Source organism: Billgrantia endophytica (genome assembly GCF_002879615.1).
Classification (GTDB): Bacteria; Pseudomonadota; Gammaproteobacteria; order Pseudomonadales; family Halomonadaceae; genus Halomonas; species Halomonas endophytica.
Genome location: NZ_PNRF01000027.1, coordinates 169795 through 226543 on the forward strand (window position 1 = coordinate 169795; position 56749 = coordinate 226543).

Annotated in this window: 52 protein-coding genes and 1 pseudogene (2 of these 53 running past the window's edge); 26 read left to right on the forward strand and 27 right to left on the reverse strand. The window is 63.1% G+C overall.

The genetic code is table 11. From position 1 onward, the window contains the following. Together uvrD and C1H69_RS12855 are read left to right on the forward strand one after the other, a co-directional pair. Positions 1-996, forward strand: partial view of a DNA helicase II gene (gene uvrD / locus C1H69_RS12850; protein ID WP_102653801.1) — the 3' end only. It extends 1212 nt beyond the left edge of the window; the window shows 996 of its 2208 coding nt (coding positions 1213-2208); the start codon falls outside the window, past its left edge; its stop codon occupies positions 994-996. Between the two features lie 131 nt (positions 997-1127). Next, the gene (locus C1H69_RS12855) at positions 1128-2228 is read left to right on the forward strand and encodes a TRAP transporter substrate-binding protein (RefSeq protein WP_102653802.1); all 1101 of its coding nucleotides are present in this window, start codon (positions 1128-1130) and stop codon (positions 2226-2228) included. A gap of 71 nt (positions 2229-2299) precedes the next feature. On the opposite strand, the gene C1H69_RS12860 is transcribed toward C1H69_RS12855, so the two are convergent. Continuing rightward, positions 2300-2707, reverse strand: a complete 408-nt coding sequence (locus C1H69_RS12860; RefSeq protein WP_102653803.1) for an acyl-CoA thioesterase — start codon at positions 2705-2707, stop codon at positions 2300-2302. Between the two features lie 421 nt (positions 2708-3128). Between C1H69_RS12860 and C1H69_RS12865 the strand changes: the two genes are divergently transcribed. Next, entirely contained in the window at positions 3129-3614 is a 486-nt protein-coding gene (locus C1H69_RS12865) for a copper chaperone PCu(A)C (RefSeq protein WP_102653804.1), read from the forward strand. Between the two features lie 24 nt (positions 3615-3638). Here C1H69_RS12865 and codB read toward each other — a convergent pair whose 3' ends face one another. Then, positions 3639-4892: a cytosine permease gene (codB, locus tag C1H69_RS12870; RefSeq protein WP_102653805.1), complete on the reverse strand. Its 1254-nt coding sequence runs from the start codon at positions 4890-4892 to the stop codon at positions 3639-3641. A gap of 68 nt (positions 4893-4960) precedes the next feature. Further along, on the reverse strand, positions 4961-6472 hold the full coding sequence (locus C1H69_RS12875) for an NCS1 family nucleobase:cation symporter-1 (RefSeq protein ID WP_102653806.1): 1512 nt from the start codon (positions 6470-6472) through the stop codon (positions 4961-4963). 736 nt (positions 6473-7208) lie between these two features. On the opposite strand from C1H69_RS12875, the gene C1H69_RS12880 reads away from it, so the two are divergent. From C1H69_RS12880 to C1H69_RS12900, 5 genes are all read left to right on the forward strand, one after another. Then, positions 7209-8075, forward strand: coding sequence for a nitrilase-related carbon-nitrogen hydrolase (locus tag C1H69_RS12880; protein ID WP_102653807.1), 867 nt, complete (start codon positions 7209-7211; stop codon positions 8073-8075). A gap of 27 nt (positions 8076-8102) precedes the next feature. Further along, complete coding sequence (hydA, locus tag C1H69_RS12885) at positions 8103-9545, forward strand: dihydropyrimidinase (RefSeq protein ID WP_102653808.1); 1443 nt, start codon at positions 8103-8105, stop codon at positions 9543-9545. Between the two features lie 85 nt (positions 9546-9630). Continuing rightward, the gene (locus C1H69_RS12890) at positions 9631-11010 is read left to right on the forward strand and encodes an NAD(P)-dependent oxidoreductase (RefSeq protein ID WP_102653809.1); all 1380 of its coding nucleotides are present in this window, start codon (positions 9631-9633) and stop codon (positions 11008-11010) included. After that, positions 11007-12344, forward strand: a complete 1338-nt coding sequence (gene preA, locus C1H69_RS12895) for an NAD-dependent dihydropyrimidine dehydrogenase subunit PreA (protein ID WP_102653810.1) — start codon at positions 11007-11009, stop codon at positions 12342-12344. The genes C1H69_RS12890 and preA overlap by 4 nt, the downstream gene beginning before the upstream one ends. 140 nt (positions 12345-12484) lie before the next feature. Further along, positions 12485-13345, forward strand: coding sequence for an ABC transporter substrate-binding protein (locus C1H69_RS12900; protein WP_108724236.1), 861 nt, complete (start codon positions 12485-12487; stop codon positions 13343-13345). A gap of 22 nt (positions 13346-13367) precedes the next feature. On the opposite strand, the gene C1H69_RS12905 is transcribed toward C1H69_RS12900, so the two are convergent. From C1H69_RS12905 to C1H69_RS12925, 5 genes are all read right to left on the reverse strand, one after another. Beyond that, the gene (locus tag C1H69_RS12905) at positions 13368-13988 is read right to left on the reverse strand and encodes a TetR/AcrR family transcriptional regulator (protein ID WP_102653811.1); all 621 of its coding nucleotides are present in this window, start codon (positions 13986-13988) and stop codon (positions 13368-13370) included. A 129-nt stretch (positions 13989-14117) separates the two neighbouring features. After that, positions 14118-15614 (reverse strand): CoA-acylating methylmalonate-semialdehyde dehydrogenase, encoded by a 1497-nt coding sequence (locus C1H69_RS12910; RefSeq protein ID WP_102653812.1) that lies wholly within the window; start codon positions 15612-15614, stop codon positions 14118-14120. 21 nt (positions 15615-15635) lie between these two features. Continuing rightward, complete coding sequence (gene aptA / locus C1H69_RS12915) at positions 15636-16916, reverse strand: omega-aminotransferase AptA (RefSeq protein WP_240609937.1); 1281 nt, start codon at positions 16914-16916, stop codon at positions 15636-15638. Between the two features lie 251 nt (positions 16917-17167). Next, a complete protein-coding gene (gene ubiA / locus C1H69_RS12920; protein WP_102653814.1) occupies positions 17168-18061 on the reverse strand; it encodes a 4-hydroxybenzoate octaprenyltransferase in 894 nt (297 codons plus the stop codon). A gap of 29 nt (positions 18062-18090) precedes the next feature. Then, the gene (locus C1H69_RS12925) at positions 18091-18657 is read right to left on the reverse strand and encodes a chorismate--pyruvate lyase family protein (RefSeq protein ID WP_240609932.1); all 567 of its coding nucleotides are present in this window, start codon (positions 18655-18657) and stop codon (positions 18091-18093) included. A 116-nt stretch (positions 18658-18773) separates the two neighbouring features. On the opposite strand from C1H69_RS12925, the gene C1H69_RS12930 reads away from it, so the two are divergent. The 4 genes from C1H69_RS12930 to C1H69_RS12945 all read left to right on the forward strand — a co-directional run bounded on the left by C1H69_RS12930 (position 18774) and on the right by C1H69_RS12945 (position 21862). Further along, positions 18774-19934, forward strand: coding sequence for an FAD-dependent oxidoreductase (locus C1H69_RS12930; protein ID WP_102653815.1), 1161 nt, complete (start codon positions 18774-18776; stop codon positions 19932-19934). Positions 19935-20141: 207 nt separating this feature from the next. Further along, positions 20142-20420 carry an HU family DNA-binding protein gene (locus C1H69_RS12935; protein ID WP_102653816.1) on the forward strand — a complete coding sequence of 93 codons (279 nt, stop codon included), beginning with the start codon at positions 20142-20144 and terminating at the stop codon, positions 20418-20420. Between the two features lie 89 nt (positions 20421-20509). Then, positions 20510-20866 (forward strand): hypothetical protein, encoded by a 357-nt coding sequence (locus C1H69_RS12940; RefSeq protein ID WP_102653817.1) that lies wholly within the window; start codon positions 20510-20512, stop codon positions 20864-20866. Between the two features lie 42 nt (positions 20867-20908). Beyond that, positions 20909-21862 carry a LysR family transcriptional regulator gene (locus C1H69_RS12945; RefSeq protein ID WP_102653818.1) on the forward strand — a complete coding sequence of 318 codons (954 nt, stop codon included), beginning with the start codon at positions 20909-20911 and terminating at the stop codon, positions 21860-21862. Here the strand turns inward: C1H69_RS12945 and C1H69_RS12950 are convergent. From C1H69_RS12950 to C1H69_RS12970, 5 genes are all read right to left on the reverse strand, one after another. Further along, a complete protein-coding gene (locus C1H69_RS12950) occupies positions 21841-23394 on the reverse strand; it encodes an aldehyde dehydrogenase family protein (protein WP_102653819.1) in 1554 nt (517 codons plus the stop codon). The two genes, C1H69_RS12945 and C1H69_RS12950, sit on opposite strands and share 22 nt — an antisense overlap. After that, positions 23391-24281, reverse strand: coding sequence for an NAD(P)-dependent oxidoreductase (locus tag C1H69_RS12955; RefSeq protein ID WP_102653820.1), 891 nt, complete (start codon positions 24279-24281; stop codon positions 23391-23393). The genes C1H69_RS12950 and C1H69_RS12955 overlap by 4 nt, the downstream gene beginning before the upstream one ends. A 78-nt stretch (positions 24282-24359) precedes the next feature. Further along, positions 24360-25514 (reverse strand): M20 aminoacylase family protein, encoded by a 1155-nt coding sequence (locus tag C1H69_RS12960; protein WP_102653821.1) that lies wholly within the window; start codon positions 25512-25514, stop codon positions 24360-24362. Between the two features lie 12 nt (positions 25515-25526). Next, positions 25527-26027, reverse strand: coding sequence for a hypothetical protein (locus C1H69_RS12965; protein WP_102653822.1), 501 nt, complete (start codon positions 26025-26027; stop codon positions 25527-25529). Continuing rightward, the gene (locus C1H69_RS12970) at positions 26014-26835 is read right to left on the reverse strand and encodes a DUF3100 domain-containing protein (RefSeq protein WP_102653823.1); all 822 of its coding nucleotides are present in this window, start codon (positions 26833-26835) and stop codon (positions 26014-26016) included. Before C1H69_RS12970 ends, C1H69_RS12965 begins: the two co-directional genes overlap by 14 nt. A gap of 201 nt (positions 26836-27036) precedes the next feature. On the opposite strand from C1H69_RS12970, the gene yccS reads away from it, so the two are divergent. Then, complete coding sequence (gene yccS / locus C1H69_RS12975) at positions 27037-29253, forward strand: YccS family putative transporter (RefSeq protein WP_102653824.1); 2217 nt, start codon at positions 27037-27039, stop codon at positions 29251-29253. Between the two features lie 308 nt (positions 29254-29561). Here the strand turns inward: yccS and recG are convergent, their stop codons facing one another. Further along, positions 29562-31655 (reverse strand): ATP-dependent DNA helicase RecG, encoded by a 2094-nt coding sequence (gene recG, locus C1H69_RS12980; RefSeq protein ID WP_422666900.1) that lies wholly within the window; start codon positions 31653-31655, stop codon positions 29562-29564. Continuing rightward, entirely contained in the window at positions 31652-32572 is a 921-nt protein-coding gene (locus tag C1H69_RS12985) for a LysR substrate-binding domain-containing protein (RefSeq protein ID WP_102653825.1), read from the reverse strand. The genes recG and C1H69_RS12985 overlap by 4 nt, the downstream gene beginning before the upstream one ends. A gap of 81 nt (positions 32573-32653) precedes the next feature. Between C1H69_RS12985 and C1H69_RS12990 the strand changes: the two genes are divergently transcribed. After that, positions 32654-33526: an NAD-dependent epimerase/dehydratase family protein gene (locus tag C1H69_RS12990; protein WP_102653826.1), complete on the forward strand. Its 873-nt coding sequence runs from the start codon at positions 32654-32656 to the stop codon at positions 33524-33526. Between the two features lie 16 nt (positions 33527-33542). Here the strand turns inward: C1H69_RS12990 and C1H69_RS12995 are convergent, their stop codons facing one another. From C1H69_RS12995 to gmk, 6 genes are all read right to left on the reverse strand, one after another. Further along, positions 33543-34028, reverse strand: a complete 486-nt coding sequence (locus tag C1H69_RS12995) for an acyloxyacyl hydrolase (protein ID WP_102653827.1) — start codon at positions 34026-34028, stop codon at positions 33543-33545. 64 nt (positions 34029-34092) lie between these two features. Further along, complete coding sequence (gene thpR, locus C1H69_RS13000; protein ID WP_102653828.1) at positions 34093-34611, reverse strand: RNA 2',3'-cyclic phosphodiesterase; 519 nt, start codon at positions 34609-34611, stop codon at positions 34093-34095. Between the two features lie 13 nt (positions 34612-34624). Beyond that, on the reverse strand, positions 34625-35014 hold the full coding sequence (locus tag C1H69_RS13005) for a RidA family protein (protein ID WP_102653829.1): 390 nt from the start codon (positions 35012-35014) through the stop codon (positions 34625-34627). A 90-nt stretch (positions 35015-35104) separates the two neighbouring features. Then, a complete protein-coding gene (locus tag C1H69_RS13010; protein WP_102653830.1) occupies positions 35105-37240 on the reverse strand; it encodes a RelA/SpoT family protein in 2136 nt (711 codons plus the stop codon). A 21-nt stretch (positions 37241-37261) separates the two neighbouring features. Next, positions 37262-37522 (reverse strand): DNA-directed RNA polymerase subunit omega, encoded by a 261-nt coding sequence (rpoZ, locus tag C1H69_RS13015; RefSeq protein ID WP_043517557.1) that lies wholly within the window; start codon positions 37520-37522, stop codon positions 37262-37264. 72 nt (positions 37523-37594) lie between these two features. Then, on the reverse strand, positions 37595-38227 hold the full coding sequence (gene gmk / locus C1H69_RS13020; RefSeq protein WP_102653831.1) for a guanylate kinase: 633 nt from the start codon (positions 38225-38227) through the stop codon (positions 37595-37597). A 574-nt stretch (positions 38228-38801) separates the two neighbouring features. Between gmk and C1H69_RS23845 the strand changes: the two genes are divergently transcribed. The 5 genes from C1H69_RS23845 to C1H69_RS13045 all read left to right on the forward strand — a co-directional run bounded on the left by C1H69_RS23845 (position 38802) and on the right by C1H69_RS13045 (position 42607). Then, complete coding sequence (locus C1H69_RS23845; protein WP_205738480.1) at positions 38802-38945, forward strand: DUF1153 domain-containing protein; 144 nt, start codon at positions 38802-38804, stop codon at positions 38943-38945. A 290-nt stretch (positions 38946-39235) separates the two neighbouring features. Further along, complete coding sequence (locus tag C1H69_RS23595; RefSeq protein ID WP_165789474.1) at positions 39236-39367, forward strand: integrase core domain-containing protein; 132 nt, start codon at positions 39236-39238, stop codon at positions 39365-39367. A 137-nt stretch (positions 39368-39504) separates the two neighbouring features. Next, entirely contained in the window at positions 39505-40509 is a 1005-nt protein-coding gene (locus C1H69_RS13035) for a tripartite tricarboxylate transporter substrate binding protein (RefSeq protein WP_102653832.1), read from the forward strand. A gap of 77 nt (positions 40510-40586) precedes the next feature. Further along, positions 40587-41078, forward strand: coding sequence for a hypothetical protein (locus tag C1H69_RS13040; RefSeq protein ID WP_133154973.1), 492 nt, complete (start codon positions 40587-40589; stop codon positions 41076-41078). A 2-nt stretch (positions 41079-41080) separates the two neighbouring features. After that, entirely contained in the window at positions 41081-42607 is a 1527-nt protein-coding gene (locus C1H69_RS13045) for a tripartite tricarboxylate transporter permease (RefSeq protein WP_102653834.1), read from the forward strand. 206 nt (positions 42608-42813) lie between these two features. Here the strand turns inward: C1H69_RS13045 and C1H69_RS13050 are convergent, their stop codons facing one another. From C1H69_RS13050 to C1H69_RS13075, 6 genes and pseudogenes are all read right to left on the reverse strand, one after another. After that, a complete protein-coding gene (locus tag C1H69_RS13050; protein WP_133154974.1) occupies positions 42814-43917 on the reverse strand; it encodes an iron-containing alcohol dehydrogenase in 1104 nt (367 codons plus the stop codon). A 4-nt stretch (positions 43918-43921) separates the two neighbouring features. Then, positions 43922-45127 (reverse strand): enolase C-terminal domain-like protein, encoded by a 1206-nt coding sequence (locus tag C1H69_RS13055; protein WP_205738481.1) that lies wholly within the window; start codon positions 45125-45127, stop codon positions 43922-43924. A gap of 17 nt (positions 45128-45144) precedes the next feature. Then, a complete protein-coding gene (locus C1H69_RS13060) occupies positions 45145-46140 on the reverse strand; it encodes an NAD(P)-dependent oxidoreductase (RefSeq protein WP_102653836.1) in 996 nt (331 codons plus the stop codon). 82 nt (positions 46141-46222) lie between these two features. Then, positions 46223-47125 carry a LysR family transcriptional regulator gene (locus C1H69_RS13065; RefSeq protein WP_165789476.1) on the reverse strand — a complete coding sequence of 301 codons (903 nt, stop codon included), beginning with the start codon at positions 47123-47125 and terminating at the stop codon, positions 46223-46225. A gap of 346 nt (positions 47126-47471) precedes the next feature. Beyond that, positions 47472-47784: pseudogene (locus C1H69_RS24600) on the reverse strand (hypothetical protein); the annotation flags it as partial. A 182-nt stretch (positions 47785-47966) separates the two neighbouring features. Further along, entirely contained in the window at positions 47967-49109 is a 1143-nt protein-coding gene (locus C1H69_RS13075) for an NADH:flavin oxidoreductase/NADH oxidase (RefSeq protein ID WP_102653838.1), read from the reverse strand. 533 nt (positions 49110-49642) lie between these two features. Here C1H69_RS13075 and C1H69_RS13080 point away from each other — a divergent pair. The 7 genes from C1H69_RS13080 to C1H69_RS13110 all read left to right on the forward strand — a co-directional run. Then, positions 49643-50812, forward strand: a complete 1170-nt coding sequence (locus C1H69_RS13080) for an iron-containing alcohol dehydrogenase (protein ID WP_205738482.1) — start codon at positions 49643-49645, stop codon at positions 50810-50812. Positions 50813-51041: 229 nt separating this feature from the next. Beyond that, a complete protein-coding gene (locus tag C1H69_RS13085) occupies positions 51042-52007 on the forward strand; it encodes a thiamine pyrophosphate-dependent dehydrogenase E1 component subunit alpha (RefSeq protein ID WP_102653839.1) in 966 nt (321 codons plus the stop codon). After that, positions 52007-52978 (forward strand): alpha-ketoacid dehydrogenase subunit beta, encoded by a 972-nt coding sequence (locus C1H69_RS13090; protein ID WP_102653840.1) that lies wholly within the window; start codon positions 52007-52009, stop codon positions 52976-52978. The genes C1H69_RS13085 and C1H69_RS13090 overlap by 1 nt, the downstream gene beginning before the upstream one ends. A gap of 13 nt (positions 52979-52991) precedes the next feature. Beyond that, a complete protein-coding gene (locus C1H69_RS13095) occupies positions 52992-53777 on the forward strand; it encodes an enoyl-CoA hydratase/isomerase family protein (RefSeq protein ID WP_102653841.1) in 786 nt (261 codons plus the stop codon). 5 nt (positions 53778-53782) lie between these two features. Continuing rightward, positions 53783-55027, forward strand: a complete 1245-nt coding sequence (locus C1H69_RS13100; protein ID WP_102653842.1) for a dihydrolipoamide acetyltransferase family protein — start codon at positions 53783-53785, stop codon at positions 55025-55027. A 2-nt stretch (positions 55028-55029) separates the two neighbouring features. Next, the gene (locus C1H69_RS13105) at positions 55030-56202 is read left to right on the forward strand and encodes an acyl-CoA dehydrogenase family protein (RefSeq protein ID WP_102653843.1); all 1173 of its coding nucleotides are present in this window, start codon (positions 55030-55032) and stop codon (positions 56200-56202) included. A gap of 64 nt (positions 56203-56266) precedes the next feature. Then, on the forward strand, positions 56267-56749 hold the 5' portion of the coding sequence (locus tag C1H69_RS13110) for a long-chain-fatty-acid--CoA ligase (protein ID WP_102653844.1). The gene runs 1017 nt beyond the window's last position; only the first 483 of its 1500 coding nucleotides appear in the window; it begins with the start codon at positions 56267-56269; its stop codon lies off the right edge, out of view.

Consider the following 56749-nt stretch of genomic DNA (forward strand, 5'->3'; position numbering starts at 1 on the left):
GACGCCTCGCTGGAGCGCATCATCAATGTGCCGGCGCGTGGCATCGGGACGCGTACCGTGGAGCTATTGCGTGAGCGGGCTCGCCATACCGGTGTCACGCTGTGGCAGGCGCTCCATGATGCCCTTTCGGAAGCCTCCCTCAAGGGTCGGGCCGCCAGTGCCATCAAGTCCTTCGCCGATCTCATCGAAAGCCTGGATAACGAGACGGCCGGCATGGCACTGCACGAGATCATCGAGTACGTCAACGACCGCTCGGGGCTGATCGAGCATCACCGCAACGAGAAAGGGGAGAAGGGCCAGGCTCGGGTCGAGAACCTGGAAGAGTTGATCAATGCCGCCCGCGCCTTTACCCAGGGTGACGCCGCGACGGAAGCGGAAACCGGCGAGGGAGCGGCGGCGCTGGAGGCCTTTCTGGCCGAAGCGGCACTCAATGCGGGTGAGCACGAGGCCGATGAATTCGAGGATGGGGTGCAGATGATGACGCTGCACTCCGCCAAGGGGCTGGAGTTTCCCGTGGTATTCGTGGCCGGGGTGGAAGAGGGCCTCTTTCCCCATCGCATGTCTCTGGAAGAGCCGGGCCGCCTGGAGGAGGAGCGTCGGCTCTGCTACGTGGGCCTGACCCGGGCCATGAGCAAACTCTACCTGACCTATGCCGAGATCCGGCGTATGCATGGCAAGGAGACCTTCCAGCGCCCCTCTCGCTTCCTGCGTGAAATTCCCGCCGAGTACATGGAAGAGGTGCGGCTGCGTGGACAGATCTCCCGGCCGGTCACCGTGATGCGTCCTGCTGTCGGGTTGTCCCGCCAGACCTCGGTCAACGGGGGTGGCGACCTTCCCAGCCTGAGCCTGGGGCAGCGAGTCCGGCATCCGGTGTTCGGCGAGGGTGTCATCCTCAACGCGGAAGGCGAGGGGGAGCGTGCCCGGGTTCAGGTCAGCTTCGAAGGCGAGGGTGACAAATGGCTGGTGTTGGGGTTTGCCAAGCTGACGCCTCTCTGAGCCCGCTTCCCGTTGATGTCTACGTCAAAATGCGTGGTTGCCGGCTAATTTGACGTTGCCGCATACTCTCAGTCGGACACATCGCGCCCGAGAGCGCGGATGAGAATAATCACCCTGGAGTCACGTACGCCATGCAACGCCGTCTCTTTCTCAAGAACAGCCTCAAGACCGTTGGCCTCGGTGCCGCCGGCGCCGCCGCAGCCCCTTTCGTATCCACTGCCAGTGCCCAGGAAACCATCACCTGGGACATGGTCACCTCGTGGCCAACCAACTTCCCTGCTCTGGGCACCGGCGCCAATGACTTCGCGGAGCGTATCGAGAAGCTCTCCAACGGCCGCATGCGCATCCGCGTGCACGGCGCCGGTGAACTGGTGCCGGCAATGGAAGTCTTCGATGCCGTTGCCGCCGGCACAGCCGAGATGGGGCATTCCGCGTCTTACTACTGGCGCGGCAAGGTTGCTGCCTCGCAGTTCTTTACCGCCGTGCCCTTCGGCATGAACACCACCGAGACCAATGCCTGGCTCTACCACGGTGGCGGCCAGGAGCTGTGGGACGAGGTCTACGCCACGCACAACCTCAAGCCGTTCCCGGTGGGTAATACGGGCGCACAGATGGCCGGCTGGTTCAAGAGGGAGATCAACTCCCTGGCCGATATGCAGGGTATTCGCCTGCGCTTGCCGGGTCTGGCTGGTGAAGCCATGAATGGCATCGGCGTGACTACCGTGAACATGCCGGGCGGTGAGATATTCACCTCGATGCAGACCGGCGTGCTGGATGCCGCTGACTGGGTAGGCCCCTACAACGACATGGCCTTCGGCCTGCACCAGGTGGCGGACTATTACTACACCTCGCCGTGGAACGAGCCTTCCGCCGTGCTGGAAGGCACCGTCAACCTGGATGCCTGGAACGCCCTGCCGGACGACCTCAAGGAGGTGGTGCGGGAAGCCGCCAAGGCCTCCAACATGGCAATGATCAGCGAGTTCGCCTATCGCAACGCCCAGGCGCTGGATACGCTGGTGGATGAGCATGGTGTGCAGCTTCGTACCTTCCCCGACGATGTGATGGAGGCCCTCTTCGAATCGTCCAAGCAGGTCATCCAGAATCAGGTGGATAGCGATCCGGACTCGAGGAAGGTGTACGACTCCTACCTGGCTTTCCAGAAACTGGTGCGCCCGTTCAGCGACGTAGGCGAATATACCTACCTGAAGGCCCGCGACAACGTCGACGCTTGAGCAAGGCAGAACCGGCACGACAAGAAGGGCGCCAGGGTTGGCGTCCTTTCCTTTGATCGTCAGGAAAAGCCTCAGGCTTGCTGGCGAACGCTGCGGATTCTTCCCTTGTCGTCCAGTGCCACCATCACGAAGCGGGCTTCGGTGACCTTGTGTAGCTCGTCGGAATCCCGGTCGTGAGGCTGACGAATCCACACTTCCACATCGATCTTGACCGAACTGTGCCCGATCTCGCGCACGGAGGTGAAGATATTGACCATCGAGCCGACCCGTACCGGACACAGGAAATCCATGGTCTCGATCGCCACGGTAGCCGTGCGGCCGTGGGCCTCACGGCCAGCTGCCAACTCGGCTGCCTGGTCCATATGGCTGACCAGCCAGCCGCCGGGAATATCGCCGTAGAGGTTGGTGTCCTGGCGGGCTGCCAGGAGTTTGAGTGTCAATTGGCCCTGGGGAGCGGGCACATCATCGAGATCGGTCATGGAAAATCGTAGGCTCGGCTTGTTGTTGTCGGAAAATAAGCGGTCGTCGGTGAAGAGCCGAACGTTGCACCCACCGAAGCCATCGATGGATTATTGCAGCGCAGCGCGAGTCACCTGAGCGTCATCTTAAACGCCACGGTCGTCCTTTCTCCAGTTTTTGCGACATCTTGCCGCTCCTGCCGTCGCACGGAGGCTCACGACAAGAAGTGGCCAGAGGCCCTGGCCAGTCTGATTCCATTGCCCGGCGCCGTAGCGGATGCCGTATCGATGGGGGACCGCCACTGCCACTACCGAGGCCAACGCGACATAACGACGCAGGAGGAAAAATAGATGCCCTTGTTGCTACTGTTGTGATCACGTTAAATGTGTGTAGCTCCCACACTCCCGACATTCCCCTTCAGCCTGACAAGGAAACGGAACCATGCGTCTGATGATCTCCTTACTGTTGGCCGCAGGCCCGCTGCTAGCCATACCAGCAATGGCCCACGACTACCAGCTTGGTGACGTACGCATCGACCATCCCTTCGCCACGCCGGCACCCCCGAGCGTACCGCACGGGGCTGCCTATCTGGCTATCACCGTGGAGGGGGATGAGCCCGCCGTGCTGATCGGAGCGAGTACGCCAGCCAGTGATACGGTCGAATTCCACGATATGACCATGGAAGGGGGAATCATGCGGATGCGCCAGGTTTCCGAGATCGAGGTGCCCGCTGGTATCACCCAGACCATGCGTCCCGGCGGTGGCTATCACCTGATGCTGATGGGCCTCGTCGCCCCGCTGCGGGAAGGCGACAGTTTTCCGCTGACACTCGAGTTCGCCGAGCTTGGTGAAATCGAGGTCCATGTCAGTGTGCAGAGTGCAGGCGAGGGCAGCGCCGCCGACCATCACCATCACCATGACCACTGAGTCAGGGCGACCCGGCGACGGGCTTCAGCCGTTAGGGGCCGTCGCCATGCCTGCCCTGGAAAACCGGCGTAGCAAGCCATAACCCGACGCTGCCGCCAGGACACCGACCAGAGGTGGCAGTACCGGGGAAGCGTATGCCGCGGCCGAACCGAGCGCATAGGCAAACAGGCCAACCCAGTTGAAGGCGGGTAACCGGGCCTGTGCCAGTGACGGATAACGCCCCTTATGGTGAAGCCAGAAATCCGCCATGATGACCCCGCCGATGGGCGGAATGAACGTGCCGAGCAACACCAGAAACGGGATCAACAGGTTATACATGCCACCAACGGCCAGTAGCGTACCAATTGCCGCTCCGGCAACGGTGACCAACCGGCGCTTGTCGGTGCGCAACAGGTTGCAGCCTGCCACGGCGAAGTTGTAGATGGTGTTGTCCTGAGTGGTCCAGATGTTGAGAAACAGCATCAGTACCGCCAGTACCACGAACCCTTGGGCCAGCATGACATCGACGATATCCGCCTGCTGGTAGACCAAGGCACCAAGAGCACCGGTCAGCACCATCAGGCCATTTCCGACTGAGAAGGCGGCCAGCGTGGCGATCACCGCGATCTTCGGCGAGCGTGCGAAGCGGCTCCAGTTGGTTGCCTGGGTGCCGCCGCTGACAAAGGTGCCGATGATCACCGTTATGGCCGCGGCAAAGCTCATGCTTTCGGTAGGCGTCTGGCCGGTCAGACCGGCGATCCCGCCGATGTCCACCAGGCCGGTATAGAGGCTGAGCAGGATGAATAGCAGCATCGTGGGCACGGCAAAGCGTGACAGCCAATCCAGCCCGCGGTAGCCGATCATGGCGGTTACGCAGAAGGCGAAGCCGAACACGATCATCAGCGGGATCTCGAGCCACCCGGGCAGGCCAGTGGTGGCAACCAGAATCACGGCGATGGTGGCAGTGCCCCACGCATACCAGCCGACCTGGGTGAAGCCAAGAATCATGTCGGATAGCTTGCTGCCGATTTCCCCGAAGCAGAAGCGTCCCATGAGTACCGAGTTGAGCCCACTCTTGCTGGCGATATAGGCCAGTGCGGCGGCATAGGCACCCAGCAGCAGGTTGCCGACGGTAATGACCATCAGCAGTTCGATGACGTCGAATGATGCTCCCAGGGTTCCGCCAGCCCACATGGTGGCGGTAAAGAAGGTGAAACCGAGCAGGACCATGGAAATGGACAGTAATCCCTTGCGCTCGTTGTCGGGCACTTCGCTCAAGGGATAGTCGGATGTTTTCATTATTCTCTCCGTGAATCGAGGCGCTTATGGCTTCCCCGGGCTATCGGGCCCGGGAAAGCGACTACACGTCATAGTCGTCGTTCGACATCGATGGCGGCGGCCTGCACGGTTGCGCTGACGGGAGAGAGCACCATGCTGGCCACGTAATAGATGAGGGCGCCGAGAATCGAGCCGGTGAACCAGCCGTAGTCGTAGAACCAGTACATGGTGCCGGTGGTCAGCGACAGCAGGGTCAGCGAGACGGGTATGCCGAAGGCGATGAAGCCGGCAATGTTGATGGCGGGATAGGCCTTTCCGTCCTGATAGAGGCTCGGCACGTCGAGCCGTTGGCGCTTGATCAGGAAATAGTCAACCGCCATGACCCCGGCGATCGGCCCCAGCAGGCTGGAGTACCCCAGTAGCCAGTTGGAGTACATGCTCTCGAGCGATGCCCCGGAGGTGAGGATTCCCGCCTTCTGCATCAAGTCGTAGCCCATCAGCGCCACCCCGACTGCCCCGGTGATCAGAACGCCACGGGTATGGTCGATGTAGCGCGGCGCGACGTTCTGGAAGTCGTTGGTCGGCGAGACGATATTGGCCGCCGTGTTGGTCGAGATGGTGGCGATGATGATCATCACCATGGCGAGGCTGACCCAGAACGGATTGTTGATCATGCCGATCAGGTTGACCGGGTCGGCGACGGTTTGACCGACAAGCGACTCCGAGGCCGCCGTCATGACCACACCGAGGGCGGCGAAGAAGAACATGGTCAACGGCAGGCCCAGCACCTGGCCGACGATCTGGTCCTTCTGGCTCCTGGCGAAGCGACTGAAGTCGGGAATGTTGAGCGACAGGGTGGCCCAGAATCCGACCATGGCCGTCAGGCCGGCGAAGAAGTAGCCATAGACCGGCGCGCCTTCGGGGCGAGACGGTGGCTGCGACAAGAGCTCGGTCATCGACATGTGGGGCCACGCCCAGAACATCAAGCCGATGCCGACCGCCAGCAGCAGCGGGGCCGCCAGTGTCTCCAGCCACTTGATCGATTCGGCGCCGCGGATCACCACATACAGGTTCATGGCGCCGAAGACGAAGAAGCCGATGACTTCACCGACCCCGCCCAGCGCCTGCCAGGGGGGAAAGATCGTCGACAGCAACAGGTGGATGGCCAGCCCGCCGAACATGGTCTGTATGCCGAACCAGCCGCAGCCGACCAGCGCGCGTACCAGACACGGCACATTGGAGCCGAGGATCCCGAATGACGAGCGCAGCACCACGGGAAAGGGAATGCCGAACTTGGTGCCGGGAAAGGCATTGAGGGTCAGGGGGATCAATACGATCACATTGGCGAGCAGGATCGCGAACAGTGCCTCGCCGACACTGAGCCCGAAGTAGGCGGTCAGTACGCCGCCGAGGGTATAGGTCGGCACACAGATCGACATACCCACCCATAGTGCGGCGATGTTCCATTTCGACCAGGTGCGTTCATGCGCCTTGGTTGGCGCGATATCTTCATTGAAACGCGGACTGTCACGAACGTCGTCTCCCTCCTCGAGTTCGATCAAGCCCTGCTTGTCCAGCATCCTCGATGACTTGGTGGTCATTGTTGTTCTCCACGTCACTAGTGTGGTGAATCAAAAGTTGGCTGCTCAATTTTGACGGCACCTGTTGCCGCCATGCGGCGCCTTGCCTGACAGCAACATTCGCTCGCCAATTCTTAAACGAACTTCAAATTCATCACACCAGATGGGTTCATGAAACTGCCCGGAAACTCCCAAGCAGTAAGCAATAAGCGTGCCCGAGCATACCGATTGTATTGAAACGCTGTCCTGAAACGTTTCCCCCTCCCATTGGAAAGGTTGGTAACTCGATGATATTCAGAAAAAACTGACTATGTCGACAGGGTTTTATAAAGGCCGGATCGAGCCAGACCCCAGATTGCCGACACAAAGGATTTCACGCTTCATGTCAGGCTAGTCAGTTTTCATCATGGTTCAAGATTCGTTAACGAACTAATTAACAAGATGATTTATATTAAATAACTGATTGTTTATAAAGAATTAAGTCCAACCTTGTCGATTGCACCGCAATGGGGCGGTGTTTCACCAAAATGGCATAAAGAGTCGATATAACGGCATATTTCTCTTTTAATACAATAGCTTGATCCAGCATCGAAGACGTGGAAAGAAAAATCTTGCCAGACTCCTGTGGCAGCAGCTAGCTTTATAAAAGCTGTCTTGACTGTCAGCTTTTTGACAAATCCCTTACTTTCCTTTGGCTCGTGCCGACATCGTGCCGAGCAGCGTGAGCCTGACAATAAACACAACTTGGTAAACCATCATGCAGAAGATGAAAATCGGCCTGATACAAATGGGCCTGAAGGCCAGTACCGACCTTGAGCCCGCAGCAATCCGCGATGCCATGAACGAGGCGCACCTGCCGCTGATCCAGCAGGCGGCCGATGCCGGTGTGCAGGTACTGTGTTTTCAGGAGGTCTTCAACCAGCCCTATTTCTGCCCCAGCCAGGACCCCAAGTGGTACGCCGCCGCGGAACGGGTGCCCGAGGGGCCGACCTGCCAACTGATGCAGAAGCTGGCCGCCAAGCACCGCATGGTGATGATCGTGCCGGTCTATGAGGAGACCGGCACCGGGGTCTACTACAACACCGCGGCGGTATTCGATGCCGATGGCAGCTACCTGGGCAAGTACCACAAGACCCATATCCCCCAGGTCGCCGGCTTCTGGGAAAAGTTCTACTTCAAGCCCGGCAAGTCCGAATGGCCGGTCTTCGATACCGCCTACGGCAAGATCGGCGTCTACATCTGCTACGACCGTCACTTCCCCGAGGGTTGGCGTGCGCTGGCGCTGAACGGCGCCGAGGTGATATTCAATCCCTCGGCCACCGTCGCCGGACTTTCGCAGTATCTATGGGAGCTCGAACAGCCCGCCTCGGCCGCCGCCAACGGCTGTTTCATCGCCGCCATCAACCGGGTCGGCAACGAAGCCCCATGGAATATCGGCGAGTTCTATGGCTCTTCCTACATCGTCAACCCGCGCGGCAAGATCGAAGCCCAGGCCAGCGACAGGGGCGACGAACTGCTGATCCACGAAATCGACCTGGACATGGTCCGCGAGGTACGCAACGGCTGGCAGTTCTTCCGCGACCGCAGGCCGGATGCCTATGCCCGCCTGACCGATGGCGAGTGAACCCTCGATCGACAGGAGAACGCAACCATGACATTACTGATTCGCGGCGGCACCGTGGTCACCGACGTCGATGCCTATCGCGCCGATGTCCTGTGCCACGACGGCAAGATACAAGCGATCGGCCGTGACCTCGACATCCCCGAAGGCGGCGAGGTGATCGACGCCAACGGCATGTACGTGATGCCCGGCGGCATCGATCCCCACACCCACATGCAACTGCCGTTCATGGGTACCGTGGCCAGCGAGGACTTCTATACCGGTACCGCTGCCGCCCTGGCCGGTGGTACCACCTCGATCATCGATTTCGTCATCCCCTCCCCCGGCCAGTCGCTGATGGAAGCCTTCGGTACCTGGCGCGGCTGGGCGGAAAAGGCAGCCGCCGACTACGCCTTCCACGTCGCCATCACCTGGTGGGACGACAGCGTCAGGGAGGAGATGGGCACCCTGGTGCGTGAGCACGGCGTCAACAGCTTCAAGCACTTCATGGCCTACAAGGGGGCCATCATGGCCACCGACGACATCCTGGTGCAGAGCTTCTCGCGCTGCCTGGAGCTCGGCGCGGTGCCCACGGTGCATGCCGAGAATGGCGAATTGGTCTACCACATGCAGCAGAAGCTGCTGGCCGAGGGCATGACCGGGCCGGAGGCCCATCCCCTGTCACGCCCGCCTCAGGTGGAGGGAGAAGCCGCCAGCCGGGCGATCCGCATCGCCAGCACGCTCGGGGCACCGATCTACCTGGTGCATGTCTCCACCAAGGACGCCGTCGACGAGATCGCCTATGCACGCCAGCAGGGCCACCCGGTCTATGGTGAGTGCCTGGCCGGCCATCTGGTGCTCGACGACAGCGTCTACCAGGACACCGACTGGGGTCGAGCCGCCGCCCATGTGATGAGCCCGCCGTTCCGGCCCAAGGGCCATCAGGAGGCGCTGTGGCAAGGCCTGCAGTCAGGAAATTTGCAGACCACCGCCACCGACCACTGCTGCTTCTGCGCCGAACAGAAGGCGGCGGGCAGGGAAGACTTCACCAAGATTCCCAACGGCACCGCCGGCGTCGAGGATCGCATGGCGGTGCTATGGGAGGAGGGCGTCAACAGCGGCAAGCTGTCGATGCACGACTTCGTCGCCCTGACCTCCACCAACACCGCCAGGATCTTCAACCTCTATCCGCGCAAGGGGGCGGTGCAGGTGGGCGCCGATGCCGACCTGGTGGTGTGGGACCCCGCCGGCACCCGCACCATCTCGGCCGCGACCCATCATCAGAACGTCGACTTCAACATCTTCGAAGGCAAGACGGTGCGCGGTATCCCCCGCCATACCGTGAGCCAGGGCAAGTGGGTGTGGCGCGATGGCGAGCTGCGCGCCGAACGAGGCGCTGGCCGCTACCTGGAGCGCCCGGCCTACCCCGGTGTGTTCGAGCTGCTCGAACGCCGGGCCGAACTCAACGCGCCCAGGCCCGTGCAACGGGCCTGAGCCCGTATGGCACGGACAAGCATCGCCCGCGGCAGCGAGGCGGTGACGACAACAAGACGCGAAACCACCATGAGAGGCCACGACCGTGACCCACTATCTCGATCACCTACCCCGAGTGGGGGATACCCCCGGGGCGACGCCACGGGCGCTCGCCGACAACTTCAGCGACCTGCATCCTCCGCTGACCGAGCGCCAGGCAATCATCGAAAGCCAGCGCTGCCTCTACTGCTACGACGCGCCCTGCATCGAAGCCTGCCCGTCGGATATCGACATCCCGCGCTTCATCCGCCAGATCGGCGAGGACAATATCAACGGCGCCGTGCACACCATCCTCGAGCAGAACATCCTCGGCGGCAGTTGCGCCCGGGTCTGTCCCACGGAGATCCTCTGCGAGCAGAGCTGCGTGCGCAACCACGATGCCGAGTGCCAGCCGGTACTGATTGGCCTGCTCCAGCGCCATGCCACCGACAACATGCGGTTCGAGGAACACCCCTTCCAGCGCGCTGCGGATAGCGGGCGTCGTGTGGCGGTGGTGGGAGCCGGTCCGGCGGGGCTGGCCTGTGCTCATCGCCTGGCGATGTTCGGACACCAGGTGACCCTCTTCGAGGCCGAGGCCAAGCCCGGTGGCCTCAACGAGTACGGCATCGCCCGCTACAAGATGACCGATGACTTCGCCCGCAGGGAGGTGGAATTCCTGCTCGGGATCGGCGGCATCGAGATTCGCCACGGCTGGCGCCTGGGCGACAACCTCAGCCTCGAGCAGCTCCGTGGCGAGTACGACAGCGTCTTCCTGGGCCTCGGCCTGGGCGCCAGTCGCCGGCTGGGGCTGACCGGCGAGGACGCGCCCGGACTGATGCCCGCCGTGGCCTACATCAAGGCGCTGCGCCAGGCCGAGGATCTCGTCGACCTGCCGCTGGCCAGGCGCTGCGTGGTGATCGGCGCCGGCAACACCGCCATCGACATGGCCACCCAGATGGCCCGGCTGGGCGCCGAGGAGGTGACCCTGGTCTATCGCCGTGGCGTCGAATCCATGTCGGCCACCGGCCATGAGCAGGCGATCGCCAAGGCCAACGGGGTACGCATGATGACCTGGGCCAGGCCCGTGGAGGTACTGCTCGACGGGAAAGGTCGGGTGGCCGGCATGCGCTTCGAGAAGACCCGCGAGGAGGGTGGCCGGCTGGTCGGAACCGGTGAGACCCTCGATATCGAAGCGGATGGTGTCTTCAAGGCCATCGGCCAGGGCTTCGACGCGACCAGCCTGGCCGATCCGCTGGCGGCACAGCTCGCCCGGGATGGCGAACGCATTCAGGTCGACGGCAACTTCCGGACCTCGCTTCCCCGGGTCTATGCCGGCGGCGACTGCGTCGCGCCGGGCCAGGACCTCACGGTACAGGCCGTGCAGCATGGCAAGCTCGCCGCCCACGCCATTCACCGCGCGCTGATGGCGCAGCAGGAGGCCGCATGAACATGCCGACGGCAGGACTCACCGATACCTTCGTCAACGGTATCGACCTCAGCGTCGACTTCGCCGGCATCAAGGCCCCCAACCCCTTCTGGCTGGCCTCGGCACCGCCCACCGACAAGGCCTACAACGTGGTTCGCGCCTATGAGGCGGGCTGGGGCGGCGTGGTCTGGAAGACCCTCGGCGAGGACCCGGCGGCGGTCAATGTCTCGTCGCGCTACTCGGCGCACTTCGGCAGGAACCGCGAAGTGCTGGGCTTCAACAACATCGAGCTGATCACCGACCGCTCCCTCGAGATCAACCTGCGCGAGATCACCGCGGTCAAGAAGGCATGGCCGGACCGCGCGCTGATCGTGTCGATCATGGTGCCCTGCGAGGAAGCGGCCTGGAAGCACATCCTGCCGCTGGTGGAGGCCACCGGCGCCGACGGGATCGAGCTCAACCTGGGCTGCCCCCACGGCATGCCGGAGCGCGGCATGGGCGCCGCGGTGGGCCAGAACCCGGATCTGATCGAAAAGGTCACCCGCTGGTGCAAGCAGTACTATTCCAAGCCGGTGATCGTGAAGCTCACCCCCAACATCACCGACATTCGCGCCCCCGCCCGGGCCGCCCTGCGCGGCGGGGCCGACGCCGTGTCGCTGATCAATACCATCAACTCGATCACCAGCCTGGATCTGGACGCCATGGTGGCCAGGCCCACCGTGGGCAGCCAGAGCACCCACGGCGGCTACTGCGGCAGCGCGGTCAAGCCCATCGCCATGAACATGGTCGCCGAGATCGCCCGCGACGCCCCCACCCGCGACCTGCCGATTTCCGGCATCGGTGGCATCTCCAACTGGCGGGATGCCGCGGAGTTCGTGGCCCTCGGCGCCGGCAGCGTGCAGGTGTGCACCGCCGCCATGCTGCACGGCTTCCGCATCGTCGAGGAGATGAAGGACGGCCTGTCGCGCTGGATGGCGGAGAAGGGCTACCGCACGATTGCCGACTTCACCGGCAAGGCAATCCCCAACACCACCGACTGGAAGCACCTGGACATGAACTTCCAGACCATTGCCCATATCGATCAGGACAAGTGCATCGAGTGCGGGCGCTGCTACATCGCCTGCGAGGATACCTCGCACCAGTCCATCGCCAAGCGGGTCGATGCCGGCGGCGCCCGGCGCTACGAGGTGATCGAAGAGGAATGCGTGGGCTGCAACCTGTGCCAGATCACCTGTCCGGTGCAGGACTGCATCACCATGGTGCCCCAGGAGACCGGCAAGCCCTACATGAGCTGGGAGGAGGACCCGCGCAACCCATTTCGCAAGCTGTCGGCCGCCGACCCCGCCGCGCTATAGCGACTACCGGCACCTTCGTCTCCAGCCGGGCGGGGGTGCCGATTCGGCAACCCCCCGTTCCGTTTGGCTTAGTGACAAATCCTCTTGCCCCTGAGAGAATGAGAAGCGTTTCTATTCAAGTCAAAATCTCAGGGGAATACATGAAGCCGACCGTCTATCTCACCGCCGCCCTGCTCGCCATGACCACGGGGCTGGCCCAATCGCACGCCGCAGAGCGGGTCGCCTCCTTCGACTTCGGCAGTCTCGACACGCTGGACGAGCTGGGGCTGGGCGAACATGTCGTGGCGCTGCCCAAGCAGGGCCTGCCGACCTATCTCGAACACTATGCCGACGAGGCGTACCGCGATGTGGGCGGCCTGAGGTCGCCCGACTTCGACGCCCTGCGCGACGCCGAGCCCTCGCTCATCCTGTTCACCGGGCGCCAGAACGAGTGGCGCGAGGAATTCGAGGAGATCGCCGAGGTGATGGACACCGGCCTGGGCGGCGACGACTACCTCGTCACCTTCGAGGAGAACGTGACGCGCCTGGCCGAGCGCTTCGATGCCGGCGAGGCGGCGGCAGAGTCCCTGCAGATGCTCCACGAGCATGTCGACTCCGCCCGTCAACGCCTGGCGGACGTTCCGCTGACGCTCGTCGCCACCCACAACCAGGGCAACCTGATGCTCAACACGCATCCGGTCGTCTATGACGTTCTCGATCTGAGCCAGCCCACCATTCCCGAGAGCGTGCCCAGCGAAACCCGCGGCAACCGCACCTTCACGCCGCTCTCCTCCGAGGCCATCGCCGAGATCGCCCCCGCCACGCTGCTGATCGTCGACCGCAGCGCCGCCATCGGCGACGAGGCCATCGAACTCGACGCGCTGCGCGGCGAACTGGCCCGGGTGGGCGCCGACGACATCAACGTCGTGGTACTCACCCCGGAACTCTGGTATCTGTCGGGCGGCGGCCTGCAGAGCCTGATGCTGCAGATCGACGAGGTCGCCGCCGCCCTGGAGCGCTGAGCGAACGCGCGGCACCGGCCGGTCAGGGCGACAGGCCGATCCCGCGCAGGATGACGCTGGTCACCGACTGCACCGCCCGCTCGAACTGGATGTCGTCGAGTGGGCGGTCGTCGTTGAGCAGAGCGATCTGGTAGTCGAAGTCGGCATAGTGCTGGGTCGAGGCCCAGATCATGTAAAGCAGATGCGAGGGCTCCACCGGCAGGATCCGCTCGGCCTCGATCCATTCACGGATCTTGGCCTCCTTGAGCTTGGCCCACTCGTAGAGATTGTCGCGCAGGTCCGTCTTGAGGATGGGGGCGGCCTGCATCACCTCCGCCGCCCACACCTTGGAACCATGGGCACGGCTGCGGGAGTGCTGCATCTTGGCGCGAATGTAGGTGGAGAGCACGATGCGCGGGTCGTCATAGAGCTCGAAACAGAGCGCATCCTGCTTCCACACCTCCAGCAGTTCCAGCAGCACGGCACGGTACAGCGCTTCCTTGGTGGAAAAGTAGTAATGGACGTTGGACTTGGGGAGGTCGGCCAGCTTGGCGATATCGCCCATGGAGGCGCCGGCATAACCCTTCTCGGCGAAGACACACTCGGCAGCAAGCAAGATCTTTTCCCTGTTCTGGCGTCTGATCTCGTCCTGTTTTCTTGCCATTTAGGGGAGCACCTTGCAGCCGTTCTGGAAAACCGATGAAAAACAGTCCTGTAATTCAAAGCATACACAAGAAGGCACCACAGCAATAGCGGTGGCGCCTTATGCTTTGGGACAAGCGACCGGCGTGATTCAGCTGCCGCTGGAGGGGAAGGAAAACTCTGCCGAACTGGTCTCGACGCTCGAGGGCCAGCGCTGGGAAACGGCCTTGCGGCGGGTATAGAACCGTACCGAGTCGGGGCCATAGGCATGCAGGTCGCCGAACAGCGAGCGCTTCCAGCCGCCGAAGCTGTGATAGGCCACCGGAACCGGCAGCGGCACGTTGATGCCCACCATGCCGACTTCGATACCATCGGCAAAGCGTCGTGCGGCTTCGCCATCCCGGGTGAACAGGCAGGTTCCGTTGCCGTATTCGTGGGCATTGATCAGGGCCATGGCCTCGTCGAGGCTGGCGACGCGCACCACGCACAGTACCGGCCCGAAGATCTCCTCCCGGTAGATGCGCATTTCCGGGGCCACCCGATCGAACAGACAACCTCCGATGAAGTAGCCGTCCTCGTGTCCCGCCACCTTGATGCCGCGGCCATCGGCGACCAGGCTGGCGCCAGCGCTGACCCCCTCCTCGATGAAGCCGAGTACCTTGTCGCGATGTTCGGCGGTCACCAGAGGGCCCATGTCGAGGCCTCGCTCGGTGCCGGCACCGACCTTCAGAGCTGCAATCTTGGGCAGCAGCATCTCGACCAGGCGATCGGCCGTTCCGTCGCCCACGCAGACCGCCACGGAGATCGCCATGCAGCGCTCGCCGCAGCTGCCGTAGGCCGCCCCCATCAGGGTATTGGCGGCATTCTGCAGGTCGGCATCCGGCAAGACCACGGCGTGGTTCTTGGCCCCGCCCAGCGCCTGGACCCGCTTGCCGTTGGCGCTGCCGCGGGTGTAGATTGCCTCGGCAACGGGGGTGGAACCGACGAAGGAGATCGCCTTGACGTCGGGGGCGTCCAGCAGTGCCTCGACGGCCCCGCGCCCCCCGTGCACCACGTTGATCACCCCCTTGGGCAGGCCGGCCTCGTGCAGCAGCTCGGCCACGGCGAGGGCCGCTGCCGGATCCTTCTCCGATGGCTTGAGAATGAAGGTGTTACCGCAGGCGATGGCCATGGGATACATCCACAGCGGCACCATGGCGGGGAAGTTGAACGGCGTGATGCCGGCAACGACACCCAGCGGCTGGAAGTTGGACCAGGCATCGATGCCGGGGCCCGCGTTGTGGGAGTACTCGCCCTTGAGCAGCTCCGGCACGCCGCAGGCGTACTCGACGTTCTCGATGCCACGCTTGAGCTCGCCCATGGCGTCTTCCAGGGTCTTGCCGTGCTCTTCACTCACCAGTTGCACCAGGCGGTCGGCGTGGGTCTCCAGCAGTTGCTTGAAGCGGTACATCACCTGAACACGCCTGGACGGCGGGGTATCGCGCCAGGCGGGGAATGCCGCCTGTGCCGCGGTAATGGCCTGTTCGACCGCCGCCCGGTCGCCGTCCGCCACCTGGCGGACCACCTCGCCGGTGGAGGGGTTGGTCACCGGCAGCGTATTGGGGCTTTGGCACTTTTCACCGTTGATCAGGTGGGAAACGACATCCATCGGGCGCTCCTTGTCAGGGGTTCAAGTCAGGGAATCGAGGACCGAGGCCACGGCGTCGAAGAGCCGCTCGAGCTCCGCTTCCGTCGAGCCGAATGGCGGGCCGAACTGCAGGGTGTCGCCACCGTAGCGCACGTAGAAGCCCGCTTCCCAGAGCGCCAGATGGGCGTCCCGAGGGCGGATGGTGGGGTCGCCGTCCCGGGGGGCCAGCTGGATCGCCCCGGCCAGCCCGTGATTGCGGATGTCCACCACATGGGGCCGTCCCTTGAGGGCGTGGAGCTTCTCCTCGAACGCGGGGGCAATCGTACGAACCTGGCCGGGAAAGTCCTCTCGCTCGAGCAGGTCGAGCGAGGCCAGGCCGGCGGCACAGGCCACCGGGTGGGCGCTGTAGGTATAGCCGTGGGAGAATTCGATGGCATGCTCGGGCCCGCCGGCGTGCATGAAGGTATCGAATATCTCGTTGGAGGCGATCACAGCGCCCATGGGTACCGCACCATTGGTGAGCTGCTTGGCGATGTTCATGATGTCCGGCGTCACACCGAAGGCCTCGGCGCCGGTGGTCGCGCCGCTGCGGCCGAAGGCGGTGATCACCTCGTCGAAGATCAGCAGGATGTCGTGGGCGCTACAAATCTCGCGCAGCCGATCGAGATAGCCTTTCGGTGGCACGATGACCCCGGCGGAGCCCGACATCGGCTCGACGATCACCGCGGCGATGTTGGAGGCATCGTGCAGGGTGATCTGGTCGAGCAGCGCATCGGCGAGCTCGGCGCCGCTCTCGGCCTGGCCGCGGGTGAAGGCGAGGTGTGGTTGCAGGGTATGCGGCAGGTGCGCCACGTCGAGTAGCTGCCCGTAGTGCTTGCGGTTGCCGCCGATACCGCCGAGGCTGGTGCCGCCGACGTTGACGCCGTGGTAACCCTTGGCGCGTCCGATCAGGCGGGTCTTCTCCGGGCGGCCCTTGTGCCGCCAGTAGGCCCTGGCCATCTTCACCGCGGTATCCGCGGCGTCGGAGCCGGAGTTGGTGAAGAAGACATGGTCGAGGCCGGCCGGGGTCAGGCTGGCCACCTTCTCGGCGAGTTCGAAGGCCAGGGGGTGCGCGACCTGGAACCCCGGCGCGAAGTCCAGGCTGCCCAACTGGCGGGTCACGGCCTGCTGTATCTCCACCCGGTTGTGTCCCGCGCCGCTGGTCCACAGGCCCGACAGCGAGTCGAACAGCCGCCGGCCACGGTCATCGATGAAGTAGCGGCCCTCGGCGCCGGTGATCAGGCGCGGATTGGCGTGGAAATCGCGATTGGAACTGAACGGCATCCACAGGTGCCGGTTGAGCACGGCCCGCCCCGACGCCGGTGCCCTGCTGTCGGCCGGCGTGGTGGGTTGTTGGGTATCGACGTCGAGCATGATCCTGTCCTCTGCTGCCTGGCATTGTTCGATAACTATCGTTCAATACGACACACGCTGTTCAGGACAGCATGGACCGGGATAAAGGTTTATAAAAGCAAACTATACTGTCGTTAACGTTGGAAAAATAATACGTAATGAAATACGACTGCGATGCGGGCTCAGCCGTTCACGGCGGGCCACAGGCTCAACGCGATACCGGCGAACACCAGCAGGCCCGACCAGTGGTTATTGAGAAAGGCCTGGAAGCAGCGATCGCGCTCCCGGGTGCGAATCAGGAATTGCTGGTGCACGAAGGTGCCCGCCATGGCTGCCAGGCCCAGCCAGAAGAAGGCCCCCATCCCCAGGCGCAGACCGACCCAGGCCAGCAGTGCCAGGGTGACACCCTGCAGCAGGCCGATCATCAGCCGGTCGGTGCGGCCGAACAGCACGGCGGTGGACTTGATGCCGATGCGCAGGTCATCGTCGCGGTCGACCATGGCGTACTCGGTGTCGTAGGCCACGGTCCAGACCACATTGGCAAAGAACAAGAGCCAGGCCTCCACCGGCACGTGGCCCAGCACGGCGCCGAAGGCCATGGGAATCGCCCAGGAGAAGGCGGCACCGAGGAACACCTGTGGCAGATGGGTATAACGCTTCATGAACGGGTAGATGAAGGCCAGCACCACCCCGACCAGCGACAGCATCACCGTGAACAGGTTGGTGAACAGCACCAGGACGAAGGCCGCCATGACCAGCATCAGGAACAGCGCCTGGGCCTCGCCCTCGCTGATACGGCCGGTGGCCAGCGGGCGGTTCTTCGTGCGCTTGACGTGGCCGTCGAAGTGGCGGTCGGCATAGTCGTTGACCACGCAGCCGGCCGCCCGCATCAGGTAGACGCCGGCAACGAAGATCAGCAGCACGTTGCGTCCGGGAATGCCCTCGGCGGCCACCCAAAGCGCCCAGAGGGTGGGCCACATCAGCAGCCAGGTGCCGATGGGACGGTCCAGGCGCATCAGGTGAAGGAAGTCGGGTATGCGGGCCAGGCCGGTGGGATGCAGCAGGGATCGGTCCATCGGAGCCTCCTCAATCGATGGCGCTCATCCTAACGTGAAGGCAGCGCCAGTTCATCCGCCATGGCATCGAGGAAGAACTCCTGCACCAGCACCGCGAAACGCCCATGCCGAAATACCGAACGACGGCCCCAGGGGCCGCTGTCGGGATGAAAGGGAGCCGAAGAGGCAGTCACTTCGATGGGGCTGCGCTCCAGGTCTGGTTGCCGAAACAACCAGCTGCCCAGCGAGCGTTCACCGAGCCGGTCGAGGCGCTGGCCACGCAACTGCTCAAGCGGTGCCACCGATCGCGCCACCACCCAGGGGCGGTCGTCCAGGCAGAGTGCCACTTCGCGCAGCCAGGCGAGGCGTCCAACGGGCAGGTCCAGGGCGTCAGCCTCGTCAGGGCGTGGACGGCCTGGCCGCTGGTCCAGCAGGCGGACACGGAAGGTCTTCTCGCCGCCGGCTTCGATCAACCGGGCGGTGAGGGAGTCCCGCGAGGCCACCCAGGCCCACCAGGCGGGGCTCATGGCCGGTTGACCGGCCGCCAGCGGTCGCCAGCCAACGGTTCTCGGGGCCAAGCGTGTGTGGCCGTGGCGCACCGCACATCTCCGGGTCACCTTGCTCTCCAGGTCGATCGAGGGGCGCATAGTGTAACATGCGGTTCTGACTCGATTCCCCTGATAGTGGGCAGCATCAAACGCATGCCAGCCCTCGCGATACGACAAGGAGTTTCATGACCGCTCCACTGATCATTGTCGGTTCCGGCATGGCGGGCCTTGGCCTGGCCCGCCAACTGCGTGCCCGGGATACGGTGCGCCCCATCACCCTGGTCACCGCCGATAGTGGCGATGACTATTCCAAGCCATTGTTGTCCACCGGCTTCGCCAAGGGGTTGCCACCGGCGCGGCTGGCCGCTCGCTCGGCGCTGGAGACCGCCGACCGACTGGGCGTGGTGCTGCGCACCCACACCCGGGTGGAGGGTATCGACCTCGAGGCGCGCACGCTGCGTGTCGGGGAGGAGCGTCTGTCCTGGGGCGAGCTGGTGCTGGCCACGGGGGCGGCGCCGGCGGTGCCTTTTACCGTTCCCGGGACACTGGCCGGTCGCGTCTTCACGATCAACGACCTCGATGACTACCGTCGATTCCACGCTGCGCTGGAAGCGCTGGGCCGGCGGGCGCGGGTGGCGATCATCGGGGCGGGCCTGGTGGGCTGCGAATTCGCCAATGACCTGTCCGCCGGTGGGCATGACGTCACCCTGGTGGCACCGGAGAGTGCGCCGCTGCCTCGGCTACTCCCCGAGCCTCTGGGACGAGCGCTGGGAGAAGCCTTCCAGAGGGGCGGCATGACGCTGCACCTGGGGCGCAGCCTGGAGACGCTGGAAACCGCCGGCGGTGATGTCGGGGTGGCGCTCAGCGATGGCAGCCGGGTGGAGGCCGATCTGGTACTGGTAGCCACCGGGCTTCGGCCGCGAACGGAGCTGGCCGAGTCGGCGGGCCTTGAAACCGGCGCGGCGGGGATTCAGGTGGACCGCCGGCTGGCGACGTCGGCGCCTGGGGTGTATGCCCTGGGGGACGTGGCCTGTGTCGACGGGGTCAATGCCATGTACGTGCAGCCGCTTCAGGCCAGCGCCCGGGCACTGGCCCGGACGTTGACCGGCGAGCCCTCCGAGGTGGTCTATGGTGCCTGGCCGATACTGGTCAAGACTCCGTTGCTGCCTGTCGTGGCATTGCCACCGACCCGGCCGCCGGCGCGTTGGCGAATCGAAGGGGAAGGGCAGGATCTGGTCGCCATGGCCGAGACACAAGACGAACGTTTGATCGGCTTTGCGTTGACAGGGAGCTGCGTGCGGCGGAAAGTTGAGCTGGCGCGAGCTACGCCGCCATTGCTAGGCTAGTGTCGTCGGTGCCTATGCGGGCTCTGGCCCGCGGGCGAACTTGACGGTATCACCTTGCATGACGCTTTCCAGGAGCAAGGGGCGGTTTTATAGACAACCGGGGCTTCCTCAGGAAGTGGCAGGCGGCAAATGCTTCATCATTTTGATCGCGCGGATAACAATCCACCGGCGCCAGTTGCCGGAACCAGCCAATATCAGGAGGGCTTTATGCGCAAGCCAGAACTTGCTGCGGCCATTGCCGAGCGTGCGGATCTTTCCAAGGACAAGGCCAGCCAGGTGCTCAACGTCATTCTCGACGAGATCACCGGCAGCGTTTCCCAGGGTCAGGATGTATCACTGATCGGTTTCGGTACCTTCACCGTTCGCGAGCGTGCCGCCCGCACCGGGAAGAACCCGCAAACTGGCCAGCCTCTGGCCATTCCGGCCAGCAAGACGGTGGCCTTCAAGCCGGGCAAGGGGCTCAAGGATGCCGTCGGCAAGAAATGAAATAATGCCGACACGGGTCTTCCGTGGCGCGGCCTGCCGACCCAGCAGGCCGCGACGTTTCATCCTCTCTTGATCGAATCGGACTCGACATGAAGCTGCGACTGATGCTGTGGCTGCTGGGGTTGCTGCTCAAACGCGCCCTGCGCCGCAAGCCACGTTTTCGTCAGATACTGACCGAGATGCGGGGCCTCGACTGGGGCATCGCAACCGAGGATCTCTCCATTGCACGCCACTATCGCATGTCGCCTCATGGCATCAGGAGTGGCAGCGCGCTCCCCGTGGACCTGGACCTCGAGCTGCGTTTCGAGGACGAGGCCGCGGCCCTGAAAGTGCTTCGCAAGCCGACTCAGCAGGCCTTTCTCGAAGGCATGATGGCCGGCAAGGTGCGTCTGGTCGGCGATTCCGGCGACCTGACCCGGCTGCAGAAGCTACTGAAACATCTTTGATCCGGGGCGGCGACAGCTCTCCTCGCATGGTATGAAGCGACCTTGGACATCCCCCATCAGCGGCTGGTCTATTTTCGCGTTACCCTCGAATCGGGCTCGGTGCGGCAGGCCGCGGCACGCCTCGACATCGCGCCATCGGCGGTGAGCCGTCAGATCAGCCTGCTGGAGGATGCCCTGGGCGCCAAGCTGCTCGAGCGCCAGCGCAGTGGCATTCGGCCAACGCCGGAGGGCGAGATGCTGTTGGAGTACTGCGAACGGCGCGGCGCGCTGGACGAGAGCTTCATCGCCTCGCTGGAAGCCTATCAGCGTCTGGAGACCGGCACGGTTGCACTGGTGGCCGGTGAAGGTTTCGTCGGCGACCTGATCGCCAAGCCGCTGCGGGAATTCACCGAACGTCACACCGGTATCCAACTGGACATCCATCTGGCCGGTACCTCGGGCATCATCGATGCCGTCGTGACCGATCAGGCCCATATCGGCCTGATGTTTCACGAACGGACCCACCACCAATTGCGGTTCTGGACCTCCAGCCCGCAGCCGCTGATGGCGATTCTACCGCCGGATCACCCTCTGGCAGCCCAGCAGCAGCCCCTGACCCTGGTGCAGCTCAGCGCGGAACCCATGGCCATGTGGGATCCCAGCCATGGCGTGCGTCGGATGGTCGACCAGGCCTTTCAGCAGGCGCGAATCCACCCCCGCACCGCCATGAACACCAACTCCATGGCGATTCTCGCCCAGTACGTGCGCAGCGGAATGGGCATCACCCTGCTGCCGGCCTTTGCCGTGGCGCGTGACCTGGCCGAAGGGCGGCTGGTGGCGCGGGCGGTGGACGACCCCCTGTTCCAGCGTTCCCAGGCTCATATGGTGACGCGAGTGGGGCGCCAGCAGCCCAAGGCCAGCGTATTGTTGCTGCGCCACCTGGCTCGCTGGATGCAGGCATTTCGCTGCGGGACGCCGTTGCCTCCCGGCCAGGATCAGCCCACGCCGCTGCCGTAGCCGAATGCCACGCTGGCTTCGGGGGCGGTTTCCACCCATACGCTCCGGGGTACCGTGTACTCACGGAGACCCTCGAGGCCGCTGGAGCGGCCGAAGCCGCTGTCGCCAAAGCCGCCGAAGGGCGACATCACACTGATCGCCTTGTAGCCGTTGATCCATACCGTGCCGGCGCGCAGCTGTCCGGCGACGCGATGGGCGCGGGCCGGGTCGCGGGTCCATACCGCGCCGGCCAGGCCGAAGCGGGTTCCGTTGGCGAGCCGAACCGCATCGGCCTCGTCGTCGAAGGGCATCACCACCAGCACCGGGCCGAACACCTCCTCCCGGGCGATGCGCATCGCGGGGGTCACGTCGGCGAGCACCGTGGGCGAGAGGAAGTGGCCGCTGGCCTCCTCGGGCAGGGTTTCGGGGTGACTGCCACCGGTCAGCAGGCGCGCGCCGGCGGTTACGGCTTCCGCGATCATGCCGCTCACGCGGGCGAACTGGCGGGCATTCTGCAGCGGGCCCATGCGGGTTGCCTCGTCCCCGGGCAGGCCCACGGCAATGGAGGCGGCCGCCCGTGCCAGGCGTTCGGCCACCTCGTCGAAGACCTCGCGCTGCACCAGCAGCCGTGAGCCCGCCACGCAGCTCTGTCCGGCGGCGGCGAAGATCGCCGCCTGGGCGCCGGCCACGGCGTCATCCAGGCTGGCGTCGGCGAAGACGATGTTGGCCGACTTGCCGCCCAGCTCCAGCACGCTGGGTACCAGCCGGCGGGCGCCGGCTTCGGCAATGCGACGCCCGCTTTCCGGCGAGCCGACGAAGACCAGCTTGGCAATGCCCGTATGGTCGGTCAGCGCCGCGCCGGTACTGGGCCCCAGGCCGTTGACGACATTGATCAGCCCCTCGGGGAGCCCTCCCTGCTCCAGCAGCCGAGCCAGCGCCACCGACGAGAAGGGCGTCAGCTCGGAGGGCTTGAGCACCACGCCGTTGCCGGCGGCAATGGCCGGCGCCAGCTGCCAGCCGCAGGTGAACAGCGGTGCGTTCCAGGGCGTGATCTGTCCCACCACGCCGTAGGGCACGTGATGCACGTAGTTGAGGTGCGTGGTCGGCACCGGAATCACTTCGCCATGCTGCTTGTCGCACCAGCCGGCGTAATACTCGAACATCTCGCGCACCTTGCCCACTTCGGCACGGCAGTCGCGAATCGGTTTGCCGGCGACCAGGCTCTCGAGCTCGGCCAGGGCCTCCTCGTGGCCCTCTAGCGCCCGTATCGCGCGGTTCATGCGGCGGCCGCGCTCGCTGGCCGTCAGCGTCATCCACTCCCGCTGGCCCTTTTCCGCCGCCTGTACCGCCTGTTCGACCCTCTCGGCACCGGCATCGGCATAGCGCACCAGGGGGTTACCGGTGACGGGGCTGTCGAGGGTGACGGCCTCTCCGCTGCCGGCGGTCAGGCAGCCGCCGATCCAGTTGGTCAGCGGGGCGTCGAGGCTACCCATCTCGAAGCGATGGAGCAGGGCGTCGAGGTGTTCCCGGGCACGTCGATCAAGCGAGTTCATGGCGTCGGCTCCTCTGTCGTGGTGGCCTGCAGGACGGGGGTGACGATACGGTTGAAGTCCTCGCCGTCGGCAATGGCGTCGCGGCTCTGCTGCCAGGCCCGGGCCACCTGCGCCAGCAGCGGCAGCGACAGGCCGAGAGCCTTGGCGGCGGCCTGGGCCTGGCCGAGGTCCTTGCGCATCAGCCCCATGGTGAAGCCGGAGTCGAAGCGTTCGGAGAGTACCCACTCGGGGAAATTCACTTCGCTCACCGCGCTGCGGCCCGAGCCGCTATTGAGCCCGGCCAGGCAGGCGGAGGGATCGACGCCACCGCGGGCGGCCAGGGCCACTGCCTCGGCAGTGGTGATCAGGTGGGCGGCGCACAGGTAGTTGTTGGCCAGCTTGACCGTGTGGCCGCAGCCGGGGCCGCCGACGTGGGTGAATTTCGCCGACATGGCTTCCAGCATCGGCCGCAGGTGCTCCACGGTATCGGCGTCGCCGCCCAGCAGCATGCCGAGTGTGCCGCTGGCGGCGCCGCGGGGGCCACCACTGACCGGAGCGTCCAGCCACTTCAGGCCGGCAGCGGCCACCTTGGCGGCCAGTTCGCGGCTGACGGCGGGGTCGGAGGTGGAGGTATCGACGATCACGCTGCCGCTGGGGGCCAGGGAGAGCAGGCCGGGCGACGTCTCGATGACCTCGCGGACCTGGGCCGAGGTGGGTAGCGAGAGAAGGTAGACGTCGCTGGTGACGATGTCCCCGGGGGCCGTGGTCGGCACCCCCAGGTCGGCCAGCCGCCGCCGGGAATCGGCGCTGATGTCGCTGCCGGCGACGGAGAAGCCGGCCTGCTGCAGGGTCAGCGCCATGGCGCCCCCCATCTGTCCGAGGCCGATCACGGTAATGGAAAGAGACATTGCTTGGCTCCTTTTCAGGGCACAGGGGCATCCCCCGCCGACAGGCGGGAAGACGAGCCCGGACGGAATGAACCGGGATCAGCGCGTCAGCGACTGGACCAGGGTGACCCAATAGCGGGTGCCGATCGGCAACAGGGCATCGTTGAAGTCGTAGCGCGGGTTGTGCAGCGAGGCCGATTCGGTGCCGTTACCCAGCCAGATATAGGCCCCCGGCCGCTCCTGCAGCAGGAAGGCGAAATCCTCCGAGGCCATGCTGGCCGGCAGGTCGCGATGCACCCGGGTGATGCCGGGAGTGTCCCCGAGCGCCTTGGCACAGCGCTGGGCGTGGATTGGATCGTTGAGCGTCACCGGGTAGCGCCGGTGGTAGTCCAACTGGGCACGGAGGCCATGAAAGTCGGCCAGGCTGTCGATGGCCTGTCGAAGGCGCGCTTCCAACTGCTCCTTGAGCGCCATGTCGAAACAGCGCAGCGTGCCGCGCAGCTCGACCCTTTCCGGAATCACGTTATAGGTGTCACCGGCATGGAAGCTGGTGATGCTCAGCACCGCCGGCTGGTGTGCCGGCGCTTCACGGCTGATCAGCGCCTGCAACTGGGTGATCATCTGACAGGTGGCCAGCAGGGTGTCGGTGCCAAGGTGCGGCATCGCCGCGTGGCAGCCCTTGCCGGCCAGGGTCAGCGAGAAGATATCGAAGGCGGCCATGACCGGGCCGTCGTGCACCGCGGCTTCGCCCACCGGCAGCCCCGGCCAGTTATGGAGGCCGTAAACGGCCTCCATCGGGAAACGCTCGAACAATCCTTCCTCGACCATGACTCGTCCACCGCCCTCGTTCTCCTCCGCCGGCTGGAAGATGAACACCACCCGGCCGCGGAAGTCGGGGTCCCGGGAGAGGGCCCGGGCCGCACCCAGCAGCACGGTGGTATGGCCGTCGTGGCCGCAGGCATGCATCTTGCCGGCGGACGTGGAGGCATGGGCGAAGCCATTCTCCTCGGTGACGTGCAGGGCATCCATATCGGCCCTCAGGCCGATGCTCGGGCCGGCCCCCAGGCGGCCTTCCAGTACGCCTACCACACCGGTGCCGGCGATGCCGGCCGTGACCTCGAGGCCCCAATCGGTCAGCAGGGCGGCGACACGTTCACTGGTGCGGAACTCCTCGAAGGCCGTCTCGGGGTGGCGGTGAAAGTCATGCCGCCAGGCCTGGAGTTCTTCCAGTGTCGGCAGGCTGTTGTCGTCCATGAAGGCAGCTCCTTACAGGATCAGGTGGGCGATGACGGCCGAGCCGACGAAGGTGCCGGTGAACACCAGCAGTGAGATGATCACCAGCTTCCAGCCGGTCTGCCTGAACATCTGGAACTCGCGGCCCGTCAGTGCCAGGCCTGCGTAGGCCAGTACCGGTGTCACCACGGCCAGGAAGTCCACGTGGGAAAGGCGTTCGACGATCCAGGCGTTGCCCGGGAAGAAAGGGAGCGTCATCAGGATGCTGATCAGCGACACCCAGGCCACGCTGGGCAGATAGAAGGGCGAGAGACGGCCGATCACCAGGCCGATCATCACCATCACGTAGAGGATGATCATGCCGGGCAGGGCCTGGTGCAGCGGCGAGCCGTTGACCATGTTGGCGATCCAGGCGGCCAGGCAGACCATACCGAGCAACAGGGCGGTCTTGCCGAGCTGATTCTCGGGGCGAAGCTCCTGGAGCTGGTCGGTGTCGAAGAGGGGTTCCGGTGCAGCGGTATCAGAGGGTTTCATGGCGAGCCTCCTTCAGGGCAGCGCCGCCCAGACGCTTGTAGAGCCATTCGGCAACCGGCAGGGCGATGAACAGAGAGACGTAGAGGCCGGTGGCGTAGGTCAGCAGGTTGCTGGCGCCGGAGAAGGCCAGCAGTTCGTCACGCATGTGGGGCACGGCTTCCACCAGGGCGCCGGAACAGGCGGCTACCATGCTGCCGCTGCCGACCCCGCAGGCCATGGCCAGGGCACGTACGTCGATGATATCCAGGGAGGCGATATAGCCTGCCATCAGTGCAAAATAGAGCGTGCCGAACATGGTGCCGACCACGTAGACGCCCATGATGCCGATCCCTTCCGGGCTGCGCAGGCCGTACCTGTCGGAAATGATGGCGATGTTGGGCTCGCGGGCGATGGAGTAGGTGGCACCGATGGCTTCGCGCCCCATGCGCAGGACCAGCACGGCGACAGGCAGGGCCAGCAGCATGGTGCCGAGGTTGCCCAGCTCCTGCAGGATCAGCGCCGGACCGGCAGCGATGATCTGTTCGATGGCCGGGCCGATGGTGGAGCCGAACTTGGCAATGAAGGGGAGGATGGAGATCAGGATCAGCGGCCCGGCGGCATTGCTCACCCGCTTGGGGATCACCTTGTCCATGCCCGAGAACAGATGAGGGTTGAGCAGCACGCCGATGACGAAGGCGTAGAACAGGGGTAGCAGCAGCAGGACGCCGGGACCCAGCGGAAAGCGCAGGATGCCGATCCATTCGGCCACCAGTGACGCCAGTATCACCGTCAGGTGTAGCCGCCAGTTCAGCAGCAGTTTCATGTCCATAAGGGTTGTCCTTGTTGGTGGTATGGGACACTCTTGAGTATCGGAAAGGGTGACGTACTAATAGTAGAGGCGTGGTGTGCGAATCATTCGAACATGGGTCGTGAAACGAATTACTGGACGTCGAGAGAACGTTGAGGGGTGAAGCAGGAGAATGCGGCGCACTGAGTTATACTAAAGTCTAATGCCGTAGGATCATCTGGAATGCCGACGTCACTTTCCCTATCGCTGCGGCGCCTGTGGACGCTCGACAAGTTTGCCTATAGCCTGCGGGTCTTCCTGGCCTTCAGCGGGGCGTTGTCGTTGAGCTGGACGCTGGGCGAGATCGCGTTGGTCATCCCGTTGTTCCTGGGCATCATCTCCAGCGCCCTGTCGGAGACCGACGACAGCTGGCAGGGGCGCCTGCAGGCGCTGCTGGTGACTCTGGCCTGCTTTGCCGTGGCCTCGCTCAGCGTGCAGTGGCTCTACCCTTGGCCGTGGCTGTTCGCCGCCGGCCTGGGTGGGGCCACCTTCGTATTGATCATGCTCGGCGCCATCGGCCAGCGCTATGCCACCATCGCCTCGGGCACGCTGATCCTGTCGATCTACTCGATGATCAATATCGAGCATCATGGCGGTGTACCCGACGTGAGGCCCTGGGAACAGCCGCTGCTGCTCCTGGCCGGGGCGGCCTGGTATGGGCTGATCTCGGTGATCTGGTGCGCGCTGTTCTCGCGCCAGCCGGTCAAGCAGAGCATGGCGCGGGTCTACAAGACGCTGGGCGAATACCTGATGCTCAAGTCGGCGCTGTTCGAGCCGCTGCGCGAGATCGACACCAAGGCGCGGCGGCTGGCGTTGGCGCGCCAGAACGGCAAGGTGGTCGAGGCGCTCAACCAGGCCAAGGAGATGATCTTTCGGCGCCTCGAGGGCCAGCGCGGTGACCGCAAACTGAACCGCTACCTGCGTATCTATTTCATCGCCCAGGACATTCACGAGCGGGCCAGCTCGACCCACTACCCCTATGCCGCCCTGACCGAGGCGTTCTTCCACCACGATGTGCTATTTCGCTGCCAGCGGTTGCTCGATCAGCAGGGACTGGCCTGTCGGCGACTGGCCAAGGCGCTGCTGCTCAATCGCCCCTTCGATCATCGCCAGAGCGAGCAGGCATTGGAGGATCTGCGCGCCTCGATCGACAACCTGCGGGCCATGCGCAATCCCGAGTGGCGCAAGCTGCTTCACCCGCTCGAGGCGCTGGCCGACAACCTCACGACCCTCGAAGCGCAGCTGTCCAGCGCCCACACGCCGGACGCCGCTGAGCCACGCCGCGACTCCAGCCTGTTCGACCGCTCGCCGAGCAGCCTCAAGGACGCTTGGGAGCGCATCCGCCTCAACCTGACACTGGGGTCGCCGACCTTTCGCCACGCCCTGCGCCTGCCGCTGGCACTGCTTGCCGGCTATGGCTTGCTGCAGTGGCTCGACCCCGAGCAGGGCTTCTGGATTCTGCTCACCACACTGTTCGTCTGTCGACCCAACTTCGCCACCACGCGTCGCTTCCTGACCCAACGAATCGTGGGCACGGTAATCGGTCTGGTGGTCGGCTGGGCGTCGATCACCCTGTTTCCGCAGCCGCTGGTACAGAGTCTGATCGCGGTGGTCGCCGGGGTGGCGTTCTTCGCCAACCGCGAAAAGCACTACGTGATTGCCACGGCCGCGATCACCCTGCTGGTGTTGTGCAGCTTCAATCAGGTCGGCGACGGCTTCGACCTGATCTGGCCGCGGCTGTTCGATACCCTGATCGGCGCGTTGATTGCCGGGCTGGCGGTGTTCTTCATCCTGCCCGATTGGCAGGGGCGGCGCCTGCATCGCGAGGCGGCCAAGGTGCTGACCAACAGCCGCGGCTATCTCGACGAGATCATCCATCAGTACGAGGCTGGCAAGCAGGACGACCTGGCCTACCGGTTGGCGCGGCGCAACGCCCACAATGCCGATGCCGCGCTGTCGACGGTGCTGACCAACATGCTGCACGAGCCGGGTCACTACCGTAAGGCGGAAGCCGACGATGGCCTGCGCTTCCTGGTGCTGTCTCACACCCTGCTCAGCCACCTCTCGGCGCTGGGGGCCCATCGTCACCACCTGGCCGACGACGAGGACGATGCCGCCCTGGTGCCGGTGGCGCGACAGATCGGCGCTACGCTGGGCGAGATCGCCGAGGCGTTGGACGCTCGCCGGCCGCTGAGGTCATTGGAGGCCGATGTGGAGGCACTGCTGACGAGGCTCGAGACACCAGCCGCTGCCGAGGACGATGGCCTGGCGCTGGTACCCTATCGACCAATCCAGAGCCAGCTGCGTCTGATTGGCCAGCAACTGGCGCCCCTCGCCGAGGCCGCCAACCGGCTGGTGGTGCCGCGCAACGGGCGGGAAGAAGCGGTATTCGCCCCCTGAGCTGGGCCAGGATATTGCCTGCCTGGGCAACCCCGCGGTCGCGAGCTAAAGCTGGCTCCGACAGCTGTTTTTTCTACCCTGTTGGGCGCCCGGTTCGACGCTTCGACTCTGCGTTGCGAACTGCTTTTTCCACCCTGTTGGAGCGCTGCTCCGCATCGCGACTGGCGCCGCAGGCGCCTCGGCGGAAGCTGCCGTCGTGGCGATGATCACTTGCCCGGGCAACCCCGCGGTCGCGAGCTGACGCTGGCACCGACAATCCGTTTTTTTGCGGCGGGCGGCCGTGCGGTCCAGCGCTTCATTCTTGCCTCTCACACCTGCCCGTAGCGGCCCGCCTGCTCGCCCAGCCAGCGGCGGATCAGCGGTTGGCTGGCCTCGGGGTGGGTGGCGAGCAGCGCCTCGGCCAGCGGCGAGACCCGCTCCAGCAGGTCGGCGTCGCGCTCGAGGTCGGCGATCTTCATCTGGGCCAGGCCGGTCTGGCGGGTGCCCAGCACTTCACCGGGGCCGCGCAGCTCCAGATCCTTCTCGGCGATGCGGAAACCGTCGGTTGTCTCGCGCATCACCGCCAGTCGCTCCCGGGAGTGGGCCGACAGCGGGCCGTGGTAGAGCAGCACGCAGAAGCTCTCGGTGGAACCCCGCCCGACTCGACCGCGCAGCTGATGCAGCTGGGAGAGCCCCAGCCGCTCCGGGTTCTCGATGATCATCAGGCTGGCGTTGGGTACGTCGACCCCTACCTCGATCACCGTGGTGGCCACCAGCAGGTCCAGTTCGCCGGTCTTGAAGGCGTCCATCACCGCGGCCTTCTCGCTGGCCTTCATGCGCCCGTGGACCAGACCGATGGCCAGTTCCGGCAGCGCCTCGGTGAGCTCGTCCCGGGTCGCCTCGGCGGCTTGGCACTGCAGCACCTCGGACTCCTCGATCAGCGTACAGACCCAGTAGGCCTGTCGCCCCTCGGCGCAGGCGTGACGAATGCGTGCCACCACCTCGGGGCGGCGATCGTCCGGTATCACCACGGTCTTCACCGGGGTGCGCCCCGGGGGCAGCTCGTCGATGACCGAGACGTCGAGATCGGCGTAGGCGCTCATGGCCAGGGTGCGGGGTATCGGCGTGGCGGTCATCACCAGTTGATGGGGCGTCAGGCCGCCGGCCTCGCCCTTCTCGCGCAGGGCCAGCCGCTGGTGGACGCCGAAGCGGTGTTGCTCGTCGACGATGGCCAGCCCCAGGCGCTGGAAGTGCACGTCACCCTGGAAGAGTGCGTGGGTGCCCACCACCATGCGTGCCCGGCCGTCGAGGATCGCTGCCTTGGTATCCAGGCGTGCCTTGCCCTTGAGCTTTCCCGAAAGCCATCCCACATCGATACCCAGGGGTTCGAACCAGGCGCGAAAGGTACGATGGTGCTGCTCGGCCAGAATCTCGGTGGGCGCCATCATGGCGGCCTGGCAGCCGCCGGCGATGGCGGACAGTGCCGCCATCGCCGCCACCACCGTCTTGCCCGAGCCCACGTCGCCCTGCACCAGGCGCAGCATGGGCACTTCACGTGCCAGGTCGGCGCCGATCTCGTCGAGCACACGGCGCTGCGCGCCGGTCAGGGAGAAGGGCAGCTGGGTAAGGAAGCGCGCCTGCAGGCTGCGGCCGCTGGGCAGACGTGGCGCGCCGTCCTCCTGGATGCGCAGGCGCACCTCGCGCAGGCTGAGCTGGTGGGCCAGCAGTTCCTCCAGGGCCAGGCGTCGGCTTGCCGGATGACGGCCGCCGGCCAACTGCTCGGGGTCCGCTTCCGGCGGGGGCTGGTGCAGCACCTTCAGACAGTGGTGCAGCTCCGGCAGGCCGAAGCGTTCGCGCAGCGACTCGGGTATCCAGTCGGGCAGCGCATCGGGCGCGGCGTCGAGTCGCGCCAGGGCCTGCTCGATCAAGGCCCGCAGCCGTGTCTGATTGAGCCCCTCGGTGGTGGGGTAGATCGGCGTGAGATGATCTTCCACCGGGGGAACGTCTGCGCTCAACAGACGATACTCGGGATGGTAGATCTCCAGGCCGGTAGCGCCTGCCCGTGCCTCGCCAAAGCATCGAACCCGGGTGCCGGGAAGAAACTGCTGCTGTTGAGCCGGTGAAAAGTGAAAGAACCGCAGGCTGAGGATGCCCGAGCCATCTCGAAGCCGTACCAGCAGGCTGCGCCGCCGGCCGCGGACCACCTCGCTGGCCACCACCTCCCCTTCCACCACGGCCTCGTGTCCGGCACGCAGGGTGCCGACGGGTGTGATGCGGGTACGATCCTGGTAGCGCAGCGGCAGGTGGAAGAGCAGGTCGGCCACGCTTTCCACGCGCAGCCGGGCCAGTTTCAGCACCAGCGCTTCCCCGACTCCCTTCAGGGAGCTGACCGGCGCGTCAAGAGCGTTTATGTCAGCGCTCATGCCGGCTCGGGAAGTGGCTCATGACACTTTTTGATGGCGTTGGTCACGGCGTCGATGGCGCGTGGGCGGGGGAAACTGGCTCGCCAGGCAATGGCCACGGTACGCGAGGGAGCCGGTTCGCCGAAGGGTCGGCTGGTGAGCAGGCCGGTTTCGTAGTGGACCGTGCCAATGGCCGAGCGGGGCAGTACCGTGATGCCGAGTTTCGAAGCCACCATATGACGGATGGTTTCCAGCGAGCCCCCCTCGGCCGTGAGCGTATTGTGGGGGCTGTTGAGCTTGTGGCTGATGGCAGGGCAGGCCTCGAGAATCTGGTCCCGGAAGCAATGCCCTTCGCCGAGCAGCAACAGGCGCTCGTCGAGCAGGTCCTCCTTGTCGATGTGGTCACGCTTCGCCCAGGCGTGATCGGCGGGGATCAAGACCTCGAACGCTTCGTCGTAGAGCGGCTTGGTGACCACATCGGTCTCGGTGAAGGGCAGGGCAATGATAATGGCATCGAGCTCGCCGCTTCTCAGCTTGCGCCGCAGGTTGGCGGTGAAGCCCTCCTCGATGTAGAGCGGCATCTGGGGGGCGCTGCGGGCCAGGGCGGGCACCAGGTGGGGGAACAGGTAGGGGCCGATGGTGTAGATGGCGCCGATGCGCAGGGGACTGGCCAGCTGATCCTTGCCGGCGTTGGCCAGTTCCTTGATCACGCTGCTCTGCTCCAGCACGCGCTGGGCCTGCTCGACGATCTTCTCGCCCATGGGCGTTACCTGAACGGTGGACTTGGAGCGCTCGAACAGCGCGACACCCAGTTCCTCCTCGAGCTTCTTCACCGCCACGGACAGCGTCGGCTGGGAGACGAAGCAGCGCTCGGCGGCACGTCCGAAATGACGTTCCTGGGCCAAGGTTACGATGTAGCGAAGTTCTGTTAGAGTCATGGTGGTGCCCTTCGGGCATCCTCTCGGACGATAGATGTGGGTTTTTCCAATAGGGACTTTTTATCAGGGGGCGAGAGAAAGGTGAAGAAGACAACACTGATTCTAGGTTGTGGCGACATCGGCATGGTGCTGGCTCGTGAGCTCATGGCAGCCGGCCATCGCGTCATCGGTGCGCGGCGCAGCGTGTCGGCACTCGAAGGCAGCGGCATCGAGCCATTGCTGCTGGACCTCAGCGATGAGGCGGCCCTGGAAAAGCTGCCTGACGCCGATTTCGTAGTCTACACCCCCAGCGCCGACCGCTTCGAGGAAGCGGCCTACCGGGCTGCTTACCTGGATGGCCTCAAGGCCGTACTGAGCCTCTACGAAGGCCGCAAAAGCGCGCCGCAGCGTATCCTTTTCGTCTCGTCCACCAGCGTATACGGCCAGAAGGAAGGCGAGCTGGTCGACGAAGAAAGCCTGGCCGAAGCCGCGGGTTTCTCTGGGGTATTGATGCGCGAAGCCGAGCAGGCACTGCATGATAGCCCGATCCCCGGAACCGCGGTGCGTTTTTCCGGCATCTATGGCCCCGGTCGCGATCGCCTGATCCGCCAGGTCCTGGAGGGGCGTATCGCACCCACGGCGCCTCCCATGTACTCCAACCGTATCCATCGTGACGACTGCGCGGGTGTACTGGCTCATCTGATCGCCCGGAGTGAAGCGGGCCAGCCGCTGGAGACCCTCTATCTGGCCAGCGACTGTGCCCCCGAACCTCTCTACGACGTCATGTCCTGGATGGCGAAGCGGCTCAAGGTGGAGCCTACCGAAGTGATTCAGGCGCCGCTGCGCAAGCGGGCCAGCAAGCGTTGCGACAACACCCGCCTGCTGGAAACCGGCTATACGTTCCGCTACCCCAGCTACCGTGACGGCTACACCCAGGTCATGAAGGAGGGCGGCTTCCTGCCCGAGCCGGTCTGACGCTTTCCAGAAGGTATTACAGCGCCCAGCGATAGCCGAGGCTCAGTATTTCGAAGCCATCGTTGGGCCGCTTGATGCCGCCGTTGGAGTAATGGGTCAGGCTGAGGGTCAGCTCTCCGTTGCCTGCCGGCAGACCCAGTGCGAGGCGATCCTGGAACTGGAAAGCGGTGGAAAGCTGCCGGTCCTCGACCCGGGTATTCAGGAAAAGGGCGGCGCCGATATTCCCCTCGACGAAGACCTGCCGGGCATGGGCGAACGTCCAGCGTAGTGCCGGGGTGAGCAGCCAGGCGGCGTTGCCGTCTTCCTCCCCACTGGAGAGAAGCAACAGGCCGGTTCCCAGGCGCAGGTCGAGCTGGGGGTGGACGCGTTCGAGCCCGATGACCCTATCCACCTCGATGCGCAGGGCGGCGGTGGATTCGCTGGTGGCGCCGGCAGCCAGATAGATATCGGCCATGCTCGGAAAGCTGGCCGTCAGCCCCGCCAGGGCAACGACGCCGGCCATGATGGTTGTCTTCAATATTCCAGGCTCTCTAGTTGCCGGGGCACGATCGCCTGCGGCCTGGCCATCAGGCTCCGCCTGATCGCGCCAGTGTGGTATAGCGGGCGGCACCGCTGCCATCCATGATGGATTGGATCAGCTCCAGCTTATTATAAGGCCACGCAAGATCGATGTCCGGTAAATCGAACGTTGCCAGTGAGTCGGCGCGGCGCAGCAGGGTGACGTGTGGCACGAAGCGCGCAGGGCGCCCAGGAAAGCCGCGGGCCTCGAGTCCATCCCATAGCGTGCGCTGGAGCGTCTCGAGCGGTGGGGCGGGGCGCTGGCTACCGATCCAGACGATACGGGGCCGCTGAAAACAGCTCCAGCTGTCGAGTCGCCAGCGCCCGGGTGCAACGCCCAGCGTGCTGACCCATTCGGCCAGCTCCACCGCACGCTTCTCGTCCACCTCGCCGAGGAAGGCCAGCGTCAGATGCAGCCTGTCGTCCGGCATGCGCCGTCCGCCGCAGCGGGCATGGGCGATATCGGCCAGCTCACCGAGCCGCGTACGCAGCTCGGGCGGCGGCACCAGCGCTAGAAACAGCCTCATATAAGTGCCTGAATCAATCGCCGATGACCATGACCGCTTCCGCCTCGACCTGGCTTCCCTTGGGCAGCGCCTTCACCCCAACCGCGGCACGAGCCGGGAAGGGAGCGGTGAAGAACTCCTCCATCACCCTGTTGACGATGGCGAAGTTGTCCAGGTCCACCAGGTAGAGGTTGATCTTGACGATTTCGCCGAGGGAGCCGGCCGCTTCGTCGCAGACGGCCTTCAGGTTGGAGAATACCTGCCGGGCCTGGGCTTCGAAGTCGTCGGAGACCAGCTCCATGGTGGCCGGGTCCAGGGGAATCTGGCCCGACAGGTAGACGGTGTTGCCGGCCTTGATGGCCTGGGAATAAGGGCCGATGGCGGCGGGTGCCTTGTCGGTATTGATGACTGCCTTGTTGCTCATGGATGGCTCCTTGTTGGGACGACCGAAACCGGTGTGGTCAACGAACACTGCCTGCCCGCCGCATCTGGCGGCGGACGGGCGGTAGTGGGATCAATTGCCGACGCGACTGATCTTGCCGACGTGTGAAAGATTGCGGATACGCTTGATGATGCGGGCCAGATGTACGCGGTCGCGGACCGCCAGTGTCAGATGGACGATGGATAGCCTGGCATCGCGCTCCTCGATCCCGATTCGCTCGATGTTGGCATCGGCGTCGGTGACCAGGCTGGCCAACTCGGCCACCAGGCCGCGGCGGCTCTCGATCTCGATGCGCAGCGCGACGGGGAAGTCCTCGTCGATCTCATTGGACCACTCCAGGCCGAACAGTTTGTCGGGATCGCCTTTCAGCTCATCGAGATTGCGGCATTCGGTACGGTGCACCACGATGCCCTTGCCCACCGAGAGGTGTCCCACCACCGGATCGCCGGGCAGCGGATGGCAACAGCGGGCGAAGTTGATCACCATGCCCTCGGCACCGCTGATCATGATGGGGCCATGGGGCTGGACGGGGCGTTGGCCGGCATTGTCGCCATCACCGTGAAGGGCATCGATCAGGCGCCGGGCCACCACATAGGCGACTCGCGTGCCCAGTCCAATGGATTCCAGCAGGGCATCCTCATGCTTCAGCGATAGTTCGGCCAGGACATCAGGTAATACATGCTCGGGCAGCTCTTCCAGGCTCGTCTCGAAGTCGGCCAGCGCCTTGTTGAGGAGGCGGCGGCCCAGTTGCACGGCTTCGGTATGCTGCTGGTGCTTGAGCGCATGGCGTATCGCCGAGCGCGCCTTGGCGGTGACGACGAAGTTGAGCCAGGCCAGGTTGGGCTTCGCGCCGGGTGCGGTAATGATCTCCAGGGTCTGGCCGCTCTCGAGTCGGGTGGAGAGCGGTGCCAGATGGCGGTCGATACGACAGGCGATGCAGTTGTTGCCGATATCGGTATGTACCGTGTAGGCGAAGTCGATGACCGTGGCGCCCTGGGGCAGCTCCATGATATCGCCGCGTGGCGTGAACACGTAGATATCGTCGGGGAACAGGTCGTTCTTGACGTGCTCGATGAATTCCAGCGAATCGCCGGCATGGCGCTGCATCTCCAGCAGCCCCTTGACCCACTCCCGGGCGCGGGCGTGGCTGCCCTCGGCGATGGGGTGGTCGGTCTGGCCCGCCTTGTAGAGCCAGTGGGCGGCGATGCCGTTGTTGGCCATGGCTTCCATCTCGCGGGTACGGATCTGTACCTCGATGGGCATGCCGCCGCTGCCGAACAGCGTGGTATGCAGGCTCTGGTAGCCGTTGGCCTTGGGTATGGCGATATAGTCCTTGAACCGTCCCGGTACCGGCTTGTAGAGGTTATGGACCATCCCCAGGATACGGTAGCAGCTGTCGACGTCTTCGGTGATGATGCGAAAACCGAAGACATCCATGATCTCGGCGAACGGCTTGCGCTGGTCGCGCATCTTCTTGTAGATCGACAGCAGGTGCTTCTGACGGCCGATCACGGTGCCCGCAAGCCGTTCGTCGTCGAGGCTCTTCTGCAGGGTGTTCTGGATCTGCCTGATCGCCGAGCGGCGATGGCCACGGGCACTGGAGACGGCACGCTTGATGCGCTCGGAACGCATCGGGTGCAAAGCCTGGAAGGAGAGGTCCTCGAGCTCCACCCGGATGGTATTGATGCCCAGCCGGCTGGCGATGCGGGCATAGATCTCGAGGGTTTCACGGGCGATTCGACGCTTCTTCTCGGGGCGCAGGGCACCCAGAGTGCGCATGTTGTGCAGGCGGTCGGCGAGCTTGACGATGATGACCCGGATATCGCGGGACATCGCCAATACCATCTTCTGGAAGTTCTCGGCCTGGGCGACCGCCTTGTCCTCGAAGGTGATCTGGGTCAGCTTGGAAACCCCATCGACCAGTTCCGCCACCGGCTTGCCGAACTGTTCGGCGAGGGCCTCCTTGGTGACGCCGGTGTCCTCGATGACATCGTGCAGCATCGCGGACATCAGGCTCTGATGATCCATGTGCATGTTGGCGAGGATATTGGCGACTGCCAGCGGGTGGGTCACATAGGGCTCACCCGAGCGTCGCTGCTGGCCATCATGGGCCTGTTCGGCATAGTAGAAGGCGCGCTTGACCTGCTGGATCTCGTCGGGGGGAAGATAGCCGCCGAGTCGGTCGGCCAGGTCGTCGATGGTGAACATGAGCGCGCCTCGAGTCTCGCCTTACTCCTCGATGGCGATGCCCGGCTCGCCTTCGTGGCGAATTCTGACCGGCGCCTCGATCGGCTCGTCCAGTACGCTCTTGTCGACCAGGCCGGCAGCGATCTCGCGCAGGGCCATGACGGTGGGCTTGTCGTTTTCCCAGGGCAGCAGGGCATCGCGGGAGCCGCGGGCCAGTTGACGAGCGCGCTGGGTGGAAATCATCACCAGCTTGAAGCGATTTTCGACGTTTTCCAGACAATCTTCGACGGTGACACGCGCCATGTAGGTATTCCTGAAAGCTGTGAATGTCCCCGGCCGGAACCGGAAATCCGAAATGGAGCAGGACAGACTAGATTACTCGACGCCTGGCGCCTGTGACAAGAGCGCCGCCAACAGGGGGGCATGGCCCTTGCCTACCCGGTCCAGGCTGAGGCGACGGCTGATCACCAGCGATTGCAGCTCGCGCAGGGCGGTGGTGAAGTCGTCGTTGATCACCAGGTAATCGTATTCGTCGTAGTGCGACATCTCGCCAATGGCATCGCGCATGCGCCGGGCGATGGTGGCGTGTTCGTCGGTACCGCGGCTCGCCAGGCGGCGCTCCAGCTCGTCACGGGAGGGCGGCAGTATGAAGATCGAGACCGCATCCGGCATCTGCTGGCGTACCTGGCGGGCGCCCTGCCAGTCGATCTCGAGGATGACGTCCTGCCCCGCGTTGAGCATGGCCTCCACCGAAGGCCGTGAAGTGCCGTAGTAGTTGTCGAACACCCTGGCGTATTCGAAGAACTCGCCGCGCTCGATCATCGCCTCGAAGCTGGCCACCTCGACGAAGTGGTAGTTGACGCCATCCACTTCGCCGCGGCGCCGGGCGCGGGTGGTGTGCGACACCGAGACCTGAATGCCGTCGAGGCTCTCGATCAGCTCGCGTACCAGCGTGGTCTTGCCGGCGCCGGAGGGAGCGGAAATGATGAAAAGCGTACCTTGGGACATGGGCATGCGTCCGTGGTCTGCGGGAAAAGCGCGAAGTATCGCATAGATTGCCGGGTGGCCTGTAGCGTCGGCTCCATCACTCGATGTTCTGCTGATCGAGTGATTTTAAAATATCAATGATAACAGCGTGTTATGGCGCCTGCCTGGCAGCGGGTGGAAGAGCCCCACTGTCATGAGGCGTATCAGGAGCAGCGCCATGGCGGGCCCGCCAATGGAGCCCTCAACACAGGAAGGAACATCACTTCCCCTCCCCTCCCCTCCGCCTGGCCTTTCCTTGTTGGTGACCAATCCATCAGAGATCGCGCCATACTGAGCCGAGAGGACTTTCCGTAATCCTCCGGAATTTTTTCATCCATGCCGATGGCCTCGGCGCTGGTACGCCGTGGCCACTCCCTGAACTGTCGGCCATGTCAATATCGCCACCACGCAGCGCTACGCCCACCTGGACCAGGGCAATCAAGCTCATGCGAGAACGGTTGTCGGCAAGCCGATGGCGAAGGCTCTGACGACTCTGGAGCTGAAGTGACCCCCTTCTGAGCTGTACAGGCTATCGTGCAGCCATCAGGAGGACAGGATGAGCGACGATAACCCCATCAAGCGATGGACCGCGAAGCGCAAGGCTGCCGTGGTCATGGACATCTTCAAGGGCAAGACCACGGTCGCTGAGGTGGCCCGCCAGTACGACCTCACCGTCTCCGAGGTCGGGCTGGATCGATGAGGCCCAACGCAGCATGGAGAACGGATTCAAGGCCCGCCCCAAGGACATCCGCGAACAGTACGAATCCGAGCTGCGGGAAACCAAGGAGGCGCTGGGCGAAGCCCACCTATAGATCTACGCACTAAAAACGTTTCGCCGCCTGCTCGACGAGGACGAGAACTCGTAACGTCGTTGCAGGCGGAGATGGCCCAGGAGGGCCATGTGGTATCGCTCGTCAAGCTGTGTCGGTGGCTGGGGCTTCCCCGGCGGACGTTGTATTACCGACCCAAGCCGCGCTGGAAGAAGCCCTGGTGCATCGATTCGAGTCGTTGGGCCAAGCCAGAGCGATCATCGGCCGCTGGATCCGGTACTACAACGAAGAGCGGCCACATCAGTCGCTGGGCTATGTGGCACCCCGAGCACACCCTGCATTAGCTGCGTAGGGTGTGCAGAAACCAGGGGGTCATTACACTGCTTTGAAGAAAAGCAATTGGTTATCGCACAATCACCAACAATCATTAGACATGATTCAACCGGGTGCTCATAGTTCTCACTGAAATCGTTTGGGAGGACAATAAAAATGACGCCATCTCTACCTTTCCGAAAGCTTTTCTTCGCGGCCCTAGCGCTCGGGCTTTCTACCATCGCCGAACCAATGATAGCCCTGGCCCAGGAAAAGCCCTCGGACTTTCCTCGCCGGCCGGTTAGCCTCGTGGTCATGTACCCAGCTGGTGGTGCCGTCGACGTGACAGCGCGCACGGTCGCTGACCTGACCGAGCAGCACAACGGTACGCAGTTCCGCGTCGAAAACCGGGTCGGCGGCGCCGGGATCGTCGGCCATACCTATCTTGCGAAGCAGGCGCAGGCCGATGGTTATACCATCGGGGTGATCGCTAACCCATTCATGTTCACCGACGTTCTGCTGCGCGATGCGAGCTTCGGAATCGATGAGTTCGAGCCCATTGCGACGATCAGCTTTGATCCGGTCATCTGGCTAGTTCGCAGCGAGTCCGATATTGGCGACAAGACGCTGCCCGAGATCGTGGAGCATGCTAAAGAGCACACGCTTCAAGTCGGCATGAATCCAAATTCGATGTTTCTGTTCGTCAGTGAATTTCTGGCCGAGCAGGAGGGGGTCGAGTTTAATTTCATTCCCTTTGATGGCGGGCGTCAGGGTGTGACTGCGCTGCTGGCCGGGGATGTGGATGCAACGGCGGCTTTCTTCAGTGAGGTCGAGCAATTCGTCCGCAACGGAGATCTGCGCGCGGTAGCGGTTACGGGAGATGAGCGTCATCCGGGTCTTCCTGACACTCCGACTTTCGCAGAATTGGACATTCCGATGGTCGGCCAGACTTGGGGAGCGACACGCTTCCTTGCCTTGCCGACCGGTGTTCCAGAGGATCGCAAGGCATGGCTTGCGAACGAGTTTCTTGCCACGCTCTCGACACCCGAGGCCACCGAGGCTTTTCAGGCGGCCAGTCTTCGCCTGACCCCTGCGGATGAAGCAGCGACCAAAGAGAGCTATGCACAAACCTTCGAGGAGTTGAGAGAGTTCCTCATTTCGAGCGGGCGCCTGTCTGAGTAAGATCCGAGTAAGACCCTGTCTGTCCGGCCCGCTGTGCTGACAGCGGGCCTCGTTCATCATGAATCCTGGGTGACTACATGTCCTATCGGATGTTGCCGCTGTTGCTGTTGGTGGTGCTGGCCTGCGTCGTGATCGCCGCGGTGCAGGATACGTCTAGTCTGATGAGCTATCCCGTCTTCATCACGGCAACGGCCTTCCTCCTGACAGGGCTGGCTGTACTGCCGACAATCCCTTGGCGGAGGCCTGCTCGGGCGGCATTGCCCGGAGCGGTCTTCGGTCGAACTGCAGGCGAGCGAAGGCGGATGGTGAGGATCATTGCCTTCTGCGCGGTCTGGTTGATTTATGTTGCTCTGCTCAACCGCTTGGGCTTCGTGCTTGCGAGTTCGCTTGCACTGGTAGCCTCGCTCTGGATCACCCTCGGAACGCTCAGGCCCATTGCCAGCGCTGGGGCAGTGGTTTTCGTGCTGGCACTGGCCATTCTGATAACGACAGTTCTATTCGTCCCCGTTCCTAAAGCTGGCGTCGACCACTGGATCGACGAGACCATCTTCACAGTGATGGAGAAGTGAGCATGATCGAAGGGCTCATCGCGGCGCTATCCCTGTCCAATATCGCGGCGGCGGTACTTGGGGTGTTTCTGGGCATCATCATTGGTGCCATCCCCGGCTTGACGGCGACATTCGGCATCGTCCTGCTGGTTCCTGTGACTTTCATCATGTCGACCGATCACGGCATGATCATGTTGGTGGGGATTTACGCCGGAGCGATCTATGGCGGCAGCATTTCGGCTATTCTGCTCAACATTCCCGGCACACCTGCCTCGATCATCAGCGGATGGGAAGGCTACGCCATGGCCAAGCGGGGCGAGGCGCCGCAGGCACTTGGGATTTCGGCCGTCGGCTCGGGGATCGGCGGAATGATCGCCGCCGTGGCATTGGTCTTCATGACGCCCGTGTTGGCACAACTCGCGTTGAGGTTCGGAGCGCCCGAATACGTCATGCTGGTGATCTTCAGCCTTGTCGTTGTCGTGGTCATGATGGAGACGCCGCTTCTGTCCAACCTGGCGTCGGTCTTCATCGGGCTAAGCATCGCGGCGATCGGGATCAGCCCGGTAGACGGAGCTGCACGAATGACTTTCGGGTTTTACAATCTCTACTCCGGGCTCGGCGTGGTGGCGGTGCTGATCGGCTTCTTCTGTCTGCCGCAAGCCCTGCAGTTGGCCATTGAGGCGATCCGGGGCGAAAATGCGGTCGGCGCAGGCAAGGTCGGTGCATCGAGCGTTGCCAAGGTCTGGAAGCGGGTCATTTACGATCGATGGCTGCTGCTACGCTCGTCCACGCTGGGGGTCGGGATCGGCGTCCTGCCTGCCATCGGGCCGGAATCCACCCCCTTCGTTGCCCATTCGCTGGAGCGCCGCATTTCTGCTCATCCCGAGGAGTTCGGCAAGGGCTCCCAGAGCGGACTGTTCGCGGCCGAGGCCTCGGCCTCGGCCAATATCGGGGGATCACTCATTCCGTTGCTATCGCTTGGCATTCCAGGAAGTGCGGCTGCGGCGGTGTTCATCGGTGCCCTGACGCTTCACGGGCTACAGCCCGGGCCGCTGCTCTTCACCGAGCAGCCAGGGCTGATGTATTCGTTCTTCACCGGCTATTTCGTGGTAAACCTGCTCGTGGTGGTGATGGGCTTCTTCTGTTCGCGCTATATGGCTGCTCTGCTGCGTCTGCCCAAGGCAATGATTGCGGCCTATGTCACGTTGTTCTCGTTCTTCGGTGCCTATGCGGTCAACAACTCGATGTTCGATATCTGGGTGATGATCGGCGCTCTGGTTCTGGTGATTGCGATGCGGGCGGCCACCATCCCGGTCATTCCTTCCGTGCTGGGGTTCATCCTGGGCGGCCTGCTCGAGACCAATATTGCGATTGCGATGGCTCGCTCGACCGAATTGTCCTATTACCTGCAGCGTCCGATCGCGCTTGGGCTCGCCATCATCTCGGTGACAATCGTGATATGGACGATCTGGCGACGGCTCCGTTCGGGACCCGGCGCCGTTTCCTCTACAGGAAACGGGAAAGGGTCCCTGCTGGAAACCGGGGATTGAGACCGGGTCCTTCGATCTTCTTTGCCGACATTCCTTCGTACGTCAAACCGGCCGCTCATCTCATGTGGGCGGCCGGTGGTTGGTGGTTCAGGTGGATGAAGGCCCCCAGGTCGGTCGATCCGATGTGTTGGCGTGGAGCGAAATGGAAAAGCCCTTCCCGCATGACGGGAAAGGCAAGGGTTCGGTGCGGCTGGCAGGTTTAGGATTTAGGGGCGTGCGCCGATGAAGGCGGCGTCGACGATTCCACGTACGGCTTCATGTGTGACCGGGCCGGGATTAAGCCCGTTGTCGGTTTCAACAGTGATGCCCACGATGCGGTCGAGATCCTCCGTGCCGATCCCGACATCGGGCAGTCGGGCGGGAAGTTCAAGTTCGTGCAGCAGGTCGTGGATCGTTCCTGACAGGCTTTCGCTGCCAAGCGAGGCCGCTACCGCATCCACGCCATCTCGGGCAAAGGCGCTATTGTAGGCGGCCACATAGGGAAGAACCACGGCATGGGCGTTGCCGTGCGGTACGTTGTAGCTGCCGCCCAGCGTGTGGGCCAAACCATGTTGCAGTGCAAAGCCCCCGGCCAGCGCTGCGCCTGCCAGATAAGCCCCATAGAGCAGCTCGGACCGGGCTTCGAGTGACGAGGGATTGTCCCACACCGCGCGGATGCCGTTGACCACCACCTTGGCGCCTTCGATGGCGGTTAGCTGATGGATGGGGCTTGAGGAAGTGACATAGATTCCGTCGACACAATGGGCCAGTGCGTTCAGGGCGCTGGCAGCGCTGCTGGCGCGCGGCAGACCAAGCGATAGCCTGGGATCGTATATCACCGTATGGGCGAGCATGTTGAGATGCTCGTGCATGATCTTCACGCCGTCGATGGTAATTCCGCAGAAGGCCGTCATCTCCGATCCCGAATAGGTCGTCGGTATGTTGATGATGGGAAGGCCGAGTTCCAGCGAGATGCCCTTGGCGAGCCCGATGGAGGCCCCGCCGCCGATCGAGACAATACAATCCGCACCCATCTCGGTGGCGGCCTTGCGTCCGGCGCGAGTCAGTTCAATGGGTACCTGGGAGACTGCGGTTGGCAGCACGCCGACGGAGAGGTCGCCCAGAGCTGCGGCTATCTCCTCGGCCATTGCTCGTCGTCCCGGTGTCGAGATGACAAGCGCCCGACGGCGGTCAAGGTGCCGGACTTCGTCGTGCACCGCGGTGGAACTGTCGAGGCCAAAGACAATGCGGGCGGGGGTAGCGTTGAAGGCGCCATCGCGGCTTGCAAAGCGGCGCAGGCGGGACGGTGGTGTTTGTTCGGATCGGTTCATGATCTCACCAATCGACAATCGTGCCGTCGTCCAGCACTGCCGTTCTGCTGTGAAAGACTTCGGGCTTGAACGGATGTTTTGCAGCTTCGCTTTCGTTGATCTCGACGCCGAAACCGACAACGTCCGGGATCAACCAGTTCGACCCTTCACGCTTCATCGGTGCCGAGACGACGTCGTCATACCACGGGACTGCTCCCGACATCTCTTCCTGAATCACGAAATTGGGCGTCGAGATCGCGAAATGCAGTGCCGCAGCCCCGGCGATGGGACCATTCGGGTTATGCGGCGCGATGCCGATCATCACCTCTTCCGCTGCCGCCGCGATCTTCTTGCCTTCCAGTAGGCCACCCGTGTGGTTCAGGTCGGGTTGCAGAATATGTACGCCACGGTTTTGCAGAAGCGGCTCGAATTCCTTATATCCGATCAGTCGCTCGCCAGCGGCGACCGGGCAGGGCGCACGTTCAGTGATAAGACGCATCGCCTCGGGGTCGCCGGGCTGGACCGGCTCTTCGATGAAATAGGGATCGAAGGGGGCCAGAGCCTCGATATACTGCAGGGCGACCGAGATCGAAGCGGGGCGACCGTGGAAGTCGACCATGATGGCGATATTCTCACCAACCGCATCGCGCAGGGTCTTCATCAGTTCCTCGACCCTACGCCGCGCTGCACGGTCGACCATGTAATGCGAATAGGGAATAAAGACGACCTTGAGCGCGTTATACCCCTGTTCGATCACGCGCAACGCGTTGTCGCGCAGCGGTGCGGGGTCGAAAGTCTCATAAACGGATTTCATGTCGCCCAGCCCCAGGTGGGTATAGAGCGGTACGTAATCGCGCGTCTTGCCCCCCAACAGGCGCCAGACCGGCAAGCCTGCGCTCTTGCCTGCGATATCCCAGAGCGCGTGCTCGATCCCGCTGATCGCAGTGGCGCCGATGATGCCGAGCCGGTAGTAGCTGTGCTTGTTCAGCACCTGCAGGATCAGTTCGATGTCACGTGGATCGTGCCCGATAAGCAGCGGCTCCAGATCTTCGATGCATCCAGTGACGGCGCGGGTCTTCCAGTTCAGGCTGGCTTCGCCCCAACCGTAAAGGCCGTCCTGATTGGTTTCGACCTTTACGAATATCCAATTTCGCATTTCGGCGTTGACGACGATCGTTTTCACCCGTGTGATCTTTATCGGGTCATTTCTGGTCATATGCAGTCCCGTCATGGATAAGGAATCATGTGTCAGCGCGCAGTACGGACCTGATTGCGAAGAGGTTCGCCCCTGATGAGTGCCGCGATATTGGCGGCGATCACCGCATAGCGACGGTGTGAGAGTTCGCGAGTCCAGGCCGAGGAATGGGGTGTGGCCCTGACATTCGGCAGGGCGTGAAAGTCGTGTTGGGATGGGGTGACGCGATCATCAGAACCCTTGGGATAGCGATACCAGACATCGAGATTCGCGCCCCGGATCGTGCCCGCGGTCAACGCGACATAGAGATCGTCCTCGTCGACGATTTCCGCCCGGGAAACATTGATGACTACCCCTTCGGACCCAAGCGCCTTCAACACGGTCCGCCCGATACTGCCCCGACTGCTCTCTGTCAGAGGGCAGGTCACAACCAGATAATCCGCCCGTGCCGCAAGCTCCGCCAGCCGGGCCGGCGGGGCGATCTCGGCTGCGACATTCTGTGGGTCGGCCTTGTCTGCAAGCATCGGGTCCACTGCGAGTACCACCATTCCGAAGGCGGCCGCCCGTGCAGCCACGGCCTGTCCGATGCGCCCGTAGCCCAGCACAAGCAGGACCTTGCCGTGGATCTCGCCATGAGGGACCCGTTCGCGATAGATGTCGGGCCAAGTCTCCGGGGTGAAGCCGCGCTTCATGCCCGCAAGGTCGATCTCCCATTCGAGCATCGAGGCGAGAGTGAATTCGGCAATCGGGATCTCGTGCTCGAAGACGTTGCAGAGCACTACGTCGGGATCGAGCGCCTTGAGGTCGATCCCGTCGAGACCCGCTCCGGGAACATGGAGCATCCGCATCCGAGGCAAGGGCGCCCCGCCGCGGTTCATTCTCAGCGACACGACAATATCGTCGGGGGCGATCAGATGGTCATGCACGGAGTCATGTGCCGCCTCTCGCGGCAGGTCCACGATCTCGATCCGGTCACGCAGGTGAGTGTCCATGCCGGCCGTAAGATCGTCACGGTGTGTCGATGCTTCGCCTACTAGGAATACACGCATTCCAGCCCCCTGCTGTCAGTTCGCAGCATGAGACTAATTCCACTCGACCGAAAGCGTCTAATGATTGTTTTAAATCTAGCGATTATATTTTGTTATCAAAAAGTTCCGTGGCCGTTTGCTGCGCACAATCGGCGAAGGCCCGCGCGAGATGGCTAGGCCCGGATTCCGGGAAAGCGATCCCCAAGGTGATATGCGGCTTCGGGCCGGCGATCTCGCGGTAGACCACACCCCGGCGCGGTATCTGCTGTGCCCGCGACGCGACGAATCCGACACCGGCACCACAGGCAGCCATCGCGATGATCGACTGCACCGGAGCGGCTTCGATGATCCGCATGGGCAGGAAGCCTTCCTGCCGGAAGAGCGAAATCATGTTGTCGTACAGCAGCGGGCCGACCTGACGTGGGAAGAGGATGGCGGTCTCCTCTTCAAGGTCATTCAGCCGTACGGTTTTCTGCGCGGCCAGCGGATGGTCGTCCGACATCACCACCGAGAAGGGCAACGTGACGAGCATCTCGCTGGTAAGTTTGCGATCCGAGATCGGGGGATGGCAGATCCCGGCCTGAATTTCGGATCTATCAAGGGCAATTTCCTGCTCGTGCGTGGTCATGTGACGGACATCGACCTGAATCTCGCCATGATCGATCCTGAATAGCTTGATGATTTCGGGCAGGAGAATAAAGAGCCCCGAAGCAGTGGAGCCGATGACAAGCGTACCCTGCAATCCCCGGTCCACCCGTCGTGCGATCCGGGTGGCGTTGTCTATGTCTTGCACGATACGGCGGGCTTCAGACAGGAAGGCTGCACCGGCTGGTGTCAGTGAAACCTGTCGGCTGCTACGGTTTAGAAGCACGACGCCCAGATGTTCTTCCAGCTTGCGCAGCTGCTGGCTGATCCCCGGCTGGCTGATATTGCATCGCTCGGCCGCGCGGTGGAAATGGGCTTCATCGGCAAGAGCGATGAAGCATTCCAGATTTCTGCGGTCCATTTCCGCTCCTATGTGCTGTGCTGGGTCGGTGCCAGTGCAGATGCCTTTAGCAGAAGTCCAATTGACGTGGTGGCGGTCTAACCTGCCTCCAGTCACCGTGCATGGAATATGCATTCTGCATATTGAGGTGGCTGAGGGAAACTGAACAGTCGGGAGAAGTGAATTCTCCGCGCAATGGCTGCATGATGTTGCGAGCGAGGGAGAGATGAGTGAAGAACCCACCATCAAACGCTGGACCGCCAAGCGTAAAGCCGATGTGTCATGATATTTTCAAGGGGTAAGGCCACTCCATGCTTGATGGAAGCCTCAAAGCAAGATATCGCCCAAGTGAAGATTGGGTAACCGCTCAGTCATGGCGTACCTCAAGTGGTCGTTGCAGTATGAGAGGCGTCACTTGAACGCGTGGGCGCTGAGATGTTTGCATCGCTTGTATTTGAGCTGCATCTCCAGCCATGACTGCCAAGCTAGCTGGAACCTCGGCGATGTCGTCGAGCTGCTCCTGGCTGTAAACGGAGAGGTCTGTGCCCTTCGGCAGGTACTGCCGCAACAGTCCGTTGATGTTCTCGTTGGAACCTCGCTGGGCTATGTGGATCAGCGAAGTAGATCACCGTTCCGGACTTCTGAGGGATCGCGGCGCCTTGTCGCTGAAGCCGACGGCCGCCGCCGTTGAAGCGCCCCCTCCAGAGCTAGACAGGCTATCGTGCAGCATCATCCAGGAGAATATCCCCGAGCTCTTGGGGACGCTGAAAGCGATCAGGAGCCAATACCGTTTTTGAGGTGTTCTGAAAGAAGCGTGCTTCGGTAGTTTATTGATTTTGTAATATTTCTTCCGCCTTTCGGTTCAGGCCAGCTTGCCGAGCTTGCGCAGGATGCGGGCTCGATTGGCAAGCCACCAGCCGACCTGCTGCGGCCAACGGGAGAATCCTGTTTCTGGGCTCAGCGCCTGTTCTGCATGCAGCGCCCAGTTCGGGTTGAACAGTGCTTCCCGAGCGATGGCGATCAGATCGGCCTGAGCTTGTTGCAGTATCGCTTCTGCCTGCTTCGCGTCCACGATTAGACCCACCGCCATGGTGGGGATATCCGCTTCCCTACGTACCGCTTCGGCGAAAGGAACCTGAAAACCATAACCCCGCGGCACACCAGCGGCGGTGGCGGGGCCGCCCAGGCCACCGCTGGAGCAGTCGATCAGATCCACGCCCGCGGCTTTCAGGTGGCTGGCGAAGTCGATGCTATCTTCCAGGCTCCAGCCCCCCTCCAGGGCGTCCACCACCGAGATGCGTACCAGCAGGGGCAGGTGCTCTGGTATGCAGGCTCGCAGCGCATCCACCACTTCCAGGGGGTAGCGGCAACGCGCCGAGCGATCGCCGCCGTACTGGTCCTTGCGCTGATTACTTAGCGGCGAGAGGAACTGGTGAAGCAGATAACCGTGGGCACAGTGCAATTCGATGACCTCAAACCCCGCCTCCAGGGCACGCCCGGCGGCGTCCACATAGGCCTGTTTCAGTACCTCTAGCCGGGTTGGACTCAGCGCCGTGGGGCTGGGGGCTCGCTCGGACAGGGGCAAGGGGCTGGCGGACAGTGTGGGCCACGGCGCTTCGCCGGACGTATCTGCCTGAAGCGGCGCGCCGCCTTCCCAAGGGCGTTGGGTGCTGCCCTTGCGCCCGGCATGTCCCAGCTGTATTGCCGGCACGGCACCGTGCTGACGCAGAAACTGCGCCAGCCGGCGCAGGCCAGGGATGTGTTCATCGGACCAGATGCCCAGATCGCCATGGGTGATGCGCCCATCGCGGGTGACCGCGCTGGCCTCGGTGAACACCAGGCCGGCGCCGCCCAGGGCGTAGCGGCCCAGTTGCACCAGGTGCCAGTCATTGACCAGCCCTTCCTCGGCGGAGTATTGGCACATGGGGGAGATCACCACCCGGTTGGGTATCTCCAGTCCACGCAGGCGCAGGGGTGAGAAAAGTCGACTGCCGGCTGAGTCCATCACTTGGATTCCTTAGGTTTCCGGGCGGTTGATGCCGCTGCCACCTGGGGAGCGATCCGGGCAACGAAAATTTGTGCTGTATCTCATTTACCTCACTCTTCTCACGTCTTGCTCGGTGGCGTATTCGGCCTAGACCTTGGGTGCCAAGTCTGGACGCGGCACCAGAATCAACTATATAGTCAGAATATTAACCAATTGGTAAAAATGCATCAAGTCCGGCATCCAGCCACTGGATAGCCGCCGAGCGGAATGCAGCTCATGGAGCAGGAGTTGAGTGTATCCGACTGGCCGAAACTGACCGGCGTGAAGATGTGGTTCCCGATGTGCATGGGTTGGGAAGCAAGGAGAGCTTTCCTCTGATGCGAGCAATTGCCGTTTCAAGGCGATGGTGATTATCGACATGGTTGAGGAGGAGCCCACTTTCTAGCTGGCCGATTAAACCAAGTGGCGGATCTGTTCGAAGCCTTGCCGGAACCGTACCGAGCCCTGGGATCAGGGGCGGAAACAGCAGTGGCCTTCACGAGGAGAGCGATATGAGCATGTCAGGACAGTATGAATTTCTCGCCCAAGATCGGGTGGTGTTCGGTGTGCCCGCGGCCAGAGCCGTGTTGGAGCAGGCCGAGCACATGGGTGCGCGGCGGGTATTTCTGGTCTCCAGCCAGACCCTGAGCCGCAAGACCGATGAGATAGACAGGATTCGTCAGGCCTTGGGGGATCGTTTCGTGGGCCTGTTCGATGAGTGCGTAGCCCATGTGCCTCGGGACAGCGTGCTCAAGGCCGCTGACGCGGTGCGTGCTGCGGAGCCGGATCTGATCGTCACCGTGGGCGGTGGCACGCCTATGGACACTGTGAAAGTGCTGCTGATCTGCCTGGCCCATGATCTGAACAGCCCCGATCAGTTGGATGACTACCGAGTGCGGGTCAATGAGGACGGTAGCAAGGTAGTGCCAGAGGTGGCGAGCCCGCCACTGCGTCAGATCATCGTGCCGACCACGCTTTCCGGTGCTGAGTTCAGTAAGATTGGCGGCGCCAGCGATCCATTGCGCCAGGTCAAGGATCTCTACATGGGGCGGGAGATCGGTGGCCAGGCCGTGATTTTGGACCCTTCGCTCAGTGTGCACACCCCGGATTGGCTATGGCTGTCCACTGGCCTGCGGGCTATGGATCATGCGGTGGAAACCGTCTGCTCCCGCGTGCCTCAGCCCTTCACGGACGCCACCTGCCTGCATGGGCTGCGTATGCTCAACGAGTCCCTGCGCATCAACCGGGAACATCCCGTGGATCTGAATGCGCGCCTTAACAGTCAGCTTGGCGTGTGGCTGGCCTCGACCGGCCTGGGGAGAGTGGACTGGGGGGCGAGCCACGGCATAGGTCATCAGCTTGGCGCTGTGGCCGATGTACCTCACGGCTACTGCTCCTGTGTGATGCTGCCCAATGTGCTGCGCTACAACCACGAGGTGAATGCCGATCGCCAGCAGCTGATCAGCGAGGCGCTAGGGCAGCCCGAGGTGCCCGCCGCGGATCTGATCGCGGCGCTGATAAAGGATTTGGGCCTGCCCGCAACCCTGCAGGATGTGGGCGTGAAGCGGGAACATTTCGAGGCGATTGCCCGGGGCGGCATGCAGAACATGATGGTGCGCAGCAACCCGCGTCCAGTGAACCGACCCGAGGACATCCTGGACATCCTGGAACTGGCCTGGTGAGTGATCGCAGACGTGAAGCCAGGCAGCCCCGGGGTCAGTGTCCGCAATCTCTTCTGTTGTGATGCTTAAAAAACGATTCTGATGCTTGACGTGTTTCGGATTGACACTGGGTAGATATTGGCTCATTTTCTACTTACTGTTCATTTAGCTAAATGACCAAACATACAAATTTATTTATAAGCTTACCCGCAAGCGAGCCTCGGGCGGGTTGAGGAGTGACAGTGTGACGATGCGGAAGAATGCTGAGCTGCTTGAGCTCTACGAGGGGATGTATCTAATCCGCCAGGTAGAGCTGCGGTTAGGGCGCCTGTTCGCAGATGGTGAGGTGCCTGGCTTTATCCATCTGAGCATAGGCCAGGAAGCCATCGCCACGGGGGTGGCCAGTGTTCTGCGCCCTGATGACACCCTGGCCTCCACACATCGCGGCCATGGCCATGCGCTGGCCAAGGGCGTGGATCTAGATCGGTTCTTCATGGAGTTGATGGCGCGGGAGGGAGGCATGTGTAAGGGCCGTGGCGGCTCCATGCACGTGGCGGATCTGTCTATTGGCATGCTGGGGGCGAACGCCATTGTTGGTGCCAGTATTCCCATCGCCCTGGGGAGTGCCCTAGCACACCAAGTGCGCGGCGTGGATGCGGTGGCAGTGGCCTTTTTTGGTGACGGGGCTATGGCGGAAGGCACTCTGCACGAGAGCCTAAACATGGCTGCGCTATGGAAACTGCCCTTGGTATTCGTCTGTGAGAATAACGGCTGGGCGGAGTTTTCCCCCACCTCCACACAGTTTGTCGCTGCCCTGGACAAGCTCGCCAAGGCCTTCGGCATTGCCTATGAGAAAGCCGATGGGCGGGACGTGCAGGCGGTGTCCAAGGCCAGTGAGCGGGCAGTGAAGGCTGCTCGTTCGGGCAAGGGGCCCCGGGTGCTGGAGTTCACCACTCACCGTTTCCGCGGTCACTACGAAGGTGATCCACAGAAGTACCGCAGCGCTGATGAGCTGTCCAGGCTGGGCGAGCATGATCCCCTGGTTCTGCTTGAGTCGCAGCTGATCAAGACCGGTGTGATGGAGGCAGAGCTCAAACATCTGCGTGAAGGCGTAGATGTTCGGGTGGAGGCCGCGGTGGAGCGGGCCCGTCGAGGGGGGGCGCCGGATTTTGAGGCCGGTCGTGCGGACGTATACACACAGATGGGAGCTGCCTGATGGCGGAAGTACGATTCGGCAAGGCAATCAACTTGGCCCTGGCCGACGCCTTGGAGCAAGACCCGGCGGTATTTTTGTTTGGTGAGGATATCGCGACGGTGGGTGGTCCGTTCGGTGCAACCCGAGGTCTGCATGAGCGATTTGGCGATCGGGTTCGTGACACCCCCATTTCGGAGGCAGCGTTGGCCAACGCCGCCGTAGGCGCCGCGCTCTCAGGGCTCAAGCCGGTGCTCGAGATAATGTTCATGGATTTTATGACGCTGACCATGGACGCGCTGGTCAATCAGGCCGCCAAGGCGCGCTACATGTTCGGTGGTCAGGCATCGGTGCCAATGGTGGTTCGAACCCCTCACGGCGGTGGAATTAGCGCCGGGCCCCAGCACTCACAGTGCCTGGAAGCCTGGTTTGCCCATGTGCCAGGCCTGAAAGTGCTCTGCCCTAGCAATCCAGCGGACGCATACGGTCTGTTGAGGTCGGCCATTGCTGATCCGGATCCCGTGGTGTTTGTGGAGAACAAGGCCCTTTACGCCATGAAGGGGGAGTTGTTAGAGCAACCGGAAATCATCCCCATCGGCAAGGCGCGCATATTACGCCAGGGCAGTGACGTAACCGTGGTCAGTTACGGTGCCGCAGTGCATATCGTAGAGCGAGCGGCGTCTCAGCTTGCCGAACAGGGGCTGGAGGTTGAGGTGCTGGATCTGCGCAGCATACAGCCTTGGGATGAAGCGGCGGTGATGGAGTCCTTGTCCCGTACTCACAGGCTGCTCATCGTGCACGAGGCAGTGGAAGCATTCGGGGTGGGTGCGGAGATTGCTGCGCGCATCGGGGAGGTCGGCTTTGACGAGCTGGATGCACCGATCCTGCGGGTAGCCGCTCCCTTTGTGCCCGTCCCTTTCGCGCCCAGTTTGGAAAAAGCCTATCAACCGGATGCGGAGGCCGTGATCGCGGCAGTACGCAAGCTATGCGCCTAGGAGATGCTGAGCGATGAGCGAGAACATCATATTGAGCGAAGTGAACGGCCATGTAGGCCTACTCACCATTAACCGTCCGAAGGTCCATAACGCTTTGAGCACGCCAGTGCTGCTGGAACTTGAGCAGGCCTTCATCACTTTGGACAACGACCCTCGGGTACGGGTAATCGTATTTACCGGCGCCGGCGATAAGGCCTTCGTGGCTGGCGGGGATCTCTCGGAAATGGTTAGCCGGGACGGCATTACCCATTATCAGGAGTTCGCAGAAGACATTCATCGGGTATTTCGTCGCTTCGAAACGAGTGACAAGCCCACCATAGCCGCAGTGAACGGCTACGCCCTGGGCGGTGGCACCGAACTGTTGCTGAGTCTGGACATTCGATTGGTAGCGGATAATGCCGACTTGGCGCTGCCCGAGATTGGTCTGGGCGTTTTCCCGGGTGCCGGCGGCACTCAGCGCATGATCCGTCAGGTGCCCTCCTGTGTAGCGAAGGAACTTATGTTCAGCGGCCGTCGCTTTAAAGCGGAGGAAGCCGTGCGTATCGGGCTCGCCAACCGTGTCGTGCCCCAAGCAGAGCTGTTGGGCGAGGCCATGATCTTGGCTGCGCAGATCGCTGAAAAGTCCCCATTGGTGCTCAAGCTCATGAAGCGTGCTCTGCGGGATGGAGTAAACATGCCCATGGAAGCAGCGTTGGCTCATGAGCAGGCGCTGATCGGCCTGGTCTTCGATACCCAGGATGCCCATGAAGGTATCTCTGCCTTCCTGGAGAAGCGCAAGGCAAACTTCACCGGACGCTAAAGCTTATGAGCGATGTGAATGAACTGCTGATGCCCAAGCTGGGCTTGACCATGACCGAGGGCACTCTCGCCGAATGGTCCATCTCACCCGGGGATAGCGTGCGTCCCGGTGATCTGATGTTCGTGGTGGAAACCGATAAGGTAGCCACGGACATTACCGCCGAGGCCGAGGGTGAGTTGCGCGAGATTCTGGTGCCTGCGGGAGAGACAGTGTCCGTCGGCGCGGTGGTGGGTCTCTGGACCGGTCCAGGACAGGGCACGCCCCAGAATGAGACGGCTGGGGATCAGACCGAACAGGCTGAGCAATCTGCAGCCTCTGAGCCAGCGGCCGTTTTCCGGCCAGCGGAATCGTCCTCGAACCGAGTGATCGCGACTCCGCTAGCGCGTCGGCTTGCCCGTGAGTACGGGCTGGATCTGGCACAGCTTAAGTGCAGTGGTAAGGAAGGTCGGATAAAGGCTGCGGATGTGCGGGCAGCCGCGCGGCAGTACAGCACGCAGGATGCTTCTGCGACCGGCGCAGCGGCCCCGGACGTTGGCCCCAGCGAAGAGCAACGCAGCACTGCCTCTGCTCTGGTACAGGCCATGGCCCGGCGCATGGTGGAGGCCAAGCAACAGGTGCCGCATTTCTACCTGGCCGCGGAAGCCGAGGTCAGCGAGTTGCTGATGCTGCGGGCCGAACTGAACGTCCAGGAGGGCTACGAGAAGCTTAGTCTGAACCACTTGGTACTGGCCGCTGTGGTGCGGGCGTTGGAGGTTAGCCCTGAGTACAACAGAATCTTCCATGACAATGAAATCGTGCAGTTTGAGCGCATCGATGTGGGCATGGCCGTGAGCACTGAGCGTGGCCTGTTTGCACCGGTACTCAAGGATCTGCGAGGCAGCAGCCTGGACGAGATCGCCGCCGAGGCGCGAGCTCTACAGGGCCGACTGCAGGCCAACACCGCCAGTCGCGAGGACATGCAGGGCGGGGCAATCACCGTCTCTAATGCTGGCATGTTCAACGTTAGTTATATGACGCCCATCATCAACCCCCCTCAGTCGGCCATTCTCGGAGTGGGCAGCATACGCGAGCTGTTCCGCCCGGATGCGCAGGGCCAACCGGTCCTGCGTCGGGAGATGGGGCTGGTGCTGGCCGCCGATCACCGGCTGCATGATGGTGCCGGCGCCCTGACTTTTCTCAACCGCATCATCGACGCCTTACAGCAGCCATATCAGCTGCTGCGTCCCCGCGTCGCAGCCCGTAGAGGTTAACAATGGATTTCGAACTCACCAAAGAACAACTGATGATTGTGGATACCGCCCGCCGTCTGGGCCAAGACTACGGGCTGGAGTATTGGGAGGCCCAAGACAAGACCAAGAGCTTTCCGCAGGAGTGCTGGCAGGCTATCTGTGATACAGGGCTTGCCGCGGTATTGCTGCCCGAGGAGTACGGCGGTGCAGGCCTGGGCATGCTGGAAATGGCCCTGATTGTGGAAGCCTTGGCGGAAGGCGGTGCGGGCAGCACCCTCGGGCAGTTGTTCATGATCAATCCGATCTTCGGCGGTGTATCCGTCGCGCAGTTCGGCACCGATGAGATGAAAACCGAGTTGCTGCCCAGGCTTGCCACTGGGGAGCTGAATTTCTGTATGGCTCTCACCGAGCCCGATTCTGGCTCCAATACGTTGGAGATGAAGAGCTTCGCCGCCGAGGACGGTGATGGCTGGCGACTGCGCGGCCAAAAGATATGGATTACCGGGGTGAGCAGTGCCGGCAAGATGCTGGTGGTAACCCGCACCCGCAAGCTCGAAGAGGTCGAGAAGCCCACCCAGGGCATCTCCATGTTCCTGCTCGACATCGACCGGGAAGGGCTAAGCCATACCCCGATCGATAAACTGGGCACCCATACCCTGAGTGCAAGCTCCGTATTTTTTGATGATGTGCGCATAGAGCCCCATGAACTGGTGGGGACCCTGCACAGCGGCTGGCGCGAGCTGCTGCAGGTGCTGAACACCGAGCGCATTGTCACCACTGCTGGCATGATCGGTGCGGGCAAACTAGCCACCCGTTTGGCCGTGGATTACGGCAATGAGCGTAAGGTGTTCCGTAACCGTCCGGTCACTGCCTACCAGGGTATTCAGTTTCCGCTGGCCCAATCACATGCCGAGCTTGAGTGCGCGCGCATCATGAATCTGCGCGCCGCTGCTTTGTGCGATCTGGATCAACCCTACGGTAGCGAGGCGAACATGGCCAAGCTGGTGGCGGCTAGGGCGGCCATGCACGCCATTGAGCGCAGCATGCAGACCATGGGCGGCATGGGTTATGCGCGGGAGTATCACGTGGAGCGCCTGTGGCGCGATGCGCGGCTGTTCAAGTTCGCTCCCGTCTCCGAGGAGATGATTCTGAACTTCATCGCCGTCCATAACCTGGGCATGCCCAAGTCCTATTAATCGTTTGCCGAGCAGCGGTCAGCAGTGCCGCACTGGGTCGGAAGAACAAGAAGGAGAGAATACCGTGGTGAACCTGAGCGCATTTATCGCGTTCCATGCCCGGCGGCGCCCGATGCATACCGCGATCGTTTATGGCGAAGATCGGGTGAGCTATCGCGCTTTCGACCAGCGCATCCGCCGGCTGGCTGCTCTGCTGGCGCAGCGCGGTATAGGCGAGGGCGACGTAGTGGCTCTGTTCATGAAGAACAGCCCCGCCTTTCTTGAAATCGCCTTTGCCGCTAGCCATGTGGGCGCGGTATTCCTGCCTGTGAATTTCCGTCTCGCCGCCGATGAGGTTAGTTACATTCTGGCGGATGCCGGCGCCAAGCTGCTTTTCGTGGATGAGGAGTTTGTCACCGTATGCAAGCTCTACCAGGACGTGGTGGTGGTAGACGTTCGGGCGCAGCGAGATAGCCGCCGACTGTCCGATCCGGACTGGCCCCTGCCGGATGTTGGCCCGCGGCGCAGTGATCATCTGTTCCGGCTGATGTACACCTCGGGTACCACG

Excerpts from the sequence above, each read along its gene's own strand:
- C1H69_RS12900 (WP_108724236.1), top strand. The coding sequence starts at position 12,485 with ATGAAGCCGACCGTCTATCTCACCGCCGCCCTGCTCGCCATGACCACG.
- codB (WP_102653805.1), bottom strand. The coding sequence starts at position 4,892 with ATGAAAACATCCGACTATCCCTTGAGCGAAGTGCCCGACAACGAGCGC.
- C1H69_RS13065 (WP_165789476.1), bottom strand. The coding sequence starts at position 47,125 with ATGGACCGCAGAAATCTGGAATGCTTCATCGCTCTTGCCGATGAAGCC.
- C1H69_RS12930 (WP_102653815.1), top strand. The coding sequence starts at position 18,774 with ATGACCGCTCCACTGATCATTGTCGGTTCCGGCATGGCGGGCCTTGGC.
- C1H69_RS12970 (WP_102653823.1), bottom strand. The coding sequence starts at position 26,835 with ATGGACATGAAACTGCTGCTGAACTGGCGGCTACACCTGACGGTGATA.
- recG (WP_422666900.1), bottom strand. The coding sequence starts at position 31,655 with ATGAGCGCTGACATAAACGCTCTTGACGCGCCGGTCAGCTCCCTGAAG.
- C1H69_RS12865 (WP_102653804.1), top strand. The coding sequence starts at position 3,129 with ATGCGTCTGATGATCTCCTTACTGTTGGCCGCAGGCCCGCTGCTAGCC.
- C1H69_RS13010 (WP_102653830.1), bottom strand. The coding sequence starts at position 37,240 with ATGTTCACCATCGACGACCTGGCCGACCGACTCGGCGGCTATCTTCCC.
- C1H69_RS13105 (WP_102653843.1), top strand. The coding sequence starts at position 55,030 with ATGGATTTCGAACTCACCAAAGAACAACTGATGATTGTGGATACCGCC.
- C1H69_RS13035 (WP_102653832.1), top strand. The coding sequence starts at position 39,505 with ATGACGCCATCTCTACCTTTCCGAAAGCTTTTCTTCGCGGCCCTAGCG.
- C1H69_RS12935 (WP_102653816.1), top strand. The coding sequence starts at position 20,142 with ATGCGCAAGCCAGAACTTGCTGCGGCCATTGCCGAGCGTGCGGATCTT.
- C1H69_RS13040 (WP_133154973.1), top strand. The coding sequence starts at position 40,587 with ATGTCCTATCGGATGTTGCCGCTGTTGCTGTTGGTGGTGCTGGCCTGC.
- yccS (WP_102653824.1), top strand. The coding sequence starts at position 27,037 with ATGCCGACGTCACTTTCCCTATCGCTGCGGCGCCTGTGGACGCTCGAC.
- rpoZ (WP_043517557.1), bottom strand. The coding sequence starts at position 37,522 with ATGGCGCGTGTCACCGTCGAAGATTGTCTGGAAAACGTCGAAAATCGC.
- C1H69_RS12985 (WP_102653825.1), bottom strand. The coding sequence starts at position 32,572 with ATGACTCTAACAGAACTTCGCTACATCGTAACCTTGGCCCAGGAACGT.
- ubiA (WP_102653814.1), bottom strand. The coding sequence starts at position 18,061 with ATGGACCGATCCCTGCTGCATCCCACCGGCCTGGCCCGCATACCCGAC.
- C1H69_RS13050 (WP_133154974.1), bottom strand. The coding sequence starts at position 43,917 with ATGAACCGATCCGAACAAACACCACCGTCCCGCCTGCGCCGCTTTGCA.
- C1H69_RS13075 (WP_102653838.1), bottom strand. The coding sequence starts at position 49,109 with ATGGACTCAGCCGGCAGTCGACTTTTCTCACCCCTGCGCCTGCGTGGA.
- C1H69_RS12860 (WP_102653803.1), bottom strand. The coding sequence starts at position 2,707 with ATGACCGATCTCGATGATGTGCCCGCTCCCCAGGGCCAATTGACACTC.
- C1H69_RS12965 (WP_102653822.1), bottom strand. The coding sequence starts at position 26,027 with ATGAAACCCTCTGATACCGCTGCACCGGAACCCCTCTTCGACACCGAC.
- C1H69_RS12875 (WP_102653806.1), bottom strand. The coding sequence starts at position 6,472 with ATGACCACCAAGTCATCGAGGATGCTGGACAAGCAGGGCTTGATCGAA.
- C1H69_RS12955 (WP_102653820.1), bottom strand. The coding sequence starts at position 24,281 with ATGTCTCTTTCCATTACCGTGATCGGCCTCGGACAGATGGGGGGCGCC.
- C1H69_RS13090 (WP_102653840.1), top strand. The coding sequence starts at position 52,007 with ATGGCGGAAGTACGATTCGGCAAGGCAATCAACTTGGCCCTGGCCGAC.
- C1H69_RS13060 (WP_102653836.1), bottom strand. The coding sequence starts at position 46,140 with ATGCGTGTATTCCTAGTAGGCGAAGCATCGACACACCGTGACGATCTT.
- C1H69_RS12950 (WP_102653819.1), bottom strand. The coding sequence starts at position 23,394 with ATGAACTCGCTTGATCGACGTGCCCGGGAACACCTCGACGCCCTGCTC.
- C1H69_RS13095 (WP_102653841.1), top strand. The coding sequence starts at position 52,992 with ATGAGCGAGAACATCATATTGAGCGAAGTGAACGGCCATGTAGGCCTA.
- aptA (WP_240609937.1), bottom strand. The coding sequence starts at position 16,916 with ATGCCGTTCAGTTCCAATCGCGATTTCCACGCCAATCCGCGCCTGATC.
- gmk (WP_102653831.1), bottom strand. The coding sequence starts at position 38,227 with ATGTCCCAAGGTACGCTTTTCATCATTTCCGCTCCCTCCGGCGCCGGC.
- C1H69_RS12910 (WP_102653812.1), bottom strand. The coding sequence starts at position 15,614 with ATGGATGTCGTTTCCCACCTGATCAACGGTGAAAAGTGCCAAAGCCCC.
- C1H69_RS13045 (WP_102653834.1), top strand. The coding sequence starts at position 41,081 with ATGATCGAAGGGCTCATCGCGGCGCTATCCCTGTCCAATATCGCGGCG.
- C1H69_RS13100 (WP_102653842.1), top strand. The coding sequence starts at position 53,783 with ATGAGCGATGTGAATGAACTGCTGATGCCCAAGCTGGGCTTGACCATG.
- C1H69_RS12855 (WP_102653802.1), top strand. The coding sequence starts at position 1,128 with ATGCAACGCCGTCTCTTTCTCAAGAACAGCCTCAAGACCGTTGGCCTC.
- C1H69_RS12880 (WP_102653807.1), top strand. The coding sequence starts at position 7,209 with ATGCAGAAGATGAAAATCGGCCTGATACAAATGGGCCTGAAGGCCAGT.
- C1H69_RS13085 (WP_102653839.1), top strand. The coding sequence starts at position 51,042 with ATGCGGAAGAATGCTGAGCTGCTTGAGCTCTACGAGGGGATGTATCTA.
- C1H69_RS12905 (WP_102653811.1), bottom strand. The coding sequence starts at position 13,988 with ATGGCAAGAAAACAGGACGAGATCAGACGCCAGAACAGGGAAAAGATC.
- preA (WP_102653810.1), top strand. The coding sequence starts at position 11,007 with ATGAACATGCCGACGGCAGGACTCACCGATACCTTCGTCAACGGTATC.
- thpR (WP_102653828.1), bottom strand. The coding sequence starts at position 34,611 with ATGAGGCTGTTTCTAGCGCTGGTGCCGCCGCCCGAGCTGCGTACGCGG.
- C1H69_RS23845 (WP_205738480.1), top strand. The coding sequence starts at position 38,802 with ATGAGCGACGATAACCCCATCAAGCGATGGACCGCGAAGCGCAAGGCT.
- C1H69_RS12995 (WP_102653827.1), bottom strand. The coding sequence starts at position 34,028 with ATGGCCGGCGTCGTTGCCCTGGCGGGGCTGACGGCCAGCTTTCCGAGC.
- C1H69_RS12940 (WP_102653817.1), top strand. The coding sequence starts at position 20,510 with ATGAAGCTGCGACTGATGCTGTGGCTGCTGGGGTTGCTGCTCAAACGC.
- C1H69_RS12960 (WP_102653821.1), bottom strand. The coding sequence starts at position 25,514 with ATGGACGACAACAGCCTGCCGACACTGGAAGAACTCCAGGCCTGGCGG.
- C1H69_RS13055 (WP_205738481.1), bottom strand. The coding sequence starts at position 45,127 with ATGACGGGACTGCATATGACCAGAAATGACCCGATAAAGATCACACGG.
- C1H69_RS13080 (WP_205738482.1), top strand. The coding sequence starts at position 49,643 with ATGAGCATGTCAGGACAGTATGAATTTCTCGCCCAAGATCGGGTGGTG.
- C1H69_RS13005 (WP_102653829.1), bottom strand. The coding sequence starts at position 35,014 with ATGAGCAACAAGGCAGTCATCAATACCGACAAGGCACCCGCCGCCATC.
- hydA (WP_102653808.1), top strand. The coding sequence starts at position 8,103 with ATGACATTACTGATTCGCGGCGGCACCGTGGTCACCGACGTCGATGCC.